Below are 51,750 nucleotides of genomic sequence, written 5' to 3'. Positions count from 1 at the left end.
CTAACACTTTTCCTTTCTTGTTCAACTAAACTGCCAATTAGTTGTATAAGGAATCTATCGTCTTCTCTTAATTTTTATATAAAATCACCCATACAAAGAGGCCTATAAAATCCCTCTTAGAAATAATTCAAAAGAGAAAGCTTATAGACCTTTTATTTAAAAAATATAAAAATTACTGTCTGCAATTAATTAAAACCAGGAACGTCTTCTACTGCTTTTTATCATATTCCACATTTCTCTTTGGTGATCAGGATCTTGTGGGTTTACGTCACAATTCATTAGCCATTGAGCTGCGTTTTCGCGTTGTTCCTCAGTTATTGATACACTACAGCAATCCGATAGTCTGTCAATCATATGACATGCACCTTCTCGGCTTTTTAAATCATTTTTACGATATGATCGAAGAATACTATAAATGCGTGGAAACTTGCGAGGATCACAAATTTTACCACAAAATTCTCTCATTAAGCTTGGGTCAAGATTTCCCATAAAGCCACTCCTTTATTGTTTAAACCATAAACTAAAATGACATATACACAAATAACAATGTAGTATATGCCGTCAAAGAAAATAAGGACAAGGCGTTTAACTAGAAATCGCAAATTAGTCACTTGTCTCATATTTTTTTAGATAATGACTTAAAGTCAATAAAGGCCAAATATAACGATAGCTATGGTAATTTATATAAAAATGACCTGGTAATCCACCACCTGTTGGATAGGTCAATCGCTTATCATGGACCTTTAACCAGTTTAATATGTTTACTATTCCATCATCAATTTCACTAGTAGGATAATCGTTGATGGAAATGAGCGTATCCACAACCCACGATGTATGAACAATTGTCGAATAAGAAAGAGGGATATACTTTCTTTCTATGTCGCTTTTACAAGACTCACCCCAGCCACCATCTTCGTTTTTTATATTGAGTAGCCAGTTATTAGCTTTTTGAATACTAGGGTGACTTGAAGGGATACCGACCGATTTCATACCAGTAATTGCAGCCCATGTTCCATAAATATATGAAATTCCCCAACGACCGTACCATGAACCATCTTCGTGTTGATGATGGATTAACCAGTTAACCCCATCTTCAATTCTTGTATGAACCATTGTTAATTTTAATTTGGATCCTAGAAATTCGATTGTTCGACCGGTCAAATCTGCTGTAGATGGATCAATTGCAGTATCAACAAAGTTTTGGATAGGGAAAATGAGTTTTAAGTACTTGCTACTGTTATTTTCAAATGAGGCCCATCCACCGTCCTTATTTTGCATATCAAATAACCATTTCACTCCAGCGTTCCAAGATTTTCGATAATCGTCATCTATTAAAGAGAAATCAGTTGTTGCTCTTAAGACTGCTTGGGTATCATCTACATCCGGATTTTGAGTATTGCTGTCCGAAAATCCCCATCCACCTAAACAAATCTGATGGTCTTTCTCGACTAGTGTATGTTGGAGAGAGACTAAGTAGTTAGAAGCAGACTCGATCGCTTTATCATTTATTGGCACACCTGCTTCCTGCAATGCGTAACTAGTAAGTGCTGTATCCCATATTGTCGAAGGGGAATTTTGGATATGAAGGGAATCTTCCAATTCAAATAGGAAAGACTTTATACCTAAAACAGCATTTTGAATTACGGGAGAAGTAACCTGATAGCCTAATGAAAGAAGTGCATAAACTCCAATAAAAGTAGCGCTGGCATAACTAGATAATGTTCCATCCCTTTCAATATTTTGAAGAATATATTTCTCTGCCTTCTTAATAGCCATTTTGGATAATGATTTTGTGAAAGGTATTTTAAAATTTGGGAATTTCCGCTTTTTGCTAAATTTATTGTTTGTAAACAAATGTTGTATTGTAGGCGTCCATTTATTTTTAATCGTAAATTTTTTATGTCCTAATATTAAAAGTGGAGCAAAGTGGAATCGAACATAAGAACTAAATTTAAAGAAGGAAAAAGGAAAAAACTTTGGTAAATTCATTAAAAGGAGAGGGACTGGAAAAAACCTGGGCCATGGGTACAATTCATGTAAAGCAAGCATAAATTTTGTAGAGACATGTACACTCTCTAATCCCCCATTTTGACGAATGAACGCTTCTGCTTTCTTCATTATATCATCAGTAATTTCTATATAACCAGAGAACAGCAATGCAGTGTAAGCTTCTACAGTTACCGATAAATTTCCTGAGTCGTCATCAAAAAGCTTCCAGGCCCCACTGGCGTCTTGCTTTATTAATAAACGATTTACCAGCTTCTTAATTAGTTCTTCATCATGACATTCAATCGTTCTTAAAATAATAATCATATAGGCATCTGTCATAGGACCGCTTTCGAAACAATATCTCCATGATCCATCATCACTCTGATCCAATTTAATTTTATCTATTAGACTATCTATCTCAACTCTAACTTTCTCCGATAAATCCATTTTTAATCTTCACCGCCAACTGATTGTGATCCCTATTTTTTTCACGTTAAAAATTATAAATTGGCAGCAGGGAGACTTACTCACGTGGTTGCCAATTTTAGGAGTTAAGTATAAGTGCAACTACGCCTCTGACTTTACCTAAAACGATTGTCAGTCGACGTGTTTTCTATATATAGATATGTATATGGCCATCAATTGGGGCGGGCAACTATCTGTACAAATCTTTTGTTAAGAAGTAAAAACAGCTATTAATTTTTGAATACAGAGAATAAGTGTAAAAAAATAAAAAGGAAGTCTCTCAGAAAGCAAGAATACTAAAAAATACCCTCTATTTAAATTTCCAATATTTAGTAGTGTGGCTTTTTTCGTTTTATATAAGGAAGGGTGGGGATGAAAAATGGAAAGAGATTATTTAATTAAACCATTACTTGGCCAGCATTACCCTATGATTTCTCATGGAAAGGGTGTGTACCTATTTGATAAAGATGGTAAAAGGTACATTGATGGTTCATCTGGTGCAATTACTGTAGGAATTGGTCATGGTGTTGAGGAAATCATTGATGTTATGACTGAACAAGCAAAACAAGTATCTTTTGTTTACCGTTCACAGTTTACTAGTGAACCTGCTGAGAAGCTAGCAAAGAAGCTGAGTGATATCACTCAAGGTGATTTAAATTGGACGTTCTTTGTTAATAGTGGTACTGAAGCAACAGAAACTGCTATGAAACTAGCGATACAGCATTACCAAGAAAAGGGAATGAAGGGGAAAAATAAAATTCTCTCACGCTGGATGAGCTACCATGGCATAACAATTGGAGCACTATCTATGTCGGGTCATCCTTTAAGACGTCAACGTTTTGTACCAATCTTGGAGGATTACCCTTCAGTTTCACCACCTTATTGTTATCGTTGTCCTTTCAACTTAGAACATCCATCTTGTGATTTGGCGTGTGCATCTGAATTAGAAACAGCCATTGATCGAATTGGCCCTGAACATATTGCAGCATTTATTGCTGAACCAATTATCGGTGCTGCAGGTGGTGCGATTGTACCATCTAAAGGTTATTACCAAAGAATTAAAGCTATTTGTGAAAAGTACGATATTTTACTGATTGCAGACGAGGTTATGACAGGCCTTGGTCGTACTGGAAAAATGTTTGCAATGGAGCATTGGGGGGTTCAGCCTGATATCGTTACGCTTGGAAAAGGATTAACATCTGGCTATACACCAATGGCTGCAACAATTGCTAGCGATCGAGTTATTGAACCGATTATGCAAGGTTCAAAGCTTGTAATGAGTGGACATACATTTAGTGCCAACCCACTATCAGCTGCTGTTTCATTGGCCGTTATTGAATATGTTGAGAAGCACAATTTAGTACAAGCCGCAGAAGAAAAAGGTAATTATCTGTTGAATAGGCTCCAAGGATTAAAGGAGAAATTTCCATTTATAGGAGATGTTAGAGGAAAAGGTTTGTTAATCGGCATTGAATTTATTCATGATATAAAATCAAGTTCCTTTATTCAAAAAGTAATGAGTAAGGGTTTACTGTTATACCCTTCTGTTGCTGGAAAAAACGGAAAAGAAGATTCAGCTTTCATGATTGCACCACCTTTAACGATTACTTATGGAGAGCTGGATGAATTGCTTCAAATACTTACAGATGGTTTAAAAGAATTGGAAATGGAACAATCCCAACTAACTTATACAGCTAAGGGGGAAACCGTATGAATTTAGTTGAAAATACTTATAAAAAAATAGCAACAATGGAACAAATTCTTCAATTTTTTCATGACGACATGACACTAATGGTAGGAGGATTTGGAGGAGTCGGTTCACCGCCAACTTTACTTCAAGCATTATTTGATAGTGGGGTTAAGGATCTTCATCTGATTTGTAATGATACTGGATTTCCGGACATTGGAATTGGAAGGATGGTAAGGAATGAAAGGGTTAAGTCAATTGTGACATCTCATATAGGATCAAATCCGTTTGCAGGAAAATTAATGACGGAAGGTAAGCTCAAAGTAGAATTTTCTCCGCAAGGTACGTTAGCAGAGCGTATACGAGCTGGAGGAATGGGGCTTGGAGGAGTTTTAGTAGATGTAGGTCTTGATAGTATGGCAGAAAACGGTAAAGAGAAAGTAACTGTTAAAGGTAAACAATTTCTAGTTGAAGAAGCTCTTAAAGCAGAAGTCAGTATTATTTTTGCAAAGAAAGCTGATCCATTTGGAAATTTGATTTTTGACAAGAGTGCAAGGAATATGAATCCTCATATAGCTATGGCAGGAGATATTACGATTGTAGAAGCGGAAGAAATTGTTCCACTTGGCTCGTTGAATCCTGAGGAAATCGTAACTCCAGGTGTGTTTGTTGATTACATAATTTCATCAGAAGGAGTGAACTGGAAATGGGCATGGGAATAGACTTTCGTCAAAAAATTGCAATGCGAGCTGCTAAGGAAATAAAAAACGGAATGATCGTAAATTTAGGGATTGGAATTCCATCCATTGTTCCTGATTACTTACCGGAAGATGTACATGTTATGTTCCATGCGGAAAATGGCGTTATGGGAATTGGACCGAGTCCCGAAAAAGGGAAAGAAGATGAAAATTTATGTAATGCAGGTGGTTTCCCAATCACTGTTTTAAAAGGTGCTAGCTATTTTGATAGTGCTACTGCTTTTGGCATTATACGAAGAGGTTTACTAGATTTAACGGTACTAGGGGCATTGCAAGTTAGTGAAAAAGGAGATTTAGCAAACTGGATTGTACCTGGAAAGCGTGTACCAGGAATAGGTGGGGCGATGGATTTAGCTCAAAAGGCTAAAAGAGTAATAGTCGTTATGAATCATACCGATAAAGCTGGGAATCCAAAAATTGTGGAAGAATGTAGTTTACCATTAACTTCTAAATCCTGTGTTGATTTAATCATAACGGAAATGGCTGTCATTGAAGTAGTCGATGATACTTTAGTGCTTAAAGAACTAATGAGTCCATATACTGTAGAGGATGTAATCGAAAAGACTGGTGCGAAACTAGAAATTAGTACGGATTTAAAAATGTTTATATAGAAAAGGGTGAAGAGGATGAGTCATTACAAAAAAGTTATTCAAGATTATATAAGCGAACATAAAGATAAAACAATTGAACTCCTTAAACAGCTAGTAATGGAAAATAGTGTGTCAGGTAATGAGAGTAAGGCACAAGCAATTGTCCTTGAAAAACTGAGAGAGCTTGAATTGGATTTAGACGTATGGGATCCAGATCTAAAAGAAATGAAAGAGCATCCTTATTTTATTTCAACAAGAGACAGTTTTACTGGTAGTCCTAATATTGTCGCTACGCTTAAAGGAACGAGTGGAGGAAAGTCCATGATCTTAAATGGACATATAGACGTTGTTCCAGAAGGGAATATTCAACAATGGACTTACCCTCCATACGGTGCAAACGTTGTAGATAACAAGCTTTATGGGCGTGGGGCAACTGACATGAAGGGCGGAAATGTTGCGTTAATTTTAGCAATTGAAGCAATAAAAAGAAGTGGAATTACGCTAAAAGGTAATGTTTATTTTCAAAGTGTAATCGAAGAAGAGAGTGGTGGTGCTGGTACACTTGCTACAATTTTGCGAGGATATACAGCTGATGGTGTTATTATCCCTGAACCAACAAATATGAAGTTTTTCATTAAGCAACAAGGATCAATGTGGTTCCGTCTTAAGGTAAAAGGTAAGGTCGCACATGGAGGTACTCGTTACGAAGGTGTAAGCGCTATCGAAAAAAGCGTACTCATCATTCAACAAATCCAAAAACTTGAGCAATTACGAAATGAACGAATAGCTGATCCGTTATATGATGGAGTACCGATTCCGATTCCAATTAATATTGGAACAATTCATGGTGGGACATGGCCATCTTCTGTATCTGATCTAGTGACTTTAGAAGGAAGATTCGGAGTAGCGCCAAATGAAAGATTAGAAGATGCGAAAATAGAATTTGAGAATTGGATCGATAATATTAAAAATCTTGATGATTGGTTCGTAGAAAATCCTGTAGAAGTAGAGTGGTTTGGAGCAAGATGGGTTCCTGGTACCGTTGAAGCTGATAGTGAATTAGTGCAAACTTTGCAACAAAACTATCTTGAAACAATCAAACAAAACCCAGTAGTTGAAGCTGCACCATGGGGAACTGATGGAGGATTATTTACACAAATTTTAAACATTCCAATGATTGTTTTTGGTCCAGGGGAGACAAAAGTAGCTCACTACCCAGATGAATTTATTGATTTAGATCAAATGTTTTTAGCTGCAGAAATTATTGCCTGTACATTAATTGACTGGTGTGGAGTTGAGGGCCAACAACATGAAGGTGAGGGAGTATATGAAAACGAAAAAGTATTATGAAACAATTAAAGTTCAACAGGAAAACTATTATTTCGAAGGTGCTTTAGATTATTTTAATGAGCGAATCCGAGTTGATTTTTACTTAGGGAATGTATCACTACTAATTGAGAGAATAGAAAAACTAGCAAAAGAATACAAATTTACTAAGTTTATTATTAAAGCAAGAAGTGAACATTTATATTCCTTCCTACAATCAGGATATATGATTGAATCTGCACTGAAAGGCTATTTTCAAGGTAGTGATGGCTTTTTTGTCACGAAATATGCTAGCCAGGATAGAAGAAATAGTCTTTATTGGGCCGCTGGAGATGACATTTTAGATGCTGTTTTAAAGAGTGACAGGTCAAAAGAAAAAGTAATTCCGGACGATTATGTTTTACGAAGAGCTGAAAAAAATGACTCAACAAAACTTGCTAAATTATATGGTCAAGTTTTTAAGGTATATCCTACACCTTTAAATGAATCGGCTTATGTTGAAAAGACGATGGATGAAGGGACGATTTATTGGATTTATGAGAAAGATGGAAATATTGTAAGTGCAGCATCTGCTGAAGTGGACTTCAGTCAAAGAAATGCCGAGCTAACAAATTGTGCAACACTTGAAGAGCATCGTAAGCATGGATTGATGAAGGAGCTAATGAAGAAGTTGGAACAGGATTTAGTAAGCCAATCAGTTTATTGCTCTTATACGATCGCGCGATCATTATCATATGGAATGAATGCAGCCTTTCATCAATTAGGGTATCAGTATACTGGAAGAATGACAAACAACTGCTATATCTTTGATAAATTAGAAGATATGAATGTATGGGTGAAGGATCTTTCAAAAGTAGTCTTTTAATGTCAAGCTGCCGAAAATTGAGCGTCGAATTGCCAAGTTTTCGGCAGTGAAAGGATGGTTATGAAATGAACGCAACAATTCCAACTAATGAAATGATTAGTGCCATATTAAATAGTATCGATGAATCAATACACGCAGTCGACAAAAATGGAATGACTATATTTTATAATCAAGTTGCGGCTGACCATGACGGTGTTTCAGTTGAAGAGGTTCTGGGGAAGCATGTACTAGAAGCTTTCCCTTCTTTAACGAAAGAAACAAGTACCTTATTGAAAGTACTAGAAACAAAGCAAGCGATTATTCAACAGCCTCAACGCTATGAAAATATTAAAGGCCATTTTATTGATACAGTTAACACGACAATTCCAATTATTTTGGATGATCAATTGATCGGTGCTGTTGAAATTGCAAAGGATTATTCTACAATTAAAACGCTTGGTGAGAAGGTTTTAGACTTACAAGCGAGAATTAAACCGCAAGTGAAAAAAGGAAAAGCTAAACAAATTCACTCATATACGATCTCAGATATATTAACGGATGACCCTGCTTTAAAGGCCGTTAAAAATCAAGTAGAAAAGGTAGCAAATGCAGACTCTGCAGTACTGGTAGTTGGTGAAACTGGAACTGGAAAAGAACTTTTCGTACAGTCAATTCACCATTGTTCAAATAGAAGTGAAGGCCCTTTTATTGCTCAAAACTGTGCTGCTTTACCAGAATCATTATTGGAAAGTATACTGTTTGGTACGACAAAGGGTAGTTATACGGGAGCGATAGATCGAGCAGGGTTATTTGAACTTGCAGATGGTGGAAGCTTGTTTTTAGATGAACTAAACTCAATGCCATTAGAGCTTCAAGCCAAGCTACTAAGAGTACTAGAGGATGGAGTTGTTCGCCGAATAGGTGATCAAAAGACTCGAAAAGTTAATGTAAGAGTAATCGCTGCAATTAATGAATCACCTTTAGATTGCGTTCAAAATGGTATCATGCGACCGGATTTGTATTATCGTTTGAATGTGTTCTCTTTGTTCATACCTCCTTTAAGAGAAAGGAATTATGATATCGAGCTGCTCACATCTCATTTTGTTGAGCAATTTAATGAACGATTCTCAAAGAATATTCGAAATGTAGAACATACTGTATTTGAGTTATTCCACCAATATAATTGGCCTGGTAATGTCCGAGAACTAAAGCATACGATTGAGCATGCTATGATTATGGTAGAAGGGCATACTCTTACGGTTAAACATCTCCCGATTCAACTACAACATATTAAGAAAAGTACTGAAACAAAAGGAGTTCAGCCTTTACGTACCGCGATGCAGGAAATGGAAATTTCACTTATTAAACAAGCATTGCTACAAACGAATTCTAATATTCAACAAGCTGCAGCGCTGCTTGAAATACCTAGGCAAACTCTTCAATATAAGATTCAAAAGTTAAATATTGTAGTATAAACTACTTTTTAATCTTCAAAAAAATCTAGTTTTAGCACTTCATTCAATAGCCAAGCCGCCTAATTTTAGGCGGTTTTATTATTTTTGTTTCATCTTGGGAAGATCCCAACTTAAGATTTTAACTTTAAAAAATAAAATAACAGGCTGAATAGTTTGAATTTTCTATATTTGTAGCGTTTTTATGAAAGATTTGTAAATTTTTGGCACGGCTCTTGCTATATATTAAAACAAACAGTTTGAAAGGGGATGTAAGTATGGTAAATGCAGTCTATGCTCCAAAAAGACATTGGAAAGAAGTTGAATTATGGAAAGATGTAACAGAAGAACAATGGAATGATTGGGTTTGGCAACTTACAAACACCATCAAATCATTGGATGAGTTAAAGCAAGTAATTAACCTCACGCCAGACGAAGAAGATGGGGTACGAATTGCGACAAAAACAATTCCACTAAACATTACCCCATATTATGCATCGTTAATGAATCCGGATGACCCACGTTGTCCAGTTCGTATGCAATCAGTACCAATCTCTGCGGAGATCCATAAAACGAAGTATGATTTAGAGGACCCTCTTCATGAGGATGAAGATTCTCCAGTACCTGGCTTAACACATCGTTATCCAGATCGTGTCCTATTTTTAGTAACAAATCAATGCTCAATGTATTGTCGTTACTGTACTAGACGTCGCTTCTCAGGACAAATTGGAATGGGAGTTCCAAAGAAACAGCTTGATGCTGCTATTAATTACATTAGCAAAAATCCTCAAGTACGAGATGTACTTATTTCAGGTGGAGATGGTCTTTTAATTAACGATAATATTCTAGAGTATATTTTAAAAAATTTACGTGAAATTCCACATGTGGAAATTATCCGTATTGGTACAAGGGCACCTGTAGTATTCCCACAACGTATTACTGAAAATCTTTGTAATATCTTAAAAAAATATCATCCGGTTTGGTTGAATACTCACTTTAATACTTCAATCGAAATTACAGAGGAATCGAAACGAGCTTGTGAAATGCTTGCAAATGCTGGTGTACCGTTAGGAAACCAAGCCGTAATCTTGGCTGGAATTAACGACAGTGTACCAATTATGAAAAAGCTAATGCATGATTTAGTTAAAATTCGTGTTCGTCCATACTATATTTATCAATGTGATTTATCAGAAGGAATTGGACACTTCCGTGCGCCTGTTTCAAAAGGTTTAGAAATTATGGAAGGATTACGTGGCCATACTTCTGGATATGCAGTACCAACATTTGTAGTAGACGCACCGGGTGGAGGAGGAAAAATTTCTCTTCAACCAAATTACTTAATTTCTCAAAGTGCTGATAAAGTTGTTCTTCGTAATTTTGAAGGTGTAATTACTACTTATCCGGAACCACAAAATTACGTACCAGGTAGAGCAGAAGCATACTTTAAAGAAATTTATCCTAATATGGATGAAAAACGTTCCAATGCAGGAATCGCGGGATTAATGAATGAAACAAAATTCAATCTCGTACCAGAAGGTTTACAACGTATGGAAGTTCGTAAAACATATGCAACAAACCCAGAGCATGCTTCTTTGAAAGATAAGCGTGATAAACGCGACGAATTAAAAGAAAAGAAATTCCAAGCACAGATTACAAAAATCCAAGTTAGTGAAAAGCTAGTAGGCAGTGCGCAAGGAGACACTGAATGATGAAATGTCAGTGGTGTGAATCAGCTAACATAGTTGAATCAACAAATACGGTCTACTGGGAACTTCCTGATGGTACGAAGGCAATTGAGATTAAAGAAACACCATGTATCATTTGCTTAGATTGTAAAATAACATATCAAACAGATGATACTGTTGGTGCAATTGAGGAGCAATTATACTTAATCGACACTAAGCTACTTGGTAAAACAACTTCATATAATGAGTTGATCGAGCAACAAAGATTATTAAAGAGAAATTATTTTGACTTTTCCAAATAAGAAATGAGAAGCGACTATTCGCTTCTCATTTTCTCTAATGTTCAAACTTCCCTTCCTAAACATCCAATGGACATTTGAAAAAAAGCAGAAAATTATCGAATCCAAAAAACGACTGAAAAGGAGTATTTTAATGAAAAATACGGTAAACAAAATTACAGTCATTGATTCTGAGAATCATATTCCTTCTATACCTCATGAGTTAAAGCGTGGATTAAAACCCCGTCATATTACAATGATTTCACTAGGAGGAACAATTGGAACAGGTCTATTTTTGGCAAGTGGAGGTGCAATCCATAATGCTGGACCAGGTGGTGTTCTCGCGGCTTATATAGCGATTGGAATAATGGTGTACTTTTTAATGACAAGCCTTGCTGAGATGGCTACATATATGCCAGTTGCCGGATCTTTTAGTACATACGCAACAAAATTCGTTGATCCTGCACTTGGTTTTGCACTTGGTTGGAATTACTGGTATAACTGGGCAATTACGATAGCAGCTGAATTAGCTGCAGTTACAATGGTTATGAAATTCTGGTTACCACATACTTCCTCACTCTTATGGAGTTCATTATTTTTAGTTATTATCTTTCTGTTAAACTATTTGTCTGTTAAAGGATTTGGGGAATCTGAATACTGGTTTTCTATTATAAAAGTTGTTACAGTAATTATTTTTTTAATTTCGGGATTTTTAATGATTTTTGGCATTATTGGTGGAGAAGCAGTAGGGTTTAAAAACTTTACAGTTGGTGATGCTCCTTTTCATGGAGGATTCATGGCGACACTTGGAATCTTTATGGCAGCTGGATTTTCTTTCCAAGGGACCGAGTTATTAGGGGTAGCAGCTGGGGAGAGCGAGGAGCCAGAGCGAAATATTCCTCGTGCGGCTCGCCAAATATTTTGGCGTATTTTATTATTTTACGTATTATCTGTATTTGTAATAGGTCTACTAATACCATATACAAATCATAATCTAGCAAGTGGAGATGTAGCTGTTAGTCCATTTACGCTAGTTTTTGATAAAGCTGGCATTGCATTTGCAGCGTCTGTAATGAATGCAGTGATCTTAACGGCGGTTTTATCAGCTGGAAACTCAGGAATGTATGCTTCAGCTCGAATGCTGTGGGATATGGCTCGTCAAGGGAAAGCTCCAAAAGCATTAGGTAGATTAAATAAAAGGGGTGTACCTGTTAATGCATTAATCATTACAGCGGCAGTCGGTACATTAGCATTTTTAGCTTCACTATTCGGTGATGGAGTTGTTTACGTTTGGTTACTGAATGCTTCAGGTATGTCTGGTTTTATTGCTTGGCTTGGTATAGCAATTTGTCATTATCGATTCCGTAAAGCCTACGTAGCACAAGGGAAGGATTTAAAAGACCTACCGTATAAAGCAAAATGGTTCCCGTTCGGACCAATATTTGCTTTCGTACTATGTGGGGTCGTTATTCTTGGACAAAACTATTCAGCATTTATGGGCAAAGCAATTGACTGGAACGGTGTACTTGTTTCATATATAGGTTTGCCATTATTCCTTGTTTTATGGATTGGATATAAACTAATAAAAAGAACAAAAATTGTTCAGCTTAATGAGTGTGATTTGGAGAATTGAGTGTGAACAACATATTTAAGATCTAGCTTTTAATTGAATAGTAAATTGTTTGGAGATGTAATTCGTATTTGAATTAGCATCTCTTTTTTTATCTGAAAATTCGGTATCATTTATAATATAAATCTATATAGATCGAAGAAGTACTAAGTTGAAAAGCTACATTTTAAAAGACTAATGGGAGTACTCAGTCATTCCTCCATTTGAAGAATTTGGAATAAACTAGCAGAGCAAAATAGTAAAAAGTACACTGGTCTTTGTAAGTATATAGCAATCCTATACTCTTACAGAATCAAAAAATAAAAACATCTTGTTAATAAATATGATACTTTCAGGAGAAAAACCAAGACCTAATAGTGGTAAATGCGTTGCACCATTGAGGCGATTGGTGAAGCAATCGAGGATGGTGTCGAACTGATGGGTTACACTCCATGGGGATGCATTGACTTAGTAAGTGCGTCTACAGGTGAAATGTCTAAACGTTACGGCTTTATTTATGTAGACAAACAAGATGATGGAAGCGGAACTTTAGAGCGCAAAAAGAAAAAATCATTTTATTGGTACCAAAATGTTATTCAAACTAATGGGGAACAACTTGATTAATTAAAGATATAAAAAATAACGTACATATTTGTATATGAATATGTACGTTATTTTTATATTAATCTATTATTTTATAACTCCATACTTTAAACATCTAAATCCTTCTCTAAATTAATACCAATTTTCCCTTCCTGTATTCTGGATCTGAATAGAGTCCAGTAAATAACTATTCCAGCAAGAAATAAGTAAAGGATTACTTTAGTAGTTGGTAGGAAATCTTTTGGGAGTGTTAAAATACCAACTTCAAATACTAACCAAATAATCGCAAGAATCGTCACAGGTAGTCGCCATTTTCCTAACTTAAAACCATCTGTATCTGGTAAGGTCTTAATTTTAGTAGCGTATGAGATTACAGTAATTAAGTAAATTATGGCCGGAAGAGCCGCCGAAGTACCTATTAATAATGATAGTTTCCCGAAATAGAATACAGCAATAATGCCTAGTACAGAAACTAAAATTATCGCATTGTACGGTACATTGTGTTTTTTATCTACCTTTTTAAACACATTTGAAGCGAAAAACACATTGTCTCTTGAAAGAGCATAAATAAGTCGAGAAGCAGAAGCCATAATGATTAATCCGCAAGCAAAAATTGACACAATAACTAATGCAAGGAAGAAGTCAGCAACTGCAGTACCCAAACGTGATTGTAAAATATCAGAAATAGGGGAAGCAGAAGCCATGATACTATTAATATCTTTAATTCCCGAAGTAACAATGATTAAGAATACAAATCCAATTACACCTGCAAGTAACATAGAGTAAACGATGGCCTTAGGTACGGTTTTATTAGCATCAACTGTTTCTTCTGCTAAATTTGCCGCAGCTTCAAAGCCTACTAATGTATAAGAGCCCATTACGACTGATAGTACAAATGCTGTTAAATAGCTTCCATTTGAGCCAACCTTGTGAGCAGTGTAAGTTAATAATGAAAAATCTGCTCCTTTGAAAAATAAGACAAAGCTTAAAATAATAATAATGCCTATAAATCCGATAACTTCTGTATAGACAGCTGAATTATTAATGATTGTAGCAATCCTTACTCCGTAAATATTTAATAATGCTTGTATAACGATTGTTATTAACACGACGGTTGTAAGAACTGTAGTCGTACTCTTAATACCAATTAAATCAAGAAAAATTGGTGCTACACCATAATCAACAGTAGGTACAACAATAATTAAGTAACATAGCGCTGCCCAACCTGTAAACCAACCAAATCCCCGGTTCGTTAAACGGCTAACCCATTGGTATACATAGCCACTTAAAGGAATTTTGCTCGATAAATCTGCAAATATTAAGGCTACAAGTAAATGTCCCACCATAACAAATGGCCATGTCCAAATTCCAGCAGGTCCGGCTGCTCCTAAAGCAAGACTATAAGAGCTAAAAATACCAGTTGTAATTGAGATAAACGAGAACGCAACTGCAAATGAACTGAAAAATTTTAATGATCGCTGTAATTCCTGTTTGTAGTTAAACGATTGTAAAGCATCTGAATCAATACCTTGTTTACTCATAAATCATCTCCTCCAATTTCGAATATATTTACAGAATTTTCTTATAATTAAACTCGTAGTTAGTCAGATTAAATTAACTAAAAGTTTTATTATCGGCTGGGAAAAAAATCTACATATTTTTCTCGTACCTAAAATTGGGCAGAGTGGTAGTTTATCGTTAACAATGCAACTTCCGTGCCAGTCTAATAGATGTGAGTAATTTAAAGAGATTCGTATAAAAAAGAAGTAAATACTATGAGGTCTTGAATAATGTATGCAGGACTGAATAACGACCAGGCTGATTATAAAAGTAGATTTTAGTGATAAGAAATTCGTTTCTTCTATTAATACTTACTAATTTCAAAGCAATAGTAGCTGTTCTTTATAACGTTTACAAAAAATTAGTATTTTGGCATAAAACTTGCAGTTCTAGAAAAAGACTTATTTAAATATTCAAAAAAAGGAGGTTTCTGTCGGAAAAGTAAGAATTATAAGGAAGTGGTTATTTCGGTGTAAGCGCTTAATCTAAAAAACGAAGGGGATATGATAGGTGGAAAATAAAACACAGTTAAAAAGATCCTTAAAGTTATGGCAAGTAGTTATGATGGGGTTAGCCTATATGACCCCTATGGTTGTTTTCGACACATTTGGAATTGTTTCTGATGTAACTAATGGTCACGTACCAAGTGCATATATAGTAGCTCTAATAGGAATGTTATTTACAGCTGTTAGCTACGGCAAGTTAGTAAGAGTATTTCCTGAAGCTGGGTCTGCATACACATACACCCAGAAAGCGATCAGTGGTCACTTAGGTTTTCTAGTTGGCTGGTCATCATTACTAGATTACTTGTTCCTACCTATGGTAAATGCTTTGTTAACGAAAATTTACTTAAACGCACTTTTTCCAAATGTTCCAACCTGGATATGGGTAGTTGGGTTTGTAGGACTAGTTACTTTCTTAAACTTAAGAAGTATTAATATGCTAGCGAATTTCAATACTCTTTTTGTATTAGTTCAACTTGTGATTATGGTTGTCTTTATCATTCTAGTTGTTCAAGGATTACATCATGGAGAAGGATACGGCGGATTCAGTATTAAACCACTTTTTAATGCCGGAATGCATTTTGGCACATTAGTAACCGGTGCAACAATCCTTTGCTTCTCATTTTTAGGATTTGACGCTGTTTCTACTTTATCAGAAGAAGCAATCAACCCTGCAAAAACAATTCCTAAAGCAATCCTTTACACAGCTCTTTGGGGAGGCGTAATCTTCACGGTTACATCATTTTTCATTCAATTATACTATCCAGACATATCTAGATTTAAGCATCCAGATGCTGCATCACCAGAGATTGCACTGTATGTAGGTGGCAAATTATTTCAGTCAATTTTCTTATGCATTACTTTTATTAATACACTTGCTTCTGCATTGGCTTCACATGCGAGTGTCTCACGTTTGTTATTTGTAATGGGGCGTGACAAAGTTTTCCCAGATAAATGGTTTGGATTTGTTCACCCAAAATGGAAAACACCAGCATTTAACGTAATTTTCGTTGGTGTGATTTCATTATCAGCAATCTTTTTCAACTTAGTAACAGCCACTTCATTAATTAACTTCGGAGCATTAATGGCATTTACTTTTGTTAACTTATCAGTCATTAACCATTTTTACATTCGCGGAAAGCATAGATCAGTCAAAGGCTTCTTTTCTTACTTGCTTTTGCCTTTAATTGGAGCCGGTTCTGTAGCAATCCTATGGTTCAACATTGAAAAAAGCTCATTAATAATGGGAACAGTTTGGTTCGTCGTTGGATTATTATATCTAATTTACTTAACTAAGGCATTCCAAATTGCACCTCCTAAATATGAAGAAGAGGCTGCTGTGTAGTAAACTCATAATGAAGAAAAGTCACTAGGAATTTACACCTTGTGACTTTTTTTGTGTCTACTCTGGAATATTTGGTTTGCATTTCCCTTTTCTTTGATAATGCATTTTAAGTAATTCAATTTTGAATAATGATTAATGCAAAATTGAATAATTCATGCATTTAATCATATTTTCACTAAAGGGCCATTTAGGCTAATGAAGGACAAAAACACTAAAAAGGATCTTTCAAAAAAATAGATGAAAGTCTTGTAATTGCCTTTCTAATAAGCCTTTGTCTATTTTATCACTTCACAAAATAATGATATGAATTCAAGTTGGCACAGGAATTGCTATTAAATTTTTAAAATAACTAATGAGGTGTAGAAAATGAGTTCAAATTTAACCGAAGTAGAACAAAATGAAACGAGTAGTGAACAGGTAGAAATAGATGATTCCCTCCAGGAGTTTAGAGAAACGTTAAATGAAGCAATCGGAATAATGAACTACCCGAGTCAAGTATTTGATTTCCTTAAAACACCAATGCGATTTTTAGAATTTAGTATTCCCGTTCAAATGGATAATGGTGAGACAAAAGTATTTCAAGGATATCGAGCTCAACATAACGATGCACTAGGACCTACAAAAGGGGGAATCAGATTTCATCCTGATGTAACGCCAGAGGAAGTAAAAGCATTAGCTGGATGGATGAGTTTAAAGTGTAGTATTACTGATTTACCTTATGGGGGAGCAAAAGGTGGGGTTGTTTGTGACCCAAGACTATTAAGTATGAATGAGCTAGAAAAATTAAGTAGAGGTTATGTAAGAGCCGTAAGCCAAATTGTAGGACCTACTAAAGATATTCCAGCGCCTGATATGTATACAAACGCACAAGTAATGGCTTGGATGCTAGATGAATATGACCATATTAGAGAGTTTGATTCACCAAGCTTTATTACTGGTAAACCTATAACTTTAGGAGGTTCTGTAGGTCGTGAGACGGCAACTTCAAAAGGAGTATTTTATGCTCTCGAGTTAATAAGTGAAATACAGAAAATCGAGATTAAAAATATGAAGGTTATTATTCAGGGATTTGGAAATGTTGGTAGCTACTTAGCACAATACTTACATGAAGCTGGAGCTAAGGTTGTTGGAGTTTCAGATGTACTCGGAGCAATTTATGATCCAAAAGGTTTAGACATTCCATATCTATTAGACAATCGCGATTCATTTGGAGTTGTGTCTAACCTATTTAAACATGCGATTTCAAATCAAGAGTTATTAGAAAAAGAATGTGATGTCTTAATTCCAGCCGCAATAAGTGGGGTTATTAACAACCGTAATGCGGATAAATTGAAATGCAAGATTGTTGTTGAAGCAGCAAATGGACCGACTACTAAAGAAGCCCTAGAAATTCTTGATCAAAAAGAGATTTTAGTCGTTCCTGATATTTTAGCTAACTCAGGTGGAGTTGTTGTTTCATATTTTGAATGGTGTCAAAATATGCAAGGTTATTATTGGACTGAGAGTACTGTAGATGAGAGATTAAAAGAAAAAATGACAGATAGCTTTTTAAAGGTTTATAAAACATCACAAAAATATAATGTAAACATGAAAATAGCAGCTTATATCGAAGGAATTCGTAAAATCGCTGAAGCTTGTCGCTTGAGAGGTTGGGTAAAATACTAAAACAAAAGGAGAGATCTAGAATGATTGATATTATTTCTGAATCAACGGAAAGACAGCTTGTACACCATTATTGTTTATTAACGCAGAACAATCGTTATGATTTATCAATTGCCTTTTCAAGCCACTTTTATGGAAAATCAATGGTTACATCAATTCAATCTAGTAAAATGGCATTATTATGTTTAGAAGATCTTTATTCTGAACATTATTGGGCTCCTAAATTAGGTATTGCTGAAGAGGATATTTTAGAAATCCAAAATTTCTTTAGCATGGTTTTACCATCTAAACACATTTGCGAGTTATAATACCAGGAATTATTTTTAAAGAAGGATTGATGATTGGCGAGCTTAAAGACAAATGCGAATCACTATCTTCGTTGCAAATCTATACATTCTTAATGTGCAAAAAAAGGAGTGAGTTTTATGTATTATGGAGTCATTGTCAGTGACTACCATGGAACAGTAGAAGAGACTGCTATTCAGAAAGATTCAAGAATTTATGAATGGGAGCCTTTATTCTTTATTAAAACTACAGATGGAATTACTAAAGTTATTCATCAAGGAATAAGTGGTGAAGTTGTTTCATTGGAGGTCTCAAATGGAGACAAAATAGTTCCTGGAATGGTTCTTGCGTATGTTAAAGAGGATTTGTTTGTTACCGCTAGCGATTGAATAGAGTGTGATTAAGAAATCAAGGATGTACAAATGACAACTTTGGCTCACTTAACGGTTTCTCTTTTCTAACAAATAAAGGGTGTCTCTGGTCGAATAAACTTTAGAGACTGCCCTTTCTTTTTGTTTATGTTAAATAGATTAGTAAATTATAATTTTAGATTTTTATGATAAATTTAAAAATTCTGCTAAAATAGGAATGTAGTATGGTTTAGACATAAGGGGGGAAAGAAATGTTATTAATAAATGAGAAACAAATAAGACCAGTCATCGCAATAGATATCGATGAATTTAAAGAAAATGATGAAATCGATTTATCCAATATAAATGAACCCTTTTTATTCTTACGTAAGCAAAACGAGATTTTTGGTTATGTTCAATTAAATAATATTATTCAAAGTAATAATAAAAAGAAAAATATAGCAATTTCAAAGATTACTAGTTCTTCTCAATCAATAAATAGTGTTAGTCGCTTAAGTGAGCAAATTTCATTAACTACTCTTTTTCAAATTATTGGTGAACCGATCTCGATTGTAAAAGAAGAGGAAGGTATGCCAATTGGTTACATACTTCGTGAAGATATATTAGCGGAGCTTTTCAAACAAGAAAATAAAAGTGTGGATTTATTAAAGAGCATTTTAACATCGATACCGATGGGAACATTTGTAGTAGATAAAAATAAAGTAATTGTAAATTGCAATGATGCTGGGTTGAAGATGATTAAATCAACATCAGAAAAAGTAATTAATACAAAAGCAGAAACTATATTCAGCGGCGAACAAGTCGATAATGTATTTGCTACAGGTAAAACAATTCTTAATCAGATTCAAATAAGTGATGATATGGGTGTTCTAGTTGATTATAGCCCAATTTTCGTTGATAACGAGGTTGAAGGAGTTGTCATTGTCGTACAAGATCTCCCAATGGTTGAAGAAATGGCCTCCGAAATTGAATATGTAAAAGATTTAAATAAAGATCTAAATGCCATTTTATCGAGTATTTATGATGAAATACTTGTAGTAAATCGCAAAGGTGAGCTAATCCGTTACAGTGAAAATATAATTCCTGGATTTTGGAATGTAGATTTAAAGGAACTACTTGGAAAGAGTATTTTAGAATTCGGAAACCAAGGACTTTTTACGCCTTCTGTTACAAAACTAGTTTTAGAAAAAAAGAAGAAAGTCTCAATTGTTCAAGAAACAATTAATGGACGTAAAGTACTTGCGGTAGGAAATCCAGTTTTTGATGAGAATATGGAAATTGAACGTATTATTATTGCTTCTAGAGATATTACAGAAACTTCACGCCTAAAGACGGAACTAAAAGAAATGAAGAAGATTTCTGAGCAATATAAAAAGGAGCTTGAAGATATAAAGAGCAAGGATCGTTTTGTTAAAAAACTGATTTACTGTAGTCCAAAAATGGAGCAAATCATCAACCAAGCGAAAAAAATTGCTGATTTTTCTTCCACCGTATTACTGCATGGAGAGTCTGGTGTAGGGAAGGAAGTAATTGCACAGGCTATTCATCAATTAGGAAACCGTTCTTCAAAACCGTTTTTAAAATTAAATTGCGGTGCAATACCTGAAAATCTTCTGGAAAGTGAGCTTTTTGGCTATATTAAAGGATCGTTTACAGGAGCAGATCAAAATAAGGACGGCTATTTTAAGCAAGCAGATGAAGGTGTTTTATTTTTAGATGAAATTGGTGAAATGCCATTGCATTTACAAGTAAAACTGCTTAGAGTCCTTCAAGAACAAGAAGTAATTCCAGTTGGAAGTACAAAGCCAATTAAAGTAAATGTGCAAATTATTGCAGCTACAAATAAAAGACTAGAAAAAATGGTTGAAGAACGTACATTTAGGGAGGATTTGTATTATCGCTTAAATGTTATACCTTTAAATATTCCACCGTTAAGAGAAAGAATTGAAGATATCTCATTATTAGCTTTCCATTTCTTACAGCAATTAAATGAAAAGTATAATAAGAGTTTTCATCTTACGCCAGATGCAATTAACGTATTAGAATTTTATTCTTGGCCAGGGAATGTCAGAGAACTTCAAAATATTATAGAAAGATTAGTCGTCTCTGCAGAAGATCAAATTATTAATGCAGAGGATGTTAATCAATTCTTACCAAATAGCTATGACTTTAATAAATCTAAACCAGTCATTAATAAAGTAATTCCTCTCCAAGAAGCGATAGATTATGTTGAGGAGCAACTTATTGTACTTGCGATGAAGCAATATAAAACAACAACGAAGGCTGCACAGGTTTTAGGCATTAGTCAGTCCTCGGTTAGTCGTAAGTATCAAAAAATAATGAATGAAAAGAATATGAATAGTGACTTTATGTCATTTAAATAAAAAAACGCACAGGGTGCGTTTTTTTATTTCTCTAAATCCCCTATATTTTCAACATTACTATTAATTACTTCAGTCATACTAACTTGGTCCTTCGAGAGACTAAATGCCATGAATATGATGATGAGTCCAACCGCAATGCAAGTTCCTGCAAGCAACATAATAATTCCTCCTTTCATGGTGTTCTAGCCTATGCAATGAATTTTCTTAATATGTCGTTTTACAGAAATAGTTTTAAAAACGTTTAATGATCGTAGATTTTTTACGATTTTCAAAGATTATGCAAAGTGTAATAGTGTTATGCAAAATTGAATAATAATGTACAGGTTATTGAAGTAAAACCTTTATAAATTAGGTGTATTAAAGTTGGCACGGTTCTTGCAAGTTATTAAATTGTTAAGAATTTAAGGAGGGTTTATATACAATGGTCGATGTTCAATTTAAAACAATTGATTTAAAGATGTTTATTAATGGCGAATGGAAAGATTCTAGCAATCATGAGAAACGCCCTGTTATTAACCCAGCAAATGGAGAAGTCATTGCATATGCTCCTGAAGGAACGGTTGAAGATGCGAAAGAAGCAATTGATGTTGCGCGTAAAGCATTCAATGATGGAAGATGGTCTGATTTATCTGCTCAAGAAAGAGCAACTTACTTATTTAAAATTGCAGACAAAATAGAAGAGTACCAAGAAGAACTAACTAAACTTGAAACATTAGATAATGGAAAAACAAATCGTGAGGCTGGTTTTGATGTAGCTGATGCAGCAGCTTGTTTCCGTTATTATGCAGGACTAATTACAAAGCCAGATGGTTTTACTTACCATGTAGCAGATCCTATGCAGGCTATGGTTGTTCGCGAACCAATTGGAGTATGTGGATTAATTGTTCCTTGGAACTATCCATTATTAATGAGTGTATGGAAAATTGCTCCAGCACTAGCGGCAGGTAATACAATCGTTTTCAAACCTTCTGAGGTAACACCAGTGACTCCAAAGAAATTATTTGAAATTTTTGAAGAGGTTGGTCTTCCACAAGGTGTAGCAAACATGGTTATGGGTGCTGGTCCAGTAGTTGGAAATGAAATCGCTGCCAACCCTGATGTTGATATGGTTTCATTCACAGGTGGAACAAAAACGGGCAAACATATCATGAAAACAGCGGCAGATACGATGAAAAAAGTATCACTGGAGCTTGGTGGAAAATCTCCGAATATCATTTTTGCAGATGCAGATTTTGAAACGGCTGTCGATTATGCTCTATTTGGGATTTATGCAGGTTCAGGTCAAGTTTGTTCGGCTGGATCAAGAATTTTAGTCGAAGAATCAATTTATGATCGCTTCGTAGAGCGATTTGTAGAACGTGCCGAGAAAATAAAAGTAGGTCCTGGGGATGTAGCTGAAACAGAAATGGGGCCTCTAGTTAGTAAAGAGCATTTAGAAAAAGTTTTAAGCTATATACAAATAGGTAAAGAAGAAGGCGCAAGACTTGCTTGTGGTGGAAATCGAATCGAAAAAAATGGTTTGGAAAAAGGTTATTTTGTTGAACCAACTGTTTTTGCAGATGTTGAACAAAATATGCGCATTGTCCAAGAAGAAATTTTTGGTCCAGTCGTATGTATTCAAAAGTTTAAATCTGAAGAAGAAGCGTTAAAACTTGCAAATGGCACTGTATACGGTTTAGCGGGTGCTGTCTTTAGTAAAGACGGAGCGAAAGCTTTAAGGGTAATTAAAAAGCTACGTTCAGGCATTACTTGGATTAACTCATACCACCCAACATACAATGAAGCTCCTTGGGGCGGCTACAAACAAAGCGGTGTAGGGCGTAGCCTAGGTACATTTGGACTAGAAGAATTCCAAGAAATTAAACAAATTAACATTAACTTACAAGTTGAACCAATTGGATGGTTTGCAGAATAATTTTAGGCAGTTTTAAGAAGAGACATATAGGAAAGATAAAAATAGATAAAACGACTATAGGAGTGAACAAAATGAGTATCAACTTAAAAAACGAATTAAAAAGTGAAGAAAAAAATGTAACCGAGTACATTAATAAGGTTTTAAGTTTAATAGAAAAAGAGACTGTTACAGAAGAAGACGCTGCATGGATCACAAAGGAAACAGTTGATGGTTTTAGAGAGCACGTAAACCCAGGTTTCCTTGCTTACCGCAAAACGGTTACAGAAGGCGGTCAATTTGCATCTGTTGAATGGTCTGATAGCGGCTCATGCTTTAAAGACGTAAATGGTAAAGAGTATATTGACTGTTTAGGCGGATTTGGGATTTATAATGTTGGTCACCGTCATCCAAAAGTTATCAAGGCTGTTACAGATCAGTTAAAAAGACAGGCACTTCATAGCCAAGATTTATTAGATCCATTACGTGCAATGCTTGCTAAAATTTTAGCAGATATTACACCTGGTGATTTAAAATACTCATTCTTTACAAATAGTGGTACTGAAAGCGTAGAAGCAGCATTAAAGCTTGCAAAAATGTATAGTGAGCGCAGTACATTTGTTTCAACTACACGTGCATTCCACGGAAAAAGCTTAGGTTCTTTATCTGGTACTGCAAAAGGCATGTTCCGTAAACCGTTTTTACCGTTAATTCCTGGATTCCGTCATGTTCCATTTGGTGACATTGATATGATGAGAAAAACATTTGAAACTTGCTCTTTAGTAGGCGAAGATGTTGCAGCAGTTATACTTGAGCCAATTCAAGGTGAAGGTGGAATTATTCTTCCTCCTCCAAACTACTTAAAAGAAGTTCGTGAACTATGTGATGAGTACGGAGCTCTATTAATTTTTGACGAAGTTCAAACAGGTATGGGACGTACTGGAAAAATGTTTGCTGCTGATTTATATGAAGTAGTTCCAGACATTATTTGTCTTGCGAAAGCATTCGGTGGTGGAGTTATGCCGGCAGGAGCAGTAGTTGCAAAAGAAGAAGTATTTAAAAGCTGGTTCCCAAACCCATTTATGCATACAACGACATTTGGTGGAAATCCATTAGCATGTGCAGCTGCTATTGCTACAATCAGTGTGCTTCTTGAAGAAAAATTACCTGAAAGAGCAGAAGTAGTTGGAGCTTATTTCTTAGATCAATTAAAAGAAGCAGCAAAAGGACATGAAGACAAAGTTTTAGAAATTCGTGGTCAAGGTTTAATGATTGGAATCGAGTTCCATCAAGATGAAATTGGCTATGAGGTTTCTAAAGGAATGTTTGATAAAGGGATCCTAGTTGCTGGTACATTAATTAACTCAAAAACAATTCGTATCGAGCCTTCTTTAAAAATTAGCTATGAAGAAGTTGATACTGTAGTAAGTGCATTTAAAGAAATTTTATCTACTATTGAAGTTTAATATTTTCCGCATGTCATGACCGATAATCATGACATGCTTTCATTACATTCAATAATCATTATAGATAGGATGGTGCAATTATGGCAGATCGAAAATTCGTTAAAATCCAAACTTCAATTCCAGGACCAAAATCACAAGAGTTGGTTGCTAGAAGAAATAAAGTGGTTCCAAAAGGGATTAGTAATAATAGTGCAGCATTTGTAAAAAAAGCAAAGGGTGCATTAGTTGAGGATATTGATGGTAATACGTTTATTGACTTTGCAGGTGCAATTGGAACAATAAATGTGGGCCATTCCCATCCTAGAGTAGTAAGGGCGCTTCAAGCTCAGGCCGGCGATTATATTCACACAGGCTTTAATGTCATGATGTATGAATCTTATATTCAGCTTGCAGAAAGATTAGCAGATCTTTCTCCTGGAAGTTTTGAAAAACAAGTAGCATTTTTTAATAGTGGCGCAGAAGCTGTTGAAAATGCAGTGAAAATTGCAAGAAAGTATACAAAGCGTCAAGGAATTATTTCTTTTACTAGAGGATTCCATGGTCGAACATTAATGACAATGACGATGACAAGTAAAGTTAAGCCATACAAATATGGATTTGGACCATTTGCTCCTGAAGTATATAAAGCACCTTATCCATATGTTTACCGTCGTCCAGATCAAATGGATGAAAAAGAATATAGTAAATTTATCATTGAACAATTTGAACAGTTTTTGATTGCTGAGGTTGCACCAGAAACAATTGCTGCAGTCGTAATGGAACCAATCCAAGGTGAAGGTGGCTTTATTGTTCCTGATCTTGATTTTGTCAAAAGGGTGAGAGAAATCTGTACGCAATATGGAATATTATTTGTAGCAGATGAGATTCAAACTGGTTTTGCTAGAACAGGTAAATATTTTGCAATTGAGCACTTTGGAGTTGAGCCTGATTTAATTACAATTTCAAAATCAATGGGTGCAGGAGTACCTATTAGTGGCGTTATCGGTAGAAAAGAAATTATGGAAGCTTCTGATGCTGGAGAAATAGGTGGAACATACTCTGGTAGTCCACTTGGATGCCGTGCAGCATTAGCAGTACTCGATATCATTGAGGAAGAAGGATTAAATGAGCGAGCTGTTGTAATCGGCGAAAAAGTTAACGAGGAAATGCACAAATGGGCTAAGCAATTTGAACAAATAGGTGATATTCGCGGAATTGGCGCAATGTGTGCAATGGAGATTGTAACAAATAAGAAAGATAAAACACCAGATAAAGTGACAGTTGGAAAGATTGTAAAAGAAGCTAACAATAGAGGGTTAATGTTGTTAAGCGCAGGTATCTTTGGCAATGTTATTCGTTTGTTAATGCCACTAACGATTACAGATGAACAGCTTGAAGAAGGACTAGATATTTTAAGGGAGTCAATTGAAGCTGTATTACTACCAGAATTACAATTGGAGGTAAACTCATGAGCCAAATTAAAGAGAAATATGAAGTCTACCCAATGTATATAGATGGTACATGGGTTGGGAACGATCATGAATATTATACGAAGGTTTCAAATCCTGCAACTGGTGCAGTTGTAGGTGCAATTCCAACGGGTGGTACATATGAAGCAAAATTAGCTGTTGATGCTGCTCATACAGCATTTAAAACTTGGTCAAAAAAGACAGCAGAAGAAAGATACCATTTATTAATGAATTGGTATCGTCTGATTGACGAAAAGAAAGAAGAAATTGCTAAATTAATGACCATTGAGCAAGGTAAACCATTAAAAGAAGCATTAGGTGAAACTGTTTATGCAAATGGTTTTATTTCTTGGTATGCAGAAGAAGGTAAACGTGTATATGGAGAAACAATTCCTGCATCACAACCTAATAAACGAATTCTAATTAGGAAAGAACCTGTAGGAGTTGTAGCAGCAATTACTCCTTGGAATTTCCCGGCAGCTATGATTACAAGAAAAGTTGCTCCTGCACTTGCAGCTGGTTGTACAACGGTTATTAAGCCGGCTACTCAAACACCTTTAACAGCATTAAAACTTGCGGAGCTTGCTCATGAAGCGGGAATTCCAAAAGGTGTAATTAATGTCGTTACTGGTAAGTCTTCTGAAATAGGCGATGTATGGCTAAAAGATCCAAGAGTAACAAAGATTACATTCACTGGCTCTACTGAAGTTGGCAAAAAGCTAATGGTAGGAGCAGCAGAGAATGTCAAAAAGGTTTCGCTAGAGCTTGGTGGAAATGCACCATTTATTGTCATGGATGATGCTAATTTATCAAAAGCAGCAGTTGGCCTAGTTCAGTCAAAATTCCGCAATGCAGGTCAAACTTGTATTTGTACAAATCGTATTTATGTACAGGAAAGTGTAGCCGAAGAATTTACATCGTTATTTACAAAAGAGCTAGAAAAATTAAAAGTGGGTAACGGTTTAGAAGAAGGAATTGATGTTGGTCCACTAATTGATGATGCAGCTTTAGAAAAGGTAAAAACGCTAGTTGAAGATGCTACTAATAATGGTGGGAAAATCGTATATAGTGGGAATAAACCTTCAGAGGAAAATGGATATTATTATGCACCAACTATTTTAACAGGTATTACGGATGAAATGGCATGTATGAAGGAAGAAATATTTGGTCCACTTGCACCAATTACTACGTTTAAAACCGAAGAAGAAGTAATTGAGAGAGCAAATAATTCAAATTACGGTCTTGCTGCATATGTTTATACGGAAAACTTAAGTCGTTCGTTCCGCGTTACAGAAGCACTTGAGTACGGAATTATTGGACTAAACGATGGCACACCTTCTGCTGTACAAGTTCCATTTGGCGGTTATAAAGAGAGCGGTCTTGGAAGAGAAGGCGGCCATTTTGGAATTGAAGAATTTTTAGAAGTTAAATATATTTCAATTGGGTTAGACATTTAATAAATCTACTGTTAATACAAAGCGCAGTTGTAAGCCAGTTAAACATTCGATTCAACTATTGTGATTGATCGTTTTACTGGCTTATTAACTAGATTAATAGAGGTGGAAAAATTGCCAGGTGCATTACATGGAATAAAAATCATTGATTTAACAAGAGTACTAGCCGGACCCTTTTGTACGATGATCCTCGGGGATTTAGGAGCAGAGATTATAAAAGTAGAAAGTATAAATAATGGCGATGAAACTAGGGGATGGGGGCCACCTTTCGTTGAAGGTGAAAGCGCTTATTATTTATGTGCGAACCGCAATAAAAAAGGCATAACACTAAACTTAAAAAGTGAGCAAGGTAAAGAAATTTTAAAAAAGCTAGTTTCAGAGGCTGATGTAGTTGTTCAAAATTTCAAACCTGGAACAATGACAAAACTAGGTTTTGGGTATGAGGATTTGAAAAAAATAAAGGAAGACATAATACTAGCGTCCATTAGTGGGTTTGGTAGTGAAGGACCGAATTCAAGTTTACCAGGATATGATTATATCATCCAAGCGATGTCTGGATTAATGAGCATTACTGGTGAGAAAGAGGCAGAGCCAACAAAAGTAGGTGTAGCCATTTCGGATGTTTTAACTGGTCTATTTACATGTATTGGGATTCTTGCTTCACTTCAGAATCGAGATCGTACAGGAGAAGGTCAGGAAATCGATATTTCATTGTTTGACTCTCAGCTAGCTGCTTTAGTAAATGTAGCTAGTAATTATTTATGTAGTGGAATTGTACCTGAACGAATGGGAAATCAACACCCAAATATCGTTCCATATCAAGTCTTTACTGCAAGTGACGGTGAATTAGTCGTTGCGGTAGGTAATGATGAACAATTTAAAAGGTTTACATTACTAATTGATGAACCAGACTTAATGGATGAAAAATTTGAGACAAATACGGGCCGTTTACAGCATAGAAAACAAATAGAGCAATTAATTCAAAATAAGTTGAAGTTGAAAAGTAAAAATGAGTGGAAACAATTATTAGATCAAATAGGGATTCCAAATGGCCCAATAAATAATGTGAGTGAAGCCCTACAGTCTGAACAAGCTAAATCGAGAGAAATGGTGTTGGAAGTAAACCATCCTTATATAAAGGATCTAAAATTAGTCGGATCACCGTTAAAATTATCAAAAACACCAATTGAAGTATTAAGACACCCGCCTTTACATGGTGAGCATACAGAAGAAATAGTAACTAAACTAGGGTATTCTCGAATTGAAATAGAAGATATGAAACGAAATAAAACAATTTAAGGAGGAAATAAAAATGGATTTTTCATTATCTGAGGAACAAATTAGTGTAAGGAAAGTAGTCAGGTCATTTGTAGACAGAGAAATTATCCCATTTATAAAAGAATGGGATGAAAAAGGTCATTTTGAAGCGAATATTCTAAAACGACTTGCAGATTTACAACTAATGGGTGTATGTATTCCAGAACAATACGGTGGAGTAGGAATGGATTATAACACATTAGCGATTGTATGTGAGGAATTAGAGCGAGGAGACACTGCTTTCCGTACTGCTGTTTCAGTACATACTGGTTTAAATAGTATGACATTACTACAATGGGGAACTGAAGAACAAAAGAAAAAGTATCTTGTTCCTCAAGCGCAAGGTAAGAAAATTGGTGCGTTTGGATTAACAGAGCCAAATGCAGGATCAGATGTAGTAGCAATGGCAACAACAGCTGTAAAAGATGGAGATAGTTACATCATAAACGGATCAAAAACATGGATTTCTTTATGTGATGTAGCGGACCATTTCTTAATTTTTGCGAAAACAAATCATGACTTAAAGCACAATGGAATTTCTTGCTTTATCGTAGAACGGACTTTTGAAGGCGTTTCCACAAAAGCGATCAAAGGAAAAATGGGTATTAGAGCAGGGAATACTGGTGAAGTATTTTTAGATGATGTAAGAGTCCCGGCTGAAAACTTACTAGGTTTCGAAGGTGAAGGATTTAAAATTGCAATGTCTGCGCTTGATAACGGACGATTCACAGTTGCAGCTGGTGCTTGTGGATTAATTCAGGCATCACTTGAAGCAAGCGTAAAATACTGTAATGAGCGAAAAACATTTGGAAAAGAAATTGGAAAACATCAATTAGTACAACAAATGATCGCGAAAATGTCATCAAACCTTGAAATCTCACGTCTATTAGTTTATAAGGCTGGTTGGTTAAAAAATAATGGAAAACGTAACACTAGAGAAACGTCTCTAGCAAAATGGATCTCTTGTAATGCTGCAAATGAAGCAGCAAATGATGCAGTTCAAATTCACGGTGCATACGGATTCTCAAACGAATTCCCAGTAGAACGCTATTTAAGAAACTCAAAAGCACCTGTTATTTACGAAGGAACAAGAGAAATTCACACAATTATGCAAGCTGAATATGACCTTGGTTATAGAGAAGATAAAGTGTTAAGAAAAATGCTTCCAGCTTGGCCATTTGAAGAAGTTACGGTTGAAACGGTAAAATCTTAAAATTGAATTTTTGTTTAAATACTAGTAATAAGACTGTCCGTTAAAGACAGTCTTATTTAAGTTATCTAATATGAGAACGTAACCTAAATTGTATCTGCTTGAAAATATCATCAACTTGATCTAGTTCTAAAATGATTTTATCGTATTTGTGGTTATTTAACGTTAAAACTAAATTTCCCTTATTAGTATTTGTAGCAACAAAATAATTCACTCCGTCTTTTTTGAAATGGCCATATTTAGATGCGCCTAAGTGTGTACCGTAAATTTTCCAAAGAAATTCATGTATATCCTCAATAGAAACATCACTGATATCACTATAGGGAACTTCTATTGTATGTTTTAACCCTAATATTGTTTCAAAACTAGAAAGTGAAATGATTAATTTATCTTCTTCAAATAAAATTGTTTTCATAAAATATCCCTCCTTACTTCTTATACGACCAGGGACTGCATATCGTTCATTTATATTTTAATTTCATTATTAATACATAGGTGTACTTTTTACCGAAACCATTTATTTTAAAACTAAACAAACGTTTAATTAAATAGATAATCAACGATTTTATCGTATATTGACTGGAATAAGTAGGCTTAGTATTAGTAAAAATCGAAAAAAAATTGAACGATAAGATAATTTTTTTTCATAGCAAGTGAATGCTAGGGAATGATATCATCTAAATAAAAAAATTTATTTACTATTCTCAGGAGAGGTACGTAAAATGGATCAACAAGTACAAACTTATTTTGAAAACCTTGAATCAAATGACAAGAATTTGCAATACGAAGCTTTTGACTATATTATTTCCGTTACAAAAGAAAAAGTAGATTGGTCGTATGAAGTATGGGATCGATTAAAATCGGAGCTAACGCATATAGGAAATCACAAAAGGTCAAGAGCTGCACAATTTCTCTCAAATTTAGCGATCAGTGATCCAGAGAAAAGAATGCTAAATGATTTTCCAAAAATTTGGCAAGTTACATATGATCCAAAATTTGTTACAGCAAGGCATACCTTACAATCAATATGGAGAGTAGGCTTAGCTGGTCCAGAACAAAGAGCAATCGTCCTTGAACATCTAGAAAATCGTTATGTAAATTGCAAAGAAGAGAAGAACGATACATTGATTCGTTACGATATCATTCAATGTATGAGAAACCTTTATGATGCGGTTAAGAATGAAGAGATTAAACAAAAGGCTTTGGAATTGATTCAAACTGAAGAGGATCCAAAATATCGAAAAAAATATATGACAGTGTGGAAATGAAGCAAGAAAAAGTGATTAAAGTACGAAATAAGCTCTATTCAAACGGTTAAAGATATAAAAAAAACGAATTCATATGGAATTCGTTTTTTGAGTACTTAGCCAAGTAAAAATTTGCTAAATTCATCTATTGTTTCAAAATAAAATGTTGATTCATTTTTCATTTGTTGTTTAATTTCAGGAATATTATGTGACCAACCTGCAGCTGCGAAGTCTACGTGACAGGATTTAGCCATTTCCAAACCTGGCTTAAGGTCATCTAACATCAATGCATCTGATTCTTTTAGGTTAAAACGTCTCAATATTTCTTTAATCGGATAAGGATACGGTTTTCTTTGACGCTCAGGTAGTTCCCATCCAAAGATTGCATCTGGGATGAAACCGCAATGCTTCAAGTAATCTCGTTCAATTCGGCTTCGCTCAGAATGAGATACGACTGTTATAATGCCACCCCGTTCCTTAAATTTCTTTATTGTTTCAGGAAATTTCTCGTAAAAGTCAGGTATTGTGGATGAAGTATAGCTTTGCCAAATTTCTTGTTGAACGATCATTTCATCTTCATTGAATTTCATAATGTCTTTACATAAAGAATGAAATCCAGGTTCAAAGCAATATCCTACAAACTCTTCAAAAGAAATAGGTTCATCATTTGGACGAAGTTTTTTAATTGCTTCAACAAAGGATGGGTAGTGAATTTCAGGTGTACTCATTACGGCAGTATCATCATGATCTAAAATGATACATTTATACTTTAAATTCATATAAACCACTCTCAATCTAATCTACATAAGTTTCCTATAGTTTAACATGAAAAAAGAGAAATTGTTTTTTAGTTCATCATCTGTTTAATTAATTCACGATTGCGTTTTTTAAATACTTCATTATGAGATGAAACCATTGCTGATCCACTAGCATCTGGTTGAATATATTGCTTTGCTTTATTTACGGCATTAGCAGCGTCTTGAAATGCGCCAGCAATTAATTGTAACTTTCCTTCATGCATTAAAATATCTCCAGCTGCATAAATCCCTTCAATCGAAGTTTCACTCGTTGTATTCCCTTTAATATAGAAATCTTGAATCATTTCTACTTTTATTTCACTGTTATTTAATAAAGAAGTATCTTGTTCATAACCGTGGTTTATGATTACTTCGTCAATTGCCAAATGAGATATTTCACCAGTTTCGTTATTTGTTAATTCAACTTTTTCTATTTCTTCATGATTTTCACAAGCAATTAATTTCGTAATTGATGTATTGAAAAGACAGTCTACTGAACTATTCATTAATTGAGAGACTTGTGCTTCATGACCTTTTAGAGCATCTTTTCGGTAAGTTAAATAAACGTTCTTAGCAACCGGCTCTAATTCATTAGCCCAATCAATCGCAGAATTACCACCACCGGAAACGATTACAGTTTTGTCTTTAAAATGTTTAAGTGATTTTACAGTATAGTTTAAATTTGAAACTTCAAATCTTTCTGCACCATCTATTTTAAGCTTTGTTGGGTTTAATATTCCACTGCCAACTGCAACAATAATTGTTTTAGAATAATGCTTTTGACCTGAAGAAGTATGTAAAATAAAAATGCCATTATCATCACGAGTGATCGTGTCGACTTTTTCATTTAATACAACTGTAGGATCAAACGTTAAACCTTGCTGAACGATTTGGCCGATGAATTTTTCACCAGGAATTGGTGGCTGTCCTCCTACATCCCAAATCATCTTCTCAGGATAACAATGAACTTTCCCACCTAATTCAGATTGAAATTCGATTATTTTTGTTTTCATTTCTCTTAAACCACTATAAAAAGCAGAGTATAGTCCAGCAGGACCTCCCCCGATTACTGTTACATCATATAGATCAATTATATTCATTTCCGTCTCACTCCAGAATATTCTGTCATTGATTATCATTCTCAATAAAATATAAACCATTTTTGAGAATTTTTCAATGATTTCACTAAAAAATAATATTGACAATATCAGTAAATAGACTTATATTTACCTAGTAACACCAATTGATAATAATTATCATTATCATTATCATTATCATTAACAGTTTGAATATTATATGAATGGAGGTCCGTTTATGGTTCGGTTATATACTAATGAATTGACCATTGGTTATGGTGATCGTTTGATTGTAAAAGACCTTAATATAAAAATTCCGGATAAACAAATTACAACAATCATTGGTTCAAATGGATGCGGTAAGTCGACTCTTTTGAAGGCGATTACAAGAATAATCTCTCATCTATCCGGAACGATTATTTTAGATGGAGAAAACATTGCTTCAGAGAATACTAAATTACTAGCTAAAAAAATGGCGATTCTACCTCAAACACCAGAGAGTGCAAGTGGTTTAACAGTAGGTGAACTAGTGTCTTATGGTCGATTCCCATATCAAAGTGGTTTTGGCAGATTAACTAAAAAAGATATTGAAGTAATTGACTGGGCACTTGAGGTTACAGGTACAAAGGAATATAAGTACAAGTCAGTTGAATCACTTTCAGGAGGTCAACGTCAACGAGTTTGGATCGCAATGGCGTTAGCACAAGAAACTGAAATCATTTTCCTTGATGAGCCTACTACATATTTAGATTTAGCTCATCAGCTCGAAATTTTGGAGTTGTTACAAAAGCTGAATCAGGAGCAAGAACGTACGATTGTAATGGTTTTACATGACCTAAATCAAGCAGCTCGATTTGCAGATTATATCATCGCACTGAAAGATGGGGAAATCGTAAAAGCAGGTTCTTGCGAAGAAGTTATTACACATGAAGTTCTAAAAAAAGTTTTTTCAATTGATACAGTAATTGGAAGAGATCCAAGAACAAATAAACCAATGTGCATTACATACAACTTACTTAAGGGAGAAGAGAAAAATGAAGAAAGTCTTAATACCATTTCTTTTAATATTCGTGCTAATTATTAGTGCATGCAGTAAAGGAGCATCAAGTACAGAAGGCTCAAAGAATGAACCAAAAAAGTCTGGAACTATTACATATCAATCTCAAAATGGTCCAGTTAAAGTCCCAGCAAATCCTAAACGTGTAGTGGTGCTATCATCGTTTGCAGGAAATGTAATGTCTTTAGGAGTTAACATCGTCGGTGTTGATTCTTGGTCTAAGTCTAACCCGCGCTGGGCCCAGAAATTAAAAAATGCTGAAGTAGTTTCAGATGATAATATTGAAAAAATTATTGAGTTAAATCCAGATTTAATCATTGGTTTAGATAATGTTAAAAACCTTGATAAATTAAAGAAAATCGCACCTACTGTAGTTTATACTTACGGCAAAGTAGATTACTTAACTCAACATATTGAAATTGGTAAATTATTAAACAAAGAAAAAGAAGCGCAAGCATGGGTAGATGATTTTAAAGCCCGTGCACAAAAGGCCGGAGAAGAGATTAAAGCTAAAATTGGTCCAGATGCAACAGTTTCTGTAATTGAAAAATTCGACAAGCAGCTTTATGTATATGGTAACAACTGGGGTCGTGGAACAGAGATTCTTTTCCAAGAGATGAAATTAAATATGCCTAAAAAAGTTGAAGAAAATGCATTGAAACCAGGATATTATGCAATCTCTTTAGAAGTACTTCCTGAATTTATGGGTGACTATGTAATCTTCAGTAAATTTGATCAAACTGATACTTCTGTAGAAAAAACAGATACTTACAAAAATACACCAGCAGTAAAGAATAAGCACGTTTTCGAAGTAAATGGAAGTGAATTCTACTTCAATGATCCAGATACTTTAGACATGCAATTAGAATTCTTTAAAAAGCAATTTTTAGGTAACTAACAAAAATAAGAGTAGGAATTCTATTATTCCTACTCTTATTATTTAGACATTGTCCAAAAAATTTATTGCAGACTGATTGAAAACATTGTCTTTTGAAGCGCGAAGCTACCCTAGTCGGTAATGAGCACTGCTGAAAGCGAGCGTTTGGCGGGCAGTCTGAAGACATTCTATAAAGAGAAGATGAGAGGCTAATGACACAACAAAACAAAGGTTCATTTCAATTCTTTTTTAAATTTATATTGGGGATTATCATTTTTATAGTTATGTTTGTAATAGCGATTGTTTTCGGCGCAGCGGATACAACTATTGGGGATGTATGGAATGCGATTTTTACAAACATGAATAGTCAACAGATTTCTATTATTAGAGAGTTACGGTTACCTCGAGAGGTGGCGGCAATATTTGTAGGGGCAGCTCTTGCGGTGGCAGGCGCTATCATGCAAGGGATGACAAGAAATCCACTTGCAGATCCGGGTTTGCTTGGGTTAACGGCAGGAGCAAATGCAGCTTTAGCAATAACAATGGCTTTCCTACCAAAAGTAAATTATTTTGGGATTATGATAGCTTGTTTTATTGGTGCAGCGGTCGGTTCACTAATCGTTTTTGGTATTGCTACAGTGAAAAAAGGCGGCTTTTCTCCATTTCGTGTTGTTTTAGCAGGGGCGGCTGTTACAGGTTTTTTAACTGCTATTTCTGAAGGTGTAGGGATTTACTTCAAAATATCTCAAAATATTTCAATGTGGACTTCAGGTGGATTAGTTGGTACTTCATGGGGGCAAGTAAAAATGATTACGCCTTTTATCGTAGTCGGTATTCTAGTAGCAATTTTCTTGGCACGTCAATTAACAATACTTAGTTTAAATGAAGAGGTTGCTGTAGGTTTAGGTCAAAATATCCCAAGAATCAAAGCAATCTTATTTGTAGTAATCGTTTTACTGGCTGGAGCGGCAGTTGCTCTAGTAGGAAATATGGCATTTCTTGGTTTAATGGTACCTCATATGGTACGTGGATTCGTCGGAACTGATTACCGATTTATTATACCGATGTCTGCTATTTTTGGTGCTACATTCTTACTGTTGGCAGATACGCTTGGGCGAACAATTAATATACCTTATGAAACACCTGTTGCAGCGATTGTTGCAATGATTGGCCTTCCTTTCTTTCTATTTATCGTACATAAAGGGGGCAAAGAATTTTCATGATACAGCCTGCTATTATTAGAAAACAAAGGTTAATTCTATTGATACTTTTTATACTTATTCTCTTAACAATGTTTATCGGAATGGGAATGGGATTTTCATCAATACCATATAGTAGATTACTTCCAACATTTTTAGGGGATGGTACATTTAAAGAAGAGTTTGTCATCTTTTCAATTCGATTACCTAGAATGATTATAACTTTAATGGCAGGAATGGCACTTGCATTATCTGGTGCAATTTTGCAAGGCGTAACACGAAATGATATGGCTGAGCCTGGAATACTAGGTTTTAATGCTGGTGCAGGTGTAGCTATTACAGTATTCTTTTTATACTTTCCAATTGAAGCAGGATCGTTTGTTTATTTAATCCCAATCGTTGGATTTTGTGGTGCTGTTGTTACGGCAATTATTATTTACTTATTTTCTTATAAGAAAAATTCGGGTTTACAACCTATAAGACTAGTTTTAGTAGGTATTGGTTTCTCGATGGCTCTTTCAGGAATCATGATTGTATTAATTTCATCTGCGGAACGTGCTAAAGTAGATTTTATTGCAAAATGGTTAGCAGGTAATATATGGGGGACAGATTGGCCGTTTATTTGGGCATTCTTACCTTGGTTAATTGTATTAATTCCGTTTACTTTATATAAAGCAAATACATTAAACCTTCTTAATTTAAATGAGCCTGTTGCAATCGGGGTAGGGGTCTCATTAGAAAAGGAAAGAATTGTTTTAATGTTAGCAGCAGTTGCATTAGCAGCATCTGCTGTTTCAGTAACGGGAGGAATTGCGTTTATCGGATTAATGGCACCACATATTGCTAAAAGTTTAGTTGGCCCTAGAAATCAATTATTTATACCCATCGCAATTTTAATTGGTGGATTATTACTAATAGTTGCCGACACAATCGGAAGAAACTTAGTCGATCCGGAAGGAATACCAGCAGGGATTATAGTAGCCCTGATTGGTGGACCTTACTTTGTATATTTAATCCTAAAAAAGGCTTAATCAAGAGAAAAAGACATTGTGAACAACACAAATCGTTCAACCAATGTCTTTTTTTATTTTTAAACAGTTAATTCTTCATTGTAATATTTAATTTGTCCGTTTTTTAAAGATTGAATACGAGCAAGAGATTCAACTCGATAACCACGATCACGCAGAATCTTTCCGCCATCTTGGAATGATTTTTCAATTACGATTCCAAAGCCAACTGTTTTGGCTTTCGCTTGTTCCATGACTGAAAGTAATCCAAGAGCTGCCTGTCCGTTTGCTAAGAAGTCGTCTATTATTAAAACTTTATCGCCTTCGTCTAACCATTTATGAGAAATTGAAATTTCATTTTCTTCTTTTTTTGTAAATGAATATACTTTGGCTGTATAAACATCTTGCTGCATTGTGATTGACTTTTTCTTACGTGCAAAAACTAGAGGGACATTTAAAGCAAGTGCTGTCATTAGCCCAGGTCCTATACCTGAAGATTCTATAGTAACTACTTTAGTTATTTTTTCTTCAGAAAATAAACGAGCAAATTCTTCTCCAATTTCTTTCATTAAAACAGGATCCATTTGATGATTTAAGAAAGCATCCACTTTTAATACATCATTTGCTAAAACGATTCCTTCTTGTTCTATTTTTTTTAGTAATAATTCCATAATGATCCCCCTTAATCTAAACAAAAAACTCAAAACATGTACTTCACTGTATAAAATGAGTGAAGTAACACATTTTGAGTCTTTGATTAATTAGAGCTAAATGTCAGATGTGTTACCACTCATAGTCGGTAAATTTACGGTTAACCGGTAGAAACTTGTGAGCCATATCCTCACTATTATACGAGTGAAATTTATAATTTTAATGAAACTATAACATGTTAATAGATTCTGGTCTAGCAATTAATAGGTGTAAATTATTAGCATTATTGAATACTATTTAATACAGTTTACAAATAAACTTAGTGAATTCCTTTATTAAATCCTGGTCATAAACCGAACCACTTTGTTTTTGAATTTTTTTTAACGATGTTTCAATTGAACATTTTTTGCTATAAGAACGATCATTGGTTAGTGCATCAAAACTATCAATTATTCTAATTACTTTCGAATTAAAATCAATTTCGTTACTATATAAACCTTCATAGCCAGTCCCATCAATATTTTCGTGATGATAACGCACAGCATTTAAAATATCATTATGATATGAAAAATTTTTTAATAAATCATACCCATAAATTGTGTGATTCTTCATTAGATTCCACTCGAAATCAGTAAGAGGACCTCTTTTTGTAACGATTGAATTTGGTATTTTGAGCTTTCCAATATCATGTACATAACCAATAAAATGTAATTGATTGGATTGATGCAAAGAGAGATCTAAATATCTGCTGAATTTATAAGACATTTCACCTACACGCATCCCGTGTAAAAAAGTATCATGATCAAGTTGCCTTAGTAGTTCAACTAACTCATTTGTGACGAATGTTGACCCTTCTTTTATCATAAAATCACCTTTGAATGCTTATTCAAAATAAACTTTATTTTAATAAATGGGCGATATGATTAATATCACGCTGTGAAAGAGTAGAACTAATTACCGCAATTGGAACAATTTCGATATCAATTTGAAAATCAGCAATGATAAAGTCCAAACGTAATTCACTAATCGTTTCAGGCCTCAGTTCGCCGTTTTGGAGTTCAACAAAATGTATTTTATCCCCGAATTCTTTTATTAGTTTAGTTGTTATATACTGTCTTACACCATAACCTTCACTACTTAACAGTAGTACTCTTTTTTTGGCTAATGATAATTTGATGATGATTGCTTGAATATTTAATGTGATTTTAGCAATTACTTCATTATTTACTTCTGGGTATGAAAAGTAATTGCACCAATTACGAAATACAGTTTTTACTTTATTAAATAACTCCGGATAACGTTTTTTAACGTATTCGGAAATGAGACAAGATCGATCAATTCTACCATTTAAAAAAAGAACTAGGGAAAAGGCTTTAAATTGTTTTTGAAGAGTGAGAATAAAATCATTATGATCATGTAATTTTATACTAAGCTTTTTTTCGAGCATCGTAACGAGCTCGTGTAATTCTATAAATTGTTTTTCTGATTTATTATGGTAGCTATTTATAATTTCATCTTGAGGTTCATTATCGCTAGAAAAATAAGGGGATGCAGATAACATTATAGAAAGAGCGTTTAGTTCATTTAATGGAATTGATACTTTATAAATGTTTTCTAGCTGTACGCATATATCAGTTGCAACTGAAAAAAACTTTGAATCCTTAATATTGTTAGAAGGATTTAAATCCAATTGTATATCTCGATCGATTCTTTGAAGCATCGTACCAACATAATAAATATATTTATAGATAGTAGGTGGAAATAAAAGTAAATTATTTTTTTCAGCTGACTTTGTAACTATTTTTTTTATAATAGAAAACGATAGTGAATCATAGGGCCATTTATTTGTATGGGAATATAGACCATACAATACGTCACAGCATAAGATTCTTTTTTGAAACTCATTACCTACAATTTCAAGTGGTGCACGCTTCAAACTTAAATTATACGACTTCAATAAGGTGTCTACCCGTTCGAGAATTTTATATACCGTATTGTGATGCGTATATAAGACTTTTCCTAAATCACTAATGTGTTCAATGTCTTTTATTAGAATAAACATGATTACCTGAAGCGATAAAGAGTTCTTAACAAAAAGTGAACGAACTTGATCAAGCGAGGAATTAATTGGATTTTTAATATAAATACCTTTTCCTTTTATCGTTTCAATATGCCATCCTTCTGGGAATGTTGCATTGATAATTTGTATATCAGTTCGAATTGTTTTCTCAGTGCAATGTAAATTTTTAGCAAGCTCCTCCGTTTTGAACCATTTTTCTTGACTACTTAAAATATCGATTAAGTGTAATCTTCTTAAACTCGCCTTATCCATCTCATCTCCTACTTTGATTTAAAATAATATTTTTACTAACATAAATAAGCTATTGTGATAACAATCACAAAAAGTGTTGTTAAGATAATGTTTTCAAAATAATTTTAAACTTAGATGCTGAATAAGGATATGACTATTTTTACCGTTAAAAACGGTAATAAATATATTTTAATCGACAATCTCCTTTTATATAGCGAAAGGCATATATCATTTTATGAAACTTTATATATTAACTGTTTTTACCTATCAAAACGGTAAAAAAGAGCATTTGAAACTTTAATAAGCAAGGCTATAATTTATTTTGAAAAGGAAATCGTTTAATTTGTGATTGTATACGGATGTGATCATGAGTGTTGCTCTAAATGGAGAAATGAGGAGGCAAATGATGGGTATAGTGTTGCTTTTTTTTATCCTAGGAAAACTTTTGCTAGTTCAGTCTATGTTACATAGTCGAATTACTTTGTTTGGATTATTATTAAGTATTTTTATTATTGTTTTGCTATATTTACTTCCGATCTTTTTAGCATTCAATAAAAGAGAACGATCTATTGGTTATAGTTTTACTTCAATAGTGGTTGGAACTATATTATTAATCTGTATTGTTTATGAAAGATATGCAGTTTTTGTAATTACTACTCTTGATCAAACAGGAGAAATCTCCAAAACAATATTCTCGTTTTTTATGATAGGGGACTTACTTTTCATTTTTGATTTTCTATTATTACTATACCTCATACTATTCAAAGTACTTAAAATAAAGGCAGCGCAATTAATTTTTGGAAAAGAAATCAGGAAAAATAAAAAAGAGATAAAAAAGAATGTATTTTCATATTCACCCCTTAATAACATTAAACTTAATGAAGATTAAGGAATACTGATTTTAATGATGAAGAGTATAGAAAAAATGAAAGACGTACAAAGAACCTCACTTTTGATGTGAGGTTTTTTTGCACTTTCAATCAGTTCAAAATTTTACTAATGAGTAATAAATTGGGCAATTGACTCGGTAACAATGCCCAAGCACTCGACATATTTTGTTGTTGAGAGTCTGCGTTTTAGTAGATTCAAATTAGGGAATCGTATTTATTTTTTATAAGTACGTTATGTTTTTATTCGCTTTCAAATTTTATGTCGGAGGTTATAAAAATGTATGATTTTCAAAGAGAGCTTCAAGAATTAAACGTTGGACAGTTTCAATCAAGTCAAGTAGTTCCATGGGATTATAATCAGTATCAAACTCAAGATGCACGTATGTGCTTTGGTTTTTTCCCTTTTTTTAGTTGCTTTGGTTGTGGAGGTTGCTTTGGTTGTGGAGGTTGTGGAGGCTGTTTCCGTTGCGGAGGCTGCGGTCACTGCGGTCGCTGTCACCGTTAATTGTAATGTTTCATAAAAACTATTTGTCCATTTAGACAATCAACCCCTACTTATTTTATGTAGGGGTTATCTAGTTATGTTATGACATAAGGAATACATAAATTACATAGGATTATGAAGAAAGTATTTATGAAATTCAATGTACAACTCACTGTATCGAAGGGGTTGAAAAGGATGTCAAAATTGAATCCATCTGCACGTTTAAAGATTAATCGAGATACTTTTTTTGTACCTGATGCGAATGGAGGTGTTTATTTTAGGAATAACTTAAGTTCATTTCGAATGGAAGGTACATCTGTTTACCAGTGGATTGAAAAGTTACTGCCTATGTTTAACGGTGAACACTCATTAGATAGTTTAACAAATGGTTTGCCTGACCAATACCGAGAAAGAGTATATGAAATAGGTGAGATTTTATATAATAATGGTTTTGCACGGGATGTAAGTAAGGATCATCCACATCAATTATCTAAAGATATTTTAAATAAGTATGCAAGTCAAATTGAGTTTTTAAATTGTTTTGGAGAGTCCGGCGCATATCGTTTTCAAACCTATCGCCAATCCAAAATATTGGCAATTGGTACTGGAACAATTGTCACTTCGCTAGTTTCAGCATTACTTGAATCGGGGTTAGCGAAATTCCATCTTTTAATAACGAATACTGAAAATACAGATAAAAAACGAATTAAAGAAATTGTAGACAACGCACGGAGGACAGATCAAGAGGTCGAAGTTGAATTTATTAAGAGAAAGAAGCTTTCATTACAAGAGATTGTATCAACTTTTGATTCGATTTTATACGTTTCAGAAGATGATCCTGTTTATGAGCTGAAAATGCTCAATGAGATTTGTAAAAGAGAGAAGAAGAGATTTATCCCAGCAATTTCTTCGCAAAAGATCTGTATGGCCGGACCATTAGTGACTTCAAATGCTGAAGCTTGCTTCGAGTCGGCGTGGAGAAGTGTGCATCAAAACATTCTCTGTGAAGAAGAAACGAACCAGTCATTGTCTGCGATTACATCGGCAATGTTGGCAAATATTATGGTGTTTGAGCTATTTAAGGATATTACACAGTCACGTGAAACAGAAAAAAATAATCAGGTTTATATTATTAACCAAGAGACGCTAGAGGGTAGTTGGCACACATTCTCTCCTCATCCACTAGTGACTGGAAAAGCGAAAGCTAAAATAGTTCATAATTTTGAGGAAAAGTTAGAGGAAAACAAACCTAGTGGAGATCAAAGTAATTTATTAACTTACTTAGGTCAGTTCAATTCACAAGAAACTGGATTATTTCACGTTTGGGGTGAGGGCGAACTAAATCAACTGCCATTAGCTCAATGTCGGATACAAGTAGTAGATCCTCTTACAGAAGGTCCAGTAAAACTATTAACAAGTACGATTTGTACTGAATTAACTCATGAAGAAGCACGAAGAGAGGCAGGGCTTACTGGAGTTGAAATGTATGTATCTCAAATAGCCAGTCAACTTATTATGAATTCAGAGTCCGATGTTGTAGAGTGTATTGAACCTGGGGAATACATCGCAATCGCTACTGGTCAAACTTTTTCAGAAAGTATTTGTAGAGCACTACAAAAATATTTGTCCCAAGAGCTTAATAAACAAACGGGCGATCAAAATCATATTCAAGAAATTAAAGCGATAAAAATTGAAGATGATTGTGCTCAATTTTATTTACAAATATTAAATACAATACATGAATCTCCAAAAATAGCATTAGGAAAAGAGGTTTTTGGATTTCCAGTAGTCTGGATTGGTACAGAAAAAGGCTGGTATAGAAGTGTTGGTTTAAATAGAACAATGGCCTTACAAGATGCACTAAAACAAGTACTTAAGGAATCGCAAAATAAAACCCCACTACTTGCATCAACAGCTATCCAGAGTTCATCAGTTTTAGTGGAAGAAAAGCAAATATCTGAAATGATTATCCCCGAATCTAATCGTGCTGTACATTCTGATCTATTAGTTTCGGCTATCGATATCTTAAAACGAAATAATATGGAGTTACTAACATTGGAGTTTATGCTTGAATCGATTAATGTAGATGAACTTGCGGGAGTTTATGGTGTCTTGTTAAGAGAGGTGAGCTCGATTTGAATTCAACGGTTACCATTTTTGGAGAGGGATTATTAAGTAAGTACACATCCGAAATTCTGTTAAATAAATATAAAATAGTTCAACAGAAAGATTTAAAGTCTCCGGTTTCCGAGGATACTAGTTTAATACTTATTTTGGATGATGCATGGAACCCTAAGATTTATGAAAAAGCGGATGAAATTTTAAGGATAGGAAACGTTCCATGGCTTCGTGCTTGTATATCATTTGGAGAAGGAGTAATCGGACCTTTAGTACATCCTGGGCAAAAAGGATGTATAAAGTGTGCCGATTTTAGACGTTTAATGGCTGGCAGAGAGCGCAGAGAAATGCTAGAAATAGATCATCAGTTATTTGAAGGTGATGGAGTATCGGATGATGTATGGGGTACAAGAACGGGACTTTTACAAATGGCTTATTTAATTGCAGCTGAAGTAGAAAAATTTATGAACGGTAAAGAAACTCGTTTAGAGGAACGTATTTTTTTACTAAATATGAAAACGTTCAAAAGCTCTAATCACTTTTTTTTACCGTATCCCTTATGTCCAATTTGTGGTGAATTAGAAGATGATACTTCTGATTCTGCTATTATTTCACTCGAGCCTAGTATGAAAGTTTCTCCAACTAGCTATCGTAGTCGCTCAATGGATGAATTAAAGAAAGTGTTAGTTAATGACTATTTAGGTCAAAAGACAGGTTTTTTAAATGGAAAGGCATATGATCTAACCACGCCATTTGCAGATGTAGTCGTAAACTTACCGTTACTCCAAGGGGATGAAGGAACAGCGGGGCGTACACTATCCTATGAATCTAGTGAATTAACGGCCATTTTGGAAGGGTTAGAAAGGTATTGTGGCCTCACTCCACGAGGAAAAAAAACGGTAGTACATGATAGTTATAACAATGTAAAAGAGTATGCAATGAATCCCGAAATTGTTGGCACGCATTCGAAAGAGCAATATGCTCTGCCGCGTTTTCCATTTAAGAAGTTTAATCCTAAACGGAAGATTGATTGGGTATGGGGCTATTCATTTTTGAAGGAAGAGCCGATTCTTGTACCGGAGTTGCTTTCATACTATAGTCTAGGATGCGGTCACGGTTATGTGTATGAAACTTCTAATGGATGTGCACTAGGGGGAAGCCTAGAAGAAGCTATTTTCTACGGTATTTTGGAAATTGTTGAACGGGATTCATTTTTAATGACTTGGTATGCTCAGTTGGCTCTTCCTCGACTTGATCCAAAATCGGCTAAGGATCAAGAACTCGATTTAATGATTGAACGCATGCGTTTAGTTGGTGGTTACGATCTTCATTTATTTAATTCGACGATGGAGAATGGGATTCCGAGTATTGTTGCCATTGCAAAAAACCGAAAAGAACATGGTTTAAACCTCATTTGTGCAGCAGGCGCTCATCTTGATCCTGTTCGGGCGGTTAAAAGCGCAGTGCATGAGTTAGCTGGGATGATGTTAACATTAGATAAAAAGTTTGAAGAAAATTATGCTAAAAATATGAAAATGCTATTAGACAATACTCTCGTTAAACAAATGGATGATCATGGAATGTTATATGGTTTACCTCAAGCAGAGGAGCGTCTGAAGTTTTTACTAGATGATAACCGTCCATTAAAGACTTTTGAGGAAGAATTTAAATGGAATACAAACCATCTGGATTTGACGAATGATTTAAAGGATATTCTACAAGTATTTAAACAATTAAAACTTGATGTGATTGTAGTCGATCAAACTACACCTGAAATCAAAAGAAATGGATTATCTTGTGTAAAAGTCTTAATTCCAGGAATGTTGCCTATGACATTCGGCAATCACTTAAAACGATTAAATGGACTTGATCGAGTGTTAAAAGTTCCAGTTAAATTGGGCTATACGAAGAAGCCGCTAAAGCCGGAGCAGCTCAATCCATATCCGCATCCGTTCCCATAGGTGGTGTTCTAGGAGGTCATTTTGGATGAGTTTACAAACATTTCTACACAATCTTCATTTTGATATTGATAAGGCAAATCAAATTGATTGGGAAGTAGATTGGGAGGATGCCCCACTAACTTATAAGCTTTATAAAGATTTACCTACTATTCCACTTTCTCTTAACGTTCCATTATCCTTAAAAGAAAAAAGGGACTCAATTGAGCCGAATTTAGACGAAATAGGCTACTTTCTATGGTATGTATATGGAATAGCTCAAGTTGCTCAAACAGCAATAACTTCCGGCTCCAACGAAATGGTAAATATGATGTCTTCAAACCGAAGATTCATCCCTTCTGGTGGAGGATTGTATCCAAATGAATTGTATTTATATCTTAAGTCTGATCAAGTCTCTTCAGGGATTTATCATTATGATGTTGCTAGACATTGCTTAGTTTTATTAAGAGAAGGAAATTTTGATTCTTATGTATCAAGAGCTTTAGGAAATAGATGTGATCTTCCAAAGTGTTTTGGTACTATTTTTATTTCAACAATGTTTTGGAAAAATTTCTTTAAATACAATAATTTTTCATATCGCCTTCAAGGGTTAGATTGCGGTGTGCTAATTGGACAGATTTTAGAGATGGCTAAACGCTTTGGGTTTAAAGCGGGAGTATATTACCAGTTTCTAGATCAAGCGATCAACCATTTAATCGGCTTAAATGGACGTGATGAAAGTGTATACGGAGTCATTCCACTCTCTATTGAAGAATCTACCTTGATTTCAAAAGATAATGTAAAAAGTAAAAATTTCAATACGATCGATCTAAGTAAAGAGTTACAAACAGTTTCACATAAATATTTAGTAAAATCGAAAAAGATTAAAGAGTTCCCGATGCTAATTAAACTGAATAAAGTATCGATGATCGAATCGACACAAACATTTAGAAAAGTTGATGAAGCTGTTGATGCTTTAGATGGACGACATCGAATAATATTACCTAAAGTGGATCGTCTAACTTATGATTTAGCTACTATATGCAAAGAACGGTTTTCACCTGAGCTTGGCTTTGTTTTACGCCCTATTAGTCAAATAAACCTAGCAACACTACTTAAAGAAGCAACAGCATCCTTCTCATATATAAATGATTTAGATGGATCCTTTAAAAATAGTAAGAACAGGCCAAAATTATATTTATGTTTGTATAAAGTTGAAGGCATTAACAATGGTGCTTATTATTATGATGATCATACCCATACGCTAGTACAAACTAAATTAGGCGATCATCGGATGCAACTCCAATATGGAATGAGTGCCCCTACCGTTAATTTATTCCAAGTGCCAATTTGTATACATGTAGTAGGGAATATAGAACATATAAAATCGACACATAGTTATAGAGGCTATCGAATCCAACAGATGGAAGCTGGCATAATGGTTCAACGTTTACTAATAGCCGCATCAGCATTAGGATTAGGGGGGCATCCACTACTTGGATATAATGTAAAATTATGCGATGAGTTATACAAATTAGACGAAATAGGAAAAACAAGTTTAATTCAAATTCCAATAGGTCATTATCGGAATAGGCCTTGGTTAAAAGGAAATTTGCATAGTTAATAAATCTTAAAAAGCTAAAAACAAAAAACAAGAATACTTTCTGAGTATTCTTGTTTTTTGTTCCAGTTTATAACGTCTGAATAAAATTGAATCCACCAAACCCAATGGTGGCATGGGTTCAATACCCAATCGACATATTTTCGACATACAAAAGTCTCAAAAATTAGAATGAATAGTTCTTTTGAATTAAAATTTTATAGTATAATTAATTTAATTATTATTTAAATATAAAAAACCTTCCAAAAAGAAGGTTTTTTTATTTTATTCTCCAACATATAGATCCTTAGAAAAATTAGTCTATTTAGAGGAAAACATTCTATGAATTATGGCTTTATGTATACCGGTAAAATTATATTAAAACAATATTAAAATGGTTATAAATACTTTTGATTAACATAACATATAATTAAAAAAAATGTCAGATTATAAAACTTTTTGTATAATTAAATCGTCTAATTTTAGTAAAACAAATTTAACTATTTTTCTTGTTAGCTTTTGTTTAATCTTAAACGTTGATTATTAGTAGTTTGATTAAAAGAATTCGTGACGATACTAGAATAAAAATAACCTTTATTAATCATCAAATACTCACGACAACAACTAATTAAAAAAACGATAAAAATTATAGGAGGAGAAAACAAATTGTCCAGAGTTATGAAAAATCGTAGAAAAAAACCAATTATAGGGATCGCAATTTCCTTAGTTTTAGTAGCTGGAGTGGCAGGTACTCTTTATGAACAAAACAAAGAACCAAAAACGATTGTTATTAAAAAGAATGCTAAGGTTAAAAATGACATTGTAAAAAATGATAATGTACTAAATTTTCCAGATTATTATAAAACTACAAAAGAAGATGAATCTGGATTATTAGAAGTGTTAAACGTTGATTCAAATTTAGTCTTAATTAATAAAGATCGAAAGTTACCAGATGGTTATGAACCTAACGATCTTATCTATCCATCCATACCATTAAATGGGGCAGTAAAAGAAAAAACTAGAATGAGAAGTGAAGCTGGACATGCATTAGAGAAGTTATTTGCAGGTGCAGCTGCGGATGGTTATACATTAACAGCAATTTCAGGATACCGTTCGTATGATCGACAAGTTGCTTTATACAATAATTATGTTTCTGTACACGGTGAGGCATGGACGAAGGCATACAGTGCATATCCAGGAACGAGTGAACATCAAACCGGACTAGCCATAGATGTTTCATCGCCGGCATTTGGTAATGCTTTAGAAGTAGGTTTTGCCAAAACGCCTGAAGGAACATGGTTAGCAGAGCACGCACATGAATACGGCTTTATTATTCGTTACCCAGAAGATAAAGTAGATATAACCAAATATCACTATGAACCATGGCATATTCGATACGTTGGAAAAGAATACGCTACTTATTTATATACGAATCATCTTGCACTTGAAGAAGCAATGCCAGCTAAAAAATAAAAATAATAAGGCATGTCTCACTAATTTGAGACATGCCTTTTACTATCTACTGATTGATTAGTGTATTTGCCATACTTAGTGCTTTACGGGTTTGTTTTTGTTTAATGTAATAGTTAAACAATTCTTTTTCCGAATGATTGATTAAATAAACGAATCCTAGTTTTTTAAAAAATGGTAATGAATGATCTGCCATATATTGATGATATTCTTCTTCTTTTTCTAGGATTAAAAGATCTAATAAGGTGAATAAGTTGATAAAAAGTTTGTCGTTTTTCTTGGAAGCAATATCAAATCCTTCACTTACAAACTGTAATAATTCACCCTTAGGTAATAGTTCTCCATAGTATGAGCTTCGTATATATCCTTCTAGGGAAAGTAAATATGGTATAGAATTAGAATCCTTCAATTTCATAGACTCAAAATAGTATTTTTTTGCTAACTCATAATTTTTTCTTCGGTAATATTCAAAGGCTAAATTATGATATACTCTTGCTTTTCGGTCTGATGATTTACAAATTTCACAGCTTTGGATTAAGTTTTCAAAGCCTTTAATCGTCTCTGAAAATTCTTCATTATCTTTAACTTGTATTAGCATAAGCATTTCGGAGTCGATTACACGAAGATAGGAATTAATACTTTTGAAATACTGACGGGCTTTATCAGCATAAAAGTAAGCCATAACAGGTAAATCATTAGAATGGTAAGCAGAAGCTAAATGATAATAATATTCCTCATTTGCATATTCTTCAATATTAATTTTCTTTAAAACCTGAATGGCAAGTAATGGTTCATGGTTCGCTAAGTGATAAATACCTTGCACATGTCTAAAAAGATTTATTTCATAAGGCGACAATTTGTGCTTTATTTTTTTTATTTCATTAATGAGCTCTTTTGCTTCATTCATTAAATTCTTCATTAATAAATATCTGATGCGAAGTAATTTATATTGATTGATATAATTTGAAATTTGAATTAACTCTGCTTGCTCAAGTTCTAAGTTGATTTCTTCTATTTCGTCAAATAGTTGCATTACAATAGACTGCTGCCAACTATTTATACGCATCTTAATATTTTTTAATTTTAAAATCTCATTTTCGATTTTTATTCCAAGTCTTACCGATAGTAGGGCAATAATTTCATTTGCATATTCTGTTTGAGATCTTTCTATTTTACTAATATGTGTACTAGAACAAATTCCTTTCCCTAACTGTTCTTGTGTCATCTGAGATTTTTCTCGATAATATTTTATGATTTTCCCCTCATACATAACAAATTTCTCCCTTTAGAAAACCTTTTTATTAAAAGTTTGAGTAGCAGAAAACCAACGATTCCCCCAAGTTAATAATAAAAATTTCTATTGAATTTAAATGACTTTCTTCCAAACATATCTATAAATTAATAAATTTAGTAAAATATGAGACTTAATTCTAAAAAGAAAAATTAATTATTGATGATTAATGTCGAAATAAGGATTATAAATGAAAATATGGACTGAAAAAACCCCCATTTACCACGAAAAATAGCTAAATTACAATTAAATTATTAGATTTGTCTAACTATTCTAATTCTACATCATTTTTTTATTTGGAGGAATGAAATAGAGTTAGTTAATTTAACCATTTTTTCATATAGTAGATTGTTTTTTACTTAATTTAATTTAAGTTAGTAGAAGGAGCGCATCGAAATGAAGATTAGAAAGAAGAAAATGCTAAACATATTGGTGACAAGTGTATTAACTACAAGCTTTTTTGCATCTTATTTAATGCCCCAAAAAAGGTCTTATGCAACTTCGAACTCTGTAGAATCAATGTTAAAGGGACTAACAGATGAGCAAAGACAATCAATTAAGCGCTTAACACCTCAAGAAGGCTTTATTATTGATCCTAGTTTACTATCATTAAAGGATAAGACTGCGCATGTCATCGTTGAACTAAAAACATCGCCACTAGAAGAGACCCAACAATCAAAATCAAAAGCATCACCAAAAGAAAAAAAACAAAAAGTAAGAGGTGAACAAGCGTTTTTTAAACAGCGATTAACTGAACTTTTCACTGAGAAGGCATCCAAGCAAAAATCAAGCCAAACATTCAACCAACAAGCCTTCCAATTTGATATTAAACAAACATATGAGAATGTATTTAATGGGATGGCAATGACAATTCCTACGAATCAAATTAATACACTTCTACAAACAGGTGTTGTAAAGCGAATTTGGAAAGATAATGAGGTCCGCTTGCCAAAAAATGAGTTATCTACATTAGATCAATCAGAAGGAAAAGCAATACCGCCAGCTCTTCCGCATATTGGCGTTGATCGATTACATAGTGAAGGCCTAAAAGGACAGGGCATAAAAGTAGGTGTTCTTGATACTGGTATTGACTATAATCATCCTGATTTAAAAGATTCATATAAAGGTGGATATGATTTTGTAGACAATGACGCTGATCCAATGGAATCAACGCCTGCAGATCAAAAAGCGTCTGGGGAGCCTGAATCTATAGATGGTAACCCATTTGTAACTGAGCATGGTACACATGTTGCAGGTACAATTGCATCCAATCCAAATAATAACGTGGAATATGCGATGACAGGTGTAGCTCCAAAGGTAGACTTATATGCTTATCGAGTATTAGGTCCTTATGGATCAGGTTCAGATTCAAGTGTTATTGCTGGGATAGAGAGAGCTGTAGAAGACGGAATGGATGTTATTAATCTATCTTTAGGTAATAATAGCAATAATTCCTTAAGTGCTACTTCCGTTGCGATAAACAATGCAGCATTGCAAGGTGTCGTACCAGTAGTTGCTGGAGGAAACGCTGGTCCAAATCCTGGAACACTAGGATCA

Annotated in this window: 43 protein-coding genes, 1 pseudogene and 1 riboswitch (1 of these 45 only partly in view); of the genes and pseudogenes, 33 read left to right on the top strand and 11 right to left on the bottom strand. The window is 34.3% G+C overall.

All coding sequences use genetic code 11. From position 1 onward, the window contains the following. Positions 1-189: 189 nt before the first annotated feature. Positions 190-489, bottom strand: a complete 300-nt coding sequence (locus tag COJ46_RS16285; RefSeq protein ID WP_097973102.1) for a hypothetical protein — start codon at positions 487-489, stop codon at positions 190-192. 114 nt (positions 490-603) lie between these two features. Next, positions 604-2,436, bottom strand: a complete 1,833-nt coding sequence (locus tag COJ46_RS16280) for a terpene cyclase/mutase family protein (RefSeq protein WP_097973104.1) — start codon at positions 2,434-2,436, stop codon at positions 604-606. Between the two features lie 397 nt (positions 2,437-2,833). Between COJ46_RS16280 and COJ46_RS16275 the strand changes: the two genes are divergently transcribed. From COJ46_RS16275 to COJ46_RS16230, 10 genes and pseudogenes are all read left to right on the top strand, one after another. Beyond that, positions 2,834-4,168 carry an aspartate aminotransferase family protein gene (locus COJ46_RS16275; protein ID WP_097973106.1) on the top strand — a complete coding sequence of 445 codons (1,335 nt, stop codon included), beginning with the start codon at positions 2,834-2,836 and terminating at the stop codon, positions 4,166-4,168. Continuing rightward, the gene (locus COJ46_RS16270) at positions 4,165-4,863 is read left to right on the top strand and encodes a 3-oxoacid CoA-transferase subunit A (RefSeq protein WP_097973107.1); all 699 of its coding nucleotides are present in this window, start codon (positions 4,165-4,167) and stop codon (positions 4,861-4,863) included. Before COJ46_RS16275 ends, COJ46_RS16270 begins: the two co-directional genes overlap by 4 nt. After that, positions 4,848-5,510: a 3-oxoacid CoA-transferase subunit B gene (locus COJ46_RS16265; protein WP_097973109.1), complete on the top strand. Its 663-nt coding sequence runs from the start codon at positions 4,848-4,850 to the stop codon at positions 5,508-5,510. The genes COJ46_RS16270 and COJ46_RS16265 overlap by 16 nt, the downstream gene beginning before the upstream one ends. Positions 5,511-5,525: 15 nt before the next feature. Further along, positions 5,526-6,839, top strand: coding sequence for a peptidase (locus COJ46_RS16260; protein WP_097973111.1), 1,314 nt, complete (start codon positions 5,526-5,528; stop codon positions 6,837-6,839). Beyond that, positions 6,817-7,680 carry a putative beta-lysine N-acetyltransferase gene (ablB, locus tag COJ46_RS16255; RefSeq protein ID WP_098566122.1) on the top strand — a complete coding sequence of 288 codons (864 nt, stop codon included), beginning with the start codon at positions 6,817-6,819 and terminating at the stop codon, positions 7,678-7,680. The genes COJ46_RS16260 and ablB overlap by 23 nt, the downstream gene beginning before the upstream one ends. Positions 7,681-7,745: 65 nt before the next feature. Further along, positions 7,746-9,134 (top strand): sigma-54 interaction domain-containing protein, encoded by a 1,389-nt coding sequence (locus COJ46_RS16250; RefSeq protein ID WP_098566121.1) that lies wholly within the window; start codon positions 7,746-7,748, stop codon positions 9,132-9,134. A gap of 254 nt (positions 9,135-9,388) precedes the next feature. Beyond that, positions 9,389-10,819 carry a lysine 2,3-aminomutase gene (gene kamA, locus COJ46_RS16245; RefSeq protein ID WP_098566120.1) on the top strand — a complete coding sequence of 477 codons (1,431 nt, stop codon included), beginning with the start codon at positions 9,389-9,391 and terminating at the stop codon, positions 10,817-10,819. Then, on the top strand, positions 10,819-11,097 hold the full coding sequence (locus COJ46_RS16240) for a YokU family protein (RefSeq protein WP_097973365.1): 279 nt from the start codon (positions 10,819-10,821) through the stop codon (positions 11,095-11,097). The genes kamA and COJ46_RS16240 overlap by 1 nt, the downstream gene beginning before the upstream one ends. A gap of 130 nt (positions 11,098-11,227) precedes the next feature. Then, a complete protein-coding gene (locus COJ46_RS16235; RefSeq protein WP_098566119.1) occupies positions 11,228-12,706 on the top strand; it encodes an amino acid permease in 1,479 nt (492 codons plus the stop codon). Between the two features lie 360 nt (positions 12,707-13,066). After that, positions 13,067-13,306, top strand: a pseudogene (locus tag COJ46_RS16230) (family 1 glycosylhydrolase); the annotation flags it as partial. Positions 13,307-13,392: 86 nt separating this feature from the next. Here COJ46_RS16230 and COJ46_RS16225 read toward each other — a convergent pair. Continuing rightward, a complete protein-coding gene (locus COJ46_RS16225; RefSeq protein ID WP_097973120.1) occupies positions 13,393-14,826 on the bottom strand; it encodes an APC family permease in 1,434 nt (477 codons plus the stop codon). A gap of 529 nt (positions 14,827-15,355) precedes the next feature. Between COJ46_RS16225 and COJ46_RS16220 the strand changes: the two genes are divergently transcribed. From COJ46_RS16220 to COJ46_RS16200, 5 genes are all read left to right on the top strand, one after another. Beyond that, complete coding sequence (locus COJ46_RS16220) at positions 15,356-16,693, top strand: APC family permease (RefSeq protein WP_217993254.1); 1,338 nt, start codon at positions 15,356-15,358, stop codon at positions 16,691-16,693. A gap of 366 nt (positions 16,694-17,059) precedes the next feature. Next, a complete protein-coding gene (locus COJ46_RS16215; RefSeq protein WP_098566118.1) occupies positions 17,060-18,358 on the top strand; it encodes a Glu/Leu/Phe/Val family dehydrogenase in 1,299 nt (432 codons plus the stop codon). A 20-nt stretch (positions 18,359-18,378) separates the two neighbouring features. Continuing rightward, on the top strand, positions 18,379-18,663 hold the full coding sequence (locus COJ46_RS16210) for an SAV0927 family protein (RefSeq protein ID WP_097973124.1): 285 nt from the start codon (positions 18,379-18,381) through the stop codon (positions 18,661-18,663). Positions 18,664-18,780: 117 nt separating this feature from the next. Beyond that, the gene (locus tag COJ46_RS16205) at positions 18,781-19,029 is read left to right on the top strand and encodes a biotin/lipoyl attachment domain-containing protein (RefSeq protein WP_097973126.1); all 249 of its coding nucleotides are present in this window, start codon (positions 18,781-18,783) and stop codon (positions 19,027-19,029) included. A 233-nt stretch (positions 19,030-19,262) separates the two neighbouring features. After that, entirely contained in the window at positions 19,263-21,395 is a 2,133-nt protein-coding gene (locus COJ46_RS16200; protein WP_097973128.1) for a sigma 54-interacting transcriptional regulator, read from the top strand. 23 nt (positions 21,396-21,418) lie between these two features. On the opposite strand, the gene COJ46_RS25065 is transcribed toward COJ46_RS16200, so the two are convergent. Then, positions 21,419-21,553 carry a hypothetical protein gene (locus COJ46_RS25065; RefSeq protein ID WP_286133375.1) on the bottom strand — a complete coding sequence of 45 codons (135 nt, stop codon included), beginning with the start codon at positions 21,551-21,553 and terminating at the stop codon, positions 21,419-21,421. A gap of 263 nt (positions 21,554-21,816) precedes the next feature. Between COJ46_RS25065 and COJ46_RS16195 the strand changes: the two genes are divergently transcribed. From COJ46_RS16195 to COJ46_RS16170, 6 genes are all read left to right on the top strand, one after another. Further along, the gene (locus COJ46_RS16195) at positions 21,817-23,310 is read left to right on the top strand and encodes an aldehyde dehydrogenase family protein (RefSeq protein ID WP_097973130.1); all 1,494 of its coding nucleotides are present in this window, start codon (positions 21,817-21,819) and stop codon (positions 23,308-23,310) included. 71 nt (positions 23,311-23,381) lie between these two features. Beyond that, complete coding sequence (locus COJ46_RS16190) at positions 23,382-24,752, top strand: putrescine aminotransferase (RefSeq protein WP_098566117.1); 1,371 nt, start codon at positions 23,382-23,384, stop codon at positions 24,750-24,752. 80 nt (positions 24,753-24,832) lie between these two features. Continuing rightward, positions 24,833-26,203: a 4-aminobutyrate--2-oxoglutarate transaminase gene (gene gabT / locus COJ46_RS16185; RefSeq protein WP_098566116.1), complete on the top strand. Its 1,371-nt coding sequence runs from the start codon at positions 24,833-24,835 to the stop codon at positions 26,201-26,203. Positions 26,204-26,235: 32 nt separating this feature from the next. Further along, positions 26,236-27,657 carry an NAD-dependent succinate-semialdehyde dehydrogenase gene (locus tag COJ46_RS16180; RefSeq protein ID WP_098566125.1) on the top strand — a complete coding sequence of 474 codons (1,422 nt, stop codon included), beginning with the start codon at positions 26,236-26,238 and terminating at the stop codon, positions 27,655-27,657. Positions 27,658-27,768: 111 nt separating this feature from the next. Beyond that, entirely contained in the window at positions 27,769-28,953 is a 1,185-nt protein-coding gene (locus COJ46_RS16175) for a CaiB/BaiF CoA transferase family protein (protein ID WP_097973136.1), read from the top strand. A gap of 13 nt (positions 28,954-28,966) precedes the next feature. Continuing rightward, positions 28,967-30,184 (top strand): acyl-CoA dehydrogenase family protein, encoded by a 1,218-nt coding sequence (locus COJ46_RS16170; RefSeq protein WP_098566115.1) that lies wholly within the window; start codon positions 28,967-28,969, stop codon positions 30,182-30,184. 61 nt (positions 30,185-30,245) lie between these two features. Here the strand turns inward: COJ46_RS16170 and COJ46_RS16165 are convergent, their stop codons facing one another. Continuing rightward, entirely contained in the window at positions 30,246-30,596 is a 351-nt protein-coding gene (locus COJ46_RS16165; protein ID WP_098566114.1) for a PH domain-containing protein, read from the bottom strand. Between the two features lie 307 nt (positions 30,597-30,903). Between COJ46_RS16165 and COJ46_RS16160 the strand changes: the two genes are divergently transcribed. After that, positions 30,904-31,449 (top strand): VHS/ENTH/ANTH domain-containing protein, encoded by a 546-nt coding sequence (locus tag COJ46_RS16160; protein ID WP_097973141.1) that lies wholly within the window; start codon positions 30,904-30,906, stop codon positions 31,447-31,449. A gap of 95 nt (positions 31,450-31,544) precedes the next feature. Here the strand turns inward: COJ46_RS16160 and COJ46_RS16155 are convergent, their stop codons facing one another. Then, the gene (locus COJ46_RS16155) at positions 31,545-32,207 is read right to left on the bottom strand and encodes an HAD family hydrolase (RefSeq protein ID WP_097973143.1); all 663 of its coding nucleotides are present in this window, start codon (positions 32,205-32,207) and stop codon (positions 31,545-31,547) included. Positions 32,208-32,275: 68 nt separating this feature from the next. Further along, entirely contained in the window at positions 32,276-33,325 is a 1,050-nt protein-coding gene (locus COJ46_RS16150; RefSeq protein ID WP_097973145.1) for an NAD(P)/FAD-dependent oxidoreductase, read from the bottom strand. A gap of 214 nt (positions 33,326-33,539) precedes the next feature. Here COJ46_RS16150 and COJ46_RS16145 point away from each other — a divergent pair, with 214 nt between their 5' ends. The 4 genes from COJ46_RS16145 to COJ46_RS16130 all read left to right on the top strand — a co-directional run bounded on the left by COJ46_RS16145 (position 33,540) and on the right by COJ46_RS16130 (position 37,465). Beyond that, complete coding sequence (locus COJ46_RS16145) at positions 33,540-34,385, top strand: ABC transporter ATP-binding protein (RefSeq protein ID WP_097973146.1); 846 nt, start codon at positions 33,540-33,542, stop codon at positions 34,383-34,385. Beyond that, the gene (locus COJ46_RS16140; RefSeq protein ID WP_097973148.1) at positions 34,336-35,256 is read left to right on the top strand and encodes an iron-hydroxamate ABC transporter substrate-binding protein; all 921 of its coding nucleotides are present in this window, start codon (positions 34,336-34,338) and stop codon (positions 35,254-35,256) included. Before COJ46_RS16145 ends, COJ46_RS16140 begins: the two co-directional genes overlap by 50 nt. A gap of 191 nt (positions 35,257-35,447) precedes the next feature. After that, positions 35,448-36,458, top strand: a complete 1,011-nt coding sequence (locus tag COJ46_RS16135) for a FecCD family ABC transporter permease (RefSeq protein ID WP_097973150.1) — start codon at positions 35,448-35,450, stop codon at positions 36,456-36,458. Further along, positions 36,455-37,465: a FecCD family ABC transporter permease gene (locus tag COJ46_RS16130; RefSeq protein ID WP_097973152.1), complete on the top strand. Its 1,011-nt coding sequence runs from the start codon at positions 36,455-36,457 to the stop codon at positions 37,463-37,465. Before COJ46_RS16135 ends, COJ46_RS16130 begins: the two co-directional genes overlap by 4 nt. Before the next feature lie 59 nt (positions 37,466-37,524). On the opposite strand, the gene COJ46_RS16125 is transcribed toward COJ46_RS16130, so the two are convergent. The 3 genes from COJ46_RS16125 to COJ46_RS16115 form a co-directional block, all read right to left on the bottom strand. Further along, entirely contained in the window at positions 37,525-38,112 is a 588-nt protein-coding gene (locus tag COJ46_RS16125; protein ID WP_097973154.1) for a xanthine phosphoribosyltransferase, read from the bottom strand. 102 nt (positions 38,113-38,214) lie between these two features. Continuing rightward, a riboswitch (purine riboswitch) is annotated at positions 38,215-38,316 on the bottom strand. 73 nt (positions 38,317-38,389) lie between these two features. Next, positions 38,390-38,956, bottom strand: coding sequence for an HD-GYP domain-containing protein (locus tag COJ46_RS16120; RefSeq protein WP_097973156.1), 567 nt, complete (start codon positions 38,954-38,956; stop codon positions 38,390-38,392). 34 nt (positions 38,957-38,990) lie between these two features. Continuing rightward, the gene (locus COJ46_RS16115) at positions 38,991-40,424 is read right to left on the bottom strand and encodes a BglG family transcription antiterminator (RefSeq protein ID WP_097973158.1); all 1,434 of its coding nucleotides are present in this window, start codon (positions 40,422-40,424) and stop codon (positions 38,991-38,993) included. A gap of 385 nt (positions 40,425-40,809) precedes the next feature. Between COJ46_RS16115 and COJ46_RS16110 the strand changes: the two genes are divergently transcribed. The 6 genes from COJ46_RS16110 to COJ46_RS16085 all read left to right on the top strand — a co-directional run bounded on the left by COJ46_RS16110 (position 40,810) and on the right by COJ46_RS16085 (position 48,905). After that, complete coding sequence (locus COJ46_RS16110) at positions 40,810-41,292, top strand: hypothetical protein (RefSeq protein ID WP_097973160.1); 483 nt, start codon at positions 40,810-40,812, stop codon at positions 41,290-41,292. Positions 41,293-41,570: 278 nt separating this feature from the next. Next, positions 41,571-41,798, top strand: coding sequence for a heterocycloanthracin/sonorensin family bacteriocin (locus COJ46_RS16105; protein ID WP_335448890.1), 228 nt, complete (start codon positions 41,571-41,573; stop codon positions 41,796-41,798). 174 nt (positions 41,799-41,972) lie between these two features. Continuing rightward, on the top strand, positions 41,973-43,916 hold the full coding sequence (locus COJ46_RS16100; RefSeq protein WP_097973162.1) for a putative thiazole-containing bacteriocin maturation protein: 1,944 nt from the start codon (positions 41,973-41,975) through the stop codon (positions 43,914-43,916). Further along, positions 43,913-45,856, top strand: a complete 1,944-nt coding sequence (locus COJ46_RS16095) for a TOMM precursor leader peptide-binding protein (RefSeq protein WP_097973163.1) — start codon at positions 43,913-43,915, stop codon at positions 45,854-45,856. Before COJ46_RS16100 ends, COJ46_RS16095 begins: the two co-directional genes overlap by 4 nt. A 25-nt stretch (positions 45,857-45,881) precedes the next feature. Further along, positions 45,882-47,456: a SagB family peptide dehydrogenase gene (locus COJ46_RS16090; protein WP_097973165.1), complete on the top strand. Its 1,575-nt coding sequence runs from the start codon at positions 45,882-45,884 to the stop codon at positions 47,454-47,456. 642 nt (positions 47,457-48,098) lie between these two features. Next, positions 48,099-48,905, top strand: coding sequence for a M15 family metallopeptidase (locus COJ46_RS16085; protein ID WP_286133378.1), 807 nt, complete (start codon positions 48,099-48,101; stop codon positions 48,903-48,905). Positions 48,906-48,951: 46 nt separating this feature from the next. On the opposite strand, the gene COJ46_RS16080 is transcribed toward COJ46_RS16085, so the two are convergent. Beyond that, positions 48,952-50,172 (bottom strand): helix-turn-helix domain-containing protein, encoded by a 1,221-nt coding sequence (locus COJ46_RS16080; RefSeq protein ID WP_097973166.1) that lies wholly within the window; start codon positions 50,170-50,172, stop codon positions 48,952-48,954. 417 nt (positions 50,173-50,589) lie between these two features. On the opposite strand from COJ46_RS16080, the gene COJ46_RS16075 reads away from it, so the two are divergent. After that, positions 50,590-51,750, top strand: the 5' portion of a protein-coding gene (locus COJ46_RS16075; protein WP_097973168.1) for a S8 family serine peptidase. It continues 2,997 nt past the right edge of the window; 1,161 of the gene's 4,158 nt are visible here — the first part of the coding sequence; its start codon is at positions 50,590-50,592; the stop codon falls past the right edge of the window.

Origin of the sequence: Bacillus sp. AFS077874 (assembly GCF_002566505.1) — a bacterium.
Classification (GTDB): domain Bacteria; phylum Bacillota; class Bacilli; order Bacillales; family Bacillaceae_G; genus Gottfriedia.
This window is presented reverse-complemented; position numbering and strand designations above follow the sequence as displayed.

Coding starts and splice junctions, on each gene's coding strand:
- COJ46_RS16150 (WP_097973145.1), bottom strand. CDS start 33,325: ATGAATATAATTGATCTATATGATGTAACAGTAATCGGGGGAGGTCCT.
- COJ46_RS16105 (WP_335448890.1), top strand. CDS start 41,571: ATGTATGATTTTCAAAGAGAGCTTCAAGAATTAAACGTTGGACAGTTT.
- ablB (WP_098566122.1), top strand. CDS start 6,817: ATGAAAACGAAAAAGTATTATGAAACAATTAAAGTTCAACAGGAAAAC.
- COJ46_RS16135 (WP_097973150.1), top strand. CDS start 35,448: ATGACACAACAAAACAAAGGTTCATTTCAATTCTTTTTTAAATTTATA.
- COJ46_RS16170 (WP_098566115.1), top strand. CDS start 28,967: ATGGATTTTTCATTATCTGAGGAACAAATTAGTGTAAGGAAAGTAGTC.
- COJ46_RS16120 (WP_097973156.1), bottom strand. CDS start 38,956: ATGATAAAAGAAGGGTCAACATTCGTCACAAATGAGTTAGTTGAACTA.
- COJ46_RS16115 (WP_097973158.1), bottom strand. CDS start 40,424: ATGGATAAGGCGAGTTTAAGAAGATTACACTTAATCGATATTTTAAGT.
- COJ46_RS16195 (WP_097973130.1), top strand. CDS start 21,817: ATGGTCGATGTTCAATTTAAAACAATTGATTTAAAGATGTTTATTAAT.
- COJ46_RS16250 (WP_098566121.1), top strand. CDS start 7,746: ATGAACGCAACAATTCCAACTAATGAAATGATTAGTGCCATATTAAAT.
- COJ46_RS16090 (WP_097973165.1), top strand. CDS start 45,882: ATGAGTTTACAAACATTTCTACACAATCTTCATTTTGATATTGATAAG.
- COJ46_RS16160 (WP_097973141.1), top strand. CDS start 30,904: ATGGATCAACAAGTACAAACTTATTTTGAAAACCTTGAATCAAATGAC.
- COJ46_RS16225 (WP_097973120.1), bottom strand. CDS start 14,826: ATGAGTAAACAAGGTATTGATTCAGATGCTTTACAATCGTTTAACTAC.
- COJ46_RS16100 (WP_097973162.1), top strand. CDS start 41,973: ATGTCAAAATTGAATCCATCTGCACGTTTAAAGATTAATCGAGATACT.
- COJ46_RS16165 (WP_098566114.1), bottom strand. CDS start 30,596: ATGAAAACAATTTTATTTGAAGAAGATAAATTAATCATTTCACTTTCT.
- COJ46_RS16265 (WP_097973109.1), top strand. CDS start 4,848: ATGGGCATGGGAATAGACTTTCGTCAAAAAATTGCAATGCGAGCTGCT.
- COJ46_RS16080 (WP_097973166.1), bottom strand. CDS start 50,172: ATGTATGAGGGGAAAATCATAAAATATTATCGAGAAAAATCTCAGATG.
- COJ46_RS16155 (WP_097973143.1), bottom strand. CDS start 32,207: ATGAATTTAAAGTATAAATGTATCATTTTAGATCATGATGATACTGCC.
- COJ46_RS16145 (WP_097973146.1), top strand. CDS start 33,540: ATGGTTCGGTTATATACTAATGAATTGACCATTGGTTATGGTGATCGT.
- COJ46_RS16240 (WP_097973365.1), top strand. CDS start 10,819: ATGAAATGTCAGTGGTGTGAATCAGCTAACATAGTTGAATCAACAAAT.
- COJ46_RS16270 (WP_097973107.1), top strand. CDS start 4,165: ATGAATTTAGTTGAAAATACTTATAAAAAAATAGCAACAATGGAACAA.
- COJ46_RS16275 (WP_097973106.1), top strand. CDS start 2,834: ATGGAAAGAGATTATTTAATTAAACCATTACTTGGCCAGCATTACCCT.
- COJ46_RS16215 (WP_098566118.1), top strand. CDS start 17,060: ATGAGTTCAAATTTAACCGAAGTAGAACAAAATGAAACGAGTAGTGAA.
- COJ46_RS25065 (WP_286133375.1), bottom strand. CDS start 21,553: ATGTTGCTTGCAGGAACTTGCATTGCGGTTGGACTCATCATCATATTC.
- COJ46_RS16210 (WP_097973124.1), top strand. CDS start 18,379: ATGATTGATATTATTTCTGAATCAACGGAAAGACAGCTTGTACACCAT.
- kamA (WP_098566120.1), top strand. CDS start 9,389: ATGGTAAATGCAGTCTATGCTCCAAAAAGACATTGGAAAGAAGTTGAA.
- COJ46_RS16140 (WP_097973148.1), top strand. CDS start 34,336: ATGAAGAAAGTCTTAATACCATTTCTTTTAATATTCGTGCTAATTATT.
- COJ46_RS16180 (WP_098566125.1), top strand. CDS start 26,236: ATGTATATAGATGGTACATGGGTTGGGAACGATCATGAATATTATACG.
- COJ46_RS16125 (WP_097973154.1), bottom strand. CDS start 38,112: ATGGAATTATTACTAAAAAAAATAGAACAAGAAGGAATCGTTTTAGCA.
- COJ46_RS16110 (WP_097973160.1), top strand. CDS start 40,810: ATGGGTATAGTGTTGCTTTTTTTTATCCTAGGAAAACTTTTGCTAGTT.
- COJ46_RS16130 (WP_097973152.1), top strand. CDS start 36,455: ATGATACAGCCTGCTATTATTAGAAAACAAAGGTTAATTCTATTGATA.
- COJ46_RS16200 (WP_097973128.1), top strand. CDS start 19,263: ATGTTATTAATAAATGAGAAACAAATAAGACCAGTCATCGCAATAGAT.
- COJ46_RS16260 (WP_097973111.1), top strand. CDS start 5,526: ATGAGTCATTACAAAAAAGTTATTCAAGATTATATAAGCGAACATAAA.
- gabT (WP_098566116.1), top strand. CDS start 24,833: ATGGCAGATCGAAAATTCGTTAAAATCCAAACTTCAATTCCAGGACCA.
- COJ46_RS16285 (WP_097973102.1), bottom strand. CDS start 489: ATGGGAAATCTTGACCCAAGCTTAATGAGAGAATTTTGTGGTAAAATT.
- COJ46_RS16280 (WP_097973104.1), bottom strand. CDS start 2,436: ATGGATTTATCGGAGAAAGTTAGAGTTGAGATAGATAGTCTAATAGAT.
- COJ46_RS16205 (WP_097973126.1), top strand. CDS start 18,781: ATGTATTATGGAGTCATTGTCAGTGACTACCATGGAACAGTAGAAGAG.
- COJ46_RS16190 (WP_098566117.1), top strand. CDS start 23,382: ATGAGTATCAACTTAAAAAACGAATTAAAAAGTGAAGAAAAAAATGTA.
- COJ46_RS16235 (WP_098566119.1), top strand. CDS start 11,228: ATGAAAAATACGGTAAACAAAATTACAGTCATTGATTCTGAGAATCAT.